At 53.5% G+C, this 57,671-nt stretch carries 48 protein-coding genes and 3 tRNA genes (2 of these 51 running past the window's edge); 33 read left to right on the forward strand and 18 right to left on the reverse strand.

The genetic code is table 11. The features are described from left to right. Both phnE (Q3A88_RS07580) and phnE (Q3A88_RS07585) read left to right on the forward strand, forming a co-directional pair. Positions 1 to 300, forward strand: partial view of a phosphonate ABC transporter, permease protein PhnE gene (gene phnE, locus Q3A88_RS07580; protein ID WP_014914402.1) — the final stretch only. The gene continues 561 nt to the left of window position 1, outside the view; 300 of the gene's 861 nt are visible here — the last part of the coding sequence; its start codon lies off the left edge, out of view; the stop codon is at positions 298 to 300. 1 nt (position 301) lies between these two features. Next, positions 302 to 1,201 carry a phosphonate ABC transporter, permease protein PhnE gene (gene phnE / locus Q3A88_RS07585; RefSeq protein ID WP_317177678.1) on the forward strand — a complete coding sequence of 300 codons (900 nt, stop codon included), beginning with the start codon at positions 302 to 304 and terminating at the stop codon, positions 1,199 to 1,201. Positions 1,202 to 1,268: 67 nt separating this feature from the next. Here phnE (Q3A88_RS07585) and Q3A88_RS07590 read toward each other — a convergent pair whose 3' ends face one another. The 4 genes from Q3A88_RS07590 to mutH all read right to left on the reverse strand — a co-directional run bounded on the left by Q3A88_RS07590 (position 1,269) and on the right by mutH (position 4,624). Continuing rightward, positions 1,269 to 2,330, reverse strand: a complete 1,062-nt coding sequence (locus Q3A88_RS07590) for an NADP(H)-dependent aldo-keto reductase (RefSeq protein WP_014914404.1) — start codon at positions 2,328 to 2,330, stop codon at positions 1,269 to 1,271. A gap of 207 nt (positions 2,331 to 2,537) precedes the next feature. Then, complete coding sequence (locus Q3A88_RS07595; protein WP_039276145.1) at positions 2,538 to 2,756, reverse strand: YgdI/YgdR family lipoprotein; 219 nt, start codon at positions 2,754 to 2,756, stop codon at positions 2,538 to 2,540. 174 nt (positions 2,757 to 2,930) lie between these two features. Continuing rightward, positions 2,931 to 3,647, reverse strand: a complete 717-nt coding sequence (locus Q3A88_RS07600) for a TerC family protein (protein WP_110163551.1) — start codon at positions 3,645 to 3,647, stop codon at positions 2,931 to 2,933. A 281-nt stretch (positions 3,648 to 3,928) separates the two neighbouring features. Then, a complete protein-coding gene (gene mutH / locus Q3A88_RS07605) occupies positions 3,929 to 4,624 on the reverse strand; it encodes a DNA mismatch repair endonuclease MutH (protein WP_014914405.1) in 696 nt (231 codons plus the stop codon). A 695-nt stretch (positions 4,625 to 5,319) separates the two neighbouring features. On the opposite strand from mutH, the gene rppH reads away from it, so the two are divergent. The 12 genes from rppH (at position 5,320) to recD (ending at position 24,099) form a co-directional block, all read left to right on the forward strand. Next, positions 5,320 to 5,853, forward strand: a complete 534-nt coding sequence (gene rppH / locus Q3A88_RS07610) for an RNA pyrophosphohydrolase (protein ID WP_010282870.1) — start codon at positions 5,320 to 5,322, stop codon at positions 5,851 to 5,853. Positions 5,854 to 5,865: 12 nt separating this feature from the next. Continuing rightward, positions 5,866 to 8,112 (forward strand): phosphoenolpyruvate--protein phosphotransferase, encoded by a 2,247-nt coding sequence (gene ptsP / locus Q3A88_RS07615; protein ID WP_317177679.1) that lies wholly within the window; start codon positions 5,866 to 5,868, stop codon positions 8,110 to 8,112. 226 nt (positions 8,113 to 8,338) lie between these two features. Then, positions 8,339 to 9,205 (forward strand): prolipoprotein diacylglyceryl transferase, encoded by an 867-nt coding sequence (gene lgt, locus Q3A88_RS07620; RefSeq protein ID WP_110163609.1) that lies wholly within the window; start codon positions 8,339 to 8,341, stop codon positions 9,203 to 9,205. Positions 9,206 to 9,241: 36 nt separating this feature from the next. Further along, entirely contained in the window at positions 9,242 to 10,036 is a 795-nt protein-coding gene (thyA, locus tag Q3A88_RS07625) for a thymidylate synthase (RefSeq protein WP_039312476.1), read from the forward strand. A 176-nt stretch (positions 10,037 to 10,212) separates the two neighbouring features. Further along, positions 10,213 to 10,716 carry a prepilin peptidase-dependent protein gene (locus Q3A88_RS07630; RefSeq protein ID WP_110163554.1) on the forward strand — a complete coding sequence of 168 codons (504 nt, stop codon included), beginning with the start codon at positions 10,213 to 10,215 and terminating at the stop codon, positions 10,714 to 10,716. After that, positions 10,710 to 11,336 (forward strand): prepilin peptidase-dependent protein, encoded by a 627-nt coding sequence (locus Q3A88_RS07635; RefSeq protein WP_317177680.1) that lies wholly within the window; start codon positions 10,710 to 10,712, stop codon positions 11,334 to 11,336. Before Q3A88_RS07630 ends, Q3A88_RS07635 begins: the two co-directional genes overlap by 7 nt. Beyond that, positions 11,333 to 11,788: a YgdB family protein gene (locus tag Q3A88_RS07640; protein WP_268198388.1), complete on the forward strand. Its 456-nt coding sequence runs from the start codon at positions 11,333 to 11,335 to the stop codon at positions 11,786 to 11,788. Before Q3A88_RS07635 ends, Q3A88_RS07640 begins: the two co-directional genes overlap by 4 nt. Further along, positions 11,775 to 12,170 carry a prepilin-type N-terminal cleavage/methylation domain-containing protein gene (locus Q3A88_RS07645; RefSeq protein WP_227528263.1) on the forward strand — a complete coding sequence of 132 codons (396 nt, stop codon included), beginning with the start codon at positions 11,775 to 11,777 and terminating at the stop codon, positions 12,168 to 12,170. The genes Q3A88_RS07640 and Q3A88_RS07645 overlap by 14 nt, the downstream gene beginning before the upstream one ends. 57 nt (positions 12,171 to 12,227) lie before the next feature. Further along, a complete protein-coding gene (gene recC / locus Q3A88_RS07650; RefSeq protein ID WP_317177681.1) occupies positions 12,228 to 15,626 on the forward strand; it encodes an exodeoxyribonuclease V subunit gamma in 3,399 nt (1,132 codons plus the stop codon). A gap of 96 nt (positions 15,627 to 15,722) precedes the next feature. Continuing rightward, a complete protein-coding gene (ptrA, locus tag Q3A88_RS07655; RefSeq protein ID WP_317177682.1) occupies positions 15,723 to 18,659 on the forward strand; it encodes a pitrilysin in 2,937 nt (978 codons plus the stop codon). Further along, positions 18,656 to 22,237, forward strand: a complete 3,582-nt coding sequence (gene recB / locus Q3A88_RS07660; protein ID WP_317177683.1) for an exodeoxyribonuclease V subunit beta — start codon at positions 18,656 to 18,658, stop codon at positions 22,235 to 22,237. The genes ptrA and recB overlap by 4 nt, the downstream gene beginning before the upstream one ends. Next, a complete protein-coding gene (recD, locus tag Q3A88_RS07665) occupies positions 22,234 to 24,099 on the forward strand; it encodes an exodeoxyribonuclease V subunit alpha (RefSeq protein WP_317177684.1) in 1,866 nt (621 codons plus the stop codon). Before recB ends, recD begins: the two co-directional genes overlap by 4 nt. Before the next feature lie 125 nt (positions 24,100 to 24,224). Here recD and Q3A88_RS07670 read toward each other — a convergent pair whose 3' ends face one another. Beyond that, on the reverse strand, positions 24,225 to 25,247 hold the full coding sequence (locus Q3A88_RS07670) for a LacI family DNA-binding transcriptional regulator (protein ID WP_317177685.1): 1,023 nt from the start codon (positions 25,245 to 25,247) through the stop codon (positions 24,225 to 24,227). A 326-nt stretch (positions 25,248 to 25,573) separates the two neighbouring features. Between Q3A88_RS07670 and Q3A88_RS07675 the strand changes: the two genes are divergently transcribed. Continuing rightward, a complete protein-coding gene (locus Q3A88_RS07675) occupies positions 25,574 to 26,770 on the forward strand; it encodes an L-talarate/galactarate dehydratase (protein WP_010286465.1) in 1,197 nt (398 codons plus the stop codon). A 102-nt stretch (positions 26,771 to 26,872) separates the two neighbouring features. Here the strand turns inward: Q3A88_RS07675 and argA are convergent, their stop codons facing one another. Next, entirely contained in the window at positions 26,873 to 28,216 is a 1,344-nt protein-coding gene (gene argA, locus Q3A88_RS07680; protein WP_170310700.1) for an amino-acid N-acetyltransferase, read from the reverse strand. Between the two features lie 364 nt (positions 28,217 to 28,580). Between argA and amiC the strand changes: the two genes are divergently transcribed. Further along, positions 28,581 to 29,825 (forward strand): N-acetylmuramoyl-L-alanine amidase AmiC, encoded by a 1,245-nt coding sequence (amiC, locus tag Q3A88_RS07685; protein ID WP_039516693.1) that lies wholly within the window; start codon positions 28,581 to 28,583, stop codon positions 29,823 to 29,825. Positions 29,826 to 30,055: 230 nt separating this feature from the next. Here the strand turns inward: amiC and Q3A88_RS07690 are convergent. The 3 genes from Q3A88_RS07690 to Q3A88_RS07700 form a co-directional block, all read right to left on the reverse strand. Next, a tRNA-Met gene (locus Q3A88_RS07690) sits at positions 30,056 to 30,132 on the reverse strand. 56 nt (positions 30,133 to 30,188) lie between these two features. Then, positions 30,189 to 30,265, reverse strand: a tRNA-Met gene (locus Q3A88_RS07695). 57 nt (positions 30,266 to 30,322) lie between these two features. Beyond that, a tRNA-Met gene (locus Q3A88_RS07700) sits at positions 30,323 to 30,399 on the reverse strand. Between the two features lie 271 nt (positions 30,400 to 30,670). Here Q3A88_RS07700 and mltA point away from each other — a divergent pair. From mltA to tcdA, 3 genes are all read left to right on the forward strand, one after another. Next, on the forward strand, positions 30,671 to 31,807 hold the full coding sequence (mltA, locus tag Q3A88_RS07705) for a murein transglycosylase A (RefSeq protein WP_110163565.1): 1,137 nt from the start codon (positions 30,671 to 30,673) through the stop codon (positions 31,805 to 31,807). Positions 31,808 to 31,825: 18 nt separating this feature from the next. Continuing rightward, on the forward strand, positions 31,826 to 34,084 hold the full coding sequence (locus Q3A88_RS07710; RefSeq protein ID WP_110163566.1) for a molybdopterin-dependent oxidoreductase: 2,259 nt from the start codon (positions 31,826 to 31,828) through the stop codon (positions 34,082 to 34,084). Positions 34,085 to 34,152: 68 nt separating this feature from the next. Further along, positions 34,153 to 34,971 (forward strand): tRNA cyclic N6-threonylcarbamoyladenosine(37) synthase TcdA, encoded by an 819-nt coding sequence (gene tcdA / locus Q3A88_RS07715; protein WP_317177686.1) that lies wholly within the window; start codon positions 34,153 to 34,155, stop codon positions 34,969 to 34,971. Between the two features lie 15 nt (positions 34,972 to 34,986). Here tcdA and csdE read toward each other — a convergent pair whose 3' ends face one another. Then, positions 34,987 to 35,460, reverse strand: coding sequence for a cysteine desulfurase sulfur acceptor subunit CsdE (gene csdE, locus Q3A88_RS07720; RefSeq protein ID WP_317177687.1), 474 nt, complete (start codon positions 35,458 to 35,460; stop codon positions 34,987 to 34,989). Between the two features lie 3 nt (positions 35,461 to 35,463). After that, positions 35,464 to 36,669 carry a cysteine desulfurase CsdA gene (gene csdA / locus Q3A88_RS07725; RefSeq protein ID WP_233989943.1) on the reverse strand — a complete coding sequence of 402 codons (1,206 nt, stop codon included), beginning with the start codon at positions 36,667 to 36,669 and terminating at the stop codon, positions 35,464 to 35,466. A gap of 183 nt (positions 36,670 to 36,852) precedes the next feature. Between csdA and Q3A88_RS07730 the strand changes: the two genes are divergently transcribed. The 4 genes from Q3A88_RS07730 to rlmM all read left to right on the forward strand — a co-directional run bounded on the left by Q3A88_RS07730 (position 36,853) and on the right by rlmM (position 40,347). Continuing rightward, a complete protein-coding gene (locus Q3A88_RS07730) occupies positions 36,853 to 37,074 on the forward strand; it encodes a YgdI/YgdR family lipoprotein (protein WP_005975888.1) in 222 nt (73 codons plus the stop codon). Between the two features lie 537 nt (positions 37,075 to 37,611). Further along, positions 37,612 to 38,535: a transcriptional regulator GcvA gene (locus Q3A88_RS07735; RefSeq protein WP_010296350.1), complete on the forward strand. Its 924-nt coding sequence runs from the start codon at positions 37,612 to 37,614 to the stop codon at positions 38,533 to 38,535. A gap of 323 nt (positions 38,536 to 38,858) precedes the next feature. Continuing rightward, positions 38,859 to 39,254, forward strand: coding sequence for a DUF423 domain-containing protein (locus Q3A88_RS07740; RefSeq protein WP_110163569.1), 396 nt, complete (start codon positions 38,859 to 38,861; stop codon positions 39,252 to 39,254). Further along, positions 39,247 to 40,347, forward strand: a complete 1,101-nt coding sequence (rlmM, locus tag Q3A88_RS07745; protein WP_110163570.1) for a 23S rRNA (cytidine(2498)-2'-O)-methyltransferase RlmM — start codon at positions 39,247 to 39,249, stop codon at positions 40,345 to 40,347. The genes Q3A88_RS07740 and rlmM overlap by 8 nt, the downstream gene beginning before the upstream one ends. A 54-nt stretch (positions 40,348 to 40,401) precedes the next feature. Here the strand turns inward: rlmM and xni are convergent, their stop codons facing one another. The 3 genes from xni to queF form a co-directional block, all read right to left on the reverse strand. Further along, positions 40,402 to 41,184 (reverse strand): flap endonuclease Xni, encoded by a 783-nt coding sequence (gene xni / locus Q3A88_RS07750; RefSeq protein WP_039525111.1) that lies wholly within the window; start codon positions 41,182 to 41,184, stop codon positions 40,402 to 40,404. A 71-nt stretch (positions 41,185 to 41,255) separates the two neighbouring features. Continuing rightward, positions 41,256 to 42,620, reverse strand: a complete 1,365-nt coding sequence (gene ppnN, locus Q3A88_RS07755) for a nucleotide 5'-monophosphate nucleosidase PpnN (RefSeq protein WP_317177688.1) — start codon at positions 42,618 to 42,620, stop codon at positions 41,256 to 41,258. Between the two features lie 510 nt (positions 42,621 to 43,130). Continuing rightward, positions 43,131 to 43,979, reverse strand: coding sequence for an NADPH-dependent 7-cyano-7-deazaguanine reductase QueF (gene queF / locus Q3A88_RS07760; RefSeq protein ID WP_317177689.1), 849 nt, complete (start codon positions 43,977 to 43,979; stop codon positions 43,131 to 43,133). A 70-nt stretch (positions 43,980 to 44,049) separates the two neighbouring features. Between queF and syd the strand changes: the two genes are divergently transcribed. From syd to Q3A88_RS07780, 4 genes are all read left to right on the forward strand, one after another. Further along, positions 44,050 to 44,598 carry a SecY-interacting protein gene (gene syd, locus Q3A88_RS07765; protein ID WP_039467062.1) on the forward strand — a complete coding sequence of 183 codons (549 nt, stop codon included), beginning with the start codon at positions 44,050 to 44,052 and terminating at the stop codon, positions 44,596 to 44,598. Positions 44,599 to 45,419: 821 nt separating this feature from the next. After that, a complete protein-coding gene (locus Q3A88_RS07770; protein ID WP_317177690.1) occupies positions 45,420 to 45,770 on the forward strand; it encodes a YqcC family protein in 351 nt (116 codons plus the stop codon). Beyond that, positions 45,763 to 46,548 carry a tRNA pseudouridine(65) synthase TruC gene (gene truC / locus Q3A88_RS07775; protein WP_110163610.1) on the forward strand — a complete coding sequence of 262 codons (786 nt, stop codon included), beginning with the start codon at positions 45,763 to 45,765 and terminating at the stop codon, positions 46,546 to 46,548. The genes Q3A88_RS07770 and truC overlap by 8 nt, the downstream gene beginning before the upstream one ends. Before the next feature lie 67 nt (positions 46,549 to 46,615). Further along, positions 46,616 to 47,071, forward strand: coding sequence for a flavodoxin (locus tag Q3A88_RS07780; protein ID WP_233989936.1), 456 nt, complete (start codon positions 46,616 to 46,618; stop codon positions 47,069 to 47,071). A gap of 72 nt (positions 47,072 to 47,143) precedes the next feature. Here Q3A88_RS07780 and Q3A88_RS07785 read toward each other — a convergent pair whose 3' ends face one another. From Q3A88_RS07785 to map, 4 genes are all read right to left on the reverse strand, one after another. Next, the gene (locus Q3A88_RS07785; RefSeq protein ID WP_010296391.1) at positions 47,144 to 47,533 is read right to left on the reverse strand and encodes a DUF3461 family protein; all 390 of its coding nucleotides are present in this window, start codon (positions 47,531 to 47,533) and stop codon (positions 47,144 to 47,146) included. An 84-nt stretch (positions 47,534 to 47,617) separates the two neighbouring features. Beyond that, positions 47,618 to 48,445: a 2,3,4,5-tetrahydropyridine-2,6-dicarboxylate N-succinyltransferase gene (dapD, locus tag Q3A88_RS07790; RefSeq protein ID WP_039276072.1), complete on the reverse strand. Its 828-nt coding sequence runs from the start codon at positions 48,443 to 48,445 to the stop codon at positions 47,618 to 47,620. Between the two features lie 28 nt (positions 48,446 to 48,473). After that, positions 48,474 to 51,188, reverse strand: a complete 2,715-nt coding sequence (gene glnD / locus Q3A88_RS07795; RefSeq protein ID WP_039510962.1) for a bifunctional uridylyltransferase/uridylyl-removing protein GlnD — start codon at positions 51,186 to 51,188, stop codon at positions 48,474 to 48,476. Positions 51,189 to 51,230: 42 nt separating this feature from the next. Beyond that, positions 51,231 to 52,025, reverse strand: a complete 795-nt coding sequence (gene map / locus Q3A88_RS07800) for a type I methionyl aminopeptidase (RefSeq protein WP_205559244.1) — start codon at positions 52,023 to 52,025, stop codon at positions 51,231 to 51,233. A gap of 344 nt (positions 52,026 to 52,369) precedes the next feature. Here map and rpsB point away from each other — a divergent pair, with 344 nt between their 5' ends. The 6 genes from rpsB to ispU form a co-directional block, all read left to right on the forward strand. Beyond that, positions 52,370 to 53,095 (forward strand): 30S ribosomal protein S2, encoded by a 726-nt coding sequence (gene rpsB / locus Q3A88_RS07805; protein ID WP_010284816.1) that lies wholly within the window; start codon positions 52,370 to 52,372, stop codon positions 53,093 to 53,095. 134 nt (positions 53,096 to 53,229) lie between these two features. Next, a complete protein-coding gene (gene tsf, locus Q3A88_RS07810) occupies positions 53,230 to 54,081 on the forward strand; it encodes a translation elongation factor Ts (protein WP_010296401.1) in 852 nt (283 codons plus the stop codon). Between the two features lie 156 nt (positions 54,082 to 54,237). Then, a complete protein-coding gene (pyrH, locus tag Q3A88_RS07815; RefSeq protein ID WP_010284821.1) occupies positions 54,238 to 54,963 on the forward strand; it encodes a UMP kinase in 726 nt (241 codons plus the stop codon). A gap of 136 nt (positions 54,964 to 55,099) precedes the next feature. Further along, the gene (gene frr / locus Q3A88_RS07820; protein ID WP_110163574.1) at positions 55,100 to 55,657 is read left to right on the forward strand and encodes a ribosome recycling factor; all 558 of its coding nucleotides are present in this window, start codon (positions 55,100 to 55,102) and stop codon (positions 55,655 to 55,657) included. A 242-nt stretch (positions 55,658 to 55,899) separates the two neighbouring features. Continuing rightward, complete coding sequence (ispC, locus tag Q3A88_RS07825) at positions 55,900 to 57,096, forward strand: 1-deoxy-D-xylulose-5-phosphate reductoisomerase (protein ID WP_110163575.1); 1,197 nt, start codon at positions 55,900 to 55,902, stop codon at positions 57,094 to 57,096. A 198-nt stretch (positions 57,097 to 57,294) separates the two neighbouring features. Beyond that, positions 57,295 to 57,671, forward strand: the 5' portion of a protein-coding gene (ispU, locus tag Q3A88_RS07830) for a (2E,6E)-farnesyl-diphosphate-specific ditrans,polycis-undecaprenyl-diphosphate synthase (protein WP_039467050.1). The gene runs 385 nt beyond the window's last position; only the first 377 of its 762 coding nucleotides appear in the window; its start codon is at positions 57,295 to 57,297; the stop codon falls past the right edge of the window.

Consider the following 57,671-nt stretch of genomic DNA (forward strand, 5'->3'; position numbering starts at 1 on the left):
CCAGTACGCGGTCTGGCAAGCTGTGGTGCCAGTAAGCTCCAGATTATGCGTTTCGCCTTTTGGCCACAGGTAAAGCCGATTTTTCTCTCCTACAGCTTTATGCGTATGGAGATTAATTTCCGTTCCTCCACCATTCTTGGTCTGGTTGGCGCGGGCGGCATCGGCCAGGAACTGATGACCAACATTAAGCTCGATCGCTACGATCAGGTCAGCATGACCTTATTGCTGATTCTCGTTGTGGTCTCGCTGCTGGATGGTTTATCCGGCTATTTACGGCGCCGCGTGGTAGAAGGACAGTGATATGAGAACCGTGACGTCGCCTGATGTCGAGCAATTGAAACAGCAGCATCCCGACCTGTTTCGCATACAGTCGCGCTATCTACGCCGAATTGCACTGCTGGCGCTGGCGGTCACGCTGTATTACCTGTTCTTTTTCCAGACTTTTGGCATCAGCTGGCAGCAGTGGGTCAATGGCTCGGCGCAGCTGGGGCGATATTTTTTACGCATGTTTGTCTGGCATGATTTTCTCAACTGGCCCTTTGGTTACTACCTGTCGCAAATTGCCATCACGCTGTCGATCGTGTTTGCGGGGACGGTAACCGCGACCTGTATCGCACTGCTACTTTCCTTCTTTGCGGCGCGTAACATCATGCAGCGTCGCGGGTTACGGCCCATTGCGCTGCTGGTGCGATGTCTGTTGGACATGATGCGCGGTATTGATATGGCAATTTGGGGGCTGATATTCGTGCGAGCCGTCGGGCTGGGGCCGCTGGCGGGATTGTTGGCTATCGTGATGCAGGATATTGGCCTGCTCGGCAAGCTCTACGCGGAAGGGCATGAAGCCGTCGAACGTTCACCCGGACGAGGCCTGAGCGCGCTAGGTGCCAATGCGCTGCAAAAACACCGCTTTGGCATTTTCACACAATCGTTCCCCATCATTCTGGCGCTCAGCCTCTACCAGATTGAATCCAATACCCGTTCTGCCGCCGTGCTAGGTTTTGTCGGCGCGGGAGGCATCGGTCTGGTCTATGCGGAGAACATGCGGTTATGGAACTGGGACGTGGTGATGTTTATCACCCTGATTCTAGTCGCGATAGTGATGATTATGGATGGGATATCGTCTTGGCTGCGCAAGCGTTATATCACCGGGAAGGATATTCCGTTGTTTCAGCCAAAAGACACGGTTTCCGCATCTGAATAAAAATGTGGCTAAGAAGTTGTTTGTGAAGGAGGAGGTTCGGGGCTCATGTAAGCCCCGATTTTGACGTTTATGGCGCTGGGAACGTGAACCGGCGGTGGATAGCTTCCAGCTCGTCGAGGATCTCGCCGTCCAGCGTCAGGTTCTGGCTGTCGAGGTTGGTTTGCAGTTGTTCCAGCGTCGTCGCACCCAGCAGCGTACTGGCGACGAACGGCTGCTGACGCACAAACGCCAATGCCATTTGCGCCGGATCCAAACCGTGCTTTTGCGCTAGCGCTACGTACTCGGCAACTGCTGCCTGAGCCTGCGGGCCGGTATAGCGGGTGAAGCGGCTAAACAACGTGTTACGCGCATTGGCCGGTTTCGCGCCGTTCAGGTATTTCCCCGTCAGCGTACCGAATGCCAGTGATGAATAGGCGAGAAGTTCCACGCCTTCATGCTGGCTGATTTCCGCTAAGCCGACTTCAAAACTGCGGTTCAGCAGGCTGTAGGGGTTCTGAATCGACACGATACGTGGTAGATCATGTTTTTCCGCCAGATGCAGATAGCGCATCACGCCCCACGGGGTTTCGTTGGAGACGCCGACGTAGCGGATCTTACCGGCACGCACCTGTTCATTTAGTGCTTCCAGCGTTTCCAGCAGCGTGACGACCGATTTGTCTTCAGTATATTGCGGTTTATCATCCGTATACTGATAGTTCAGCTTGCCAAAGCAGTTAGTTTGGCGCTGTGGCCAATGCAACTGATAGAGATCGATATAGTCGGTGTTCAGGCGTTGCAGGCTGGCATCCAGCGCGGCACGGATGTTTTTTCTGTCCAGCGCCTGCTGTGGCCGGATGCTGTGATCGTTTCCGCGCACGGGGCCGGAGACTTTACTGGCCACAATCAATTTTTCACGTCCGCCACGGGATTTCAGCCAGGAACCGATATAACTCTCGGTTAGCCCCTGTGTTTCCGGGCGCGGAGGAACGGCGTACATTTCTGCTGTGTCAATCAGGTTAACACCTGCGGCAATGGCGTGATCTAACTGAGCATGAGCGTCTGCTTCGCTGTTTTGTTCGCCAAAGGTCATCGTACCAAGACCCAGCACGCTCACTTCTAAAGAACTATGGGGAATACGGTGATATTGCATTGCCAGCTTCCTTATGTCTGAAAATAGCAGGCGCTTTTCCCGTCATTTCCGCATGATTTGCTGCGATTCCAATGAGTTTGGGAAAACACACCTGAATTCGACTATAAACGAAGCCGTGGCGAGTGGGGAAGTCTCTTCTGTTGCCCTTCAGCAGGATTTTGCCGAAGAGCGTCGTTCGGTGGGGAAAATATGGGGCTAACGTTGCCGTTAGCGCTGCACGATCTGGGAGATTTGATCGCTGTTGATTTGTTTCTGATTACCTTGCTCATCGGTATAGCTGAGCAGCCCGGTATCTTTATCCAGCACGGGTTTTCCCTGCGTCAGGAGCATTTGCCCCTCTTTTGTCGCCATCACGTAGTCACTGGAACAGCCTGCAAGAGTGAATAATAACGCCAGTGTGATTGCCATTTTCATCCGTACTTTCATCATATTAACCCGTTCATAAATGCCAAAATCTAAGGTGAGTCTAGCAAATGGTTGCGGGGGATAACGTAGGAATAATGGAAAAAATATGTTTGGAGGGAATTAATATTGTGTAATCAGGCGACAGGTCGCCGCCTGATTATGACGTCTTTATCGTGAGCACTCGCTATGCGGCGATCAGTGTGCTGCTTTTTCTTTTTTACTGCGCAGCAGGTTCAATGCCTCGACGGACATCGAGAAGAACATGGCGAAGTAGATGTAGCCTTTCGGTACGTGAACGTCGAAGCTTTCCAGAATCAGGGTGAACCCGACCAGGATCAGGAACGACAAGGCCAGCATTTTGACGGACGGATGGCGTTCGACAAACTCGCCGATAGGGCGCGCAGAGAACATCATCACGAGAACGGCAATAACAACCGCTGCCATCATAATAAATAGATGGTCAGACAGGCCGACAGCAGTGATCACCGAATCCAGGCTGAAGATAATATCCAGCATCATGATCTGCACAATCGCGCCAAAGAAAGAGTACACCTTGGAAGTATGGTCTTCTGAACCGCCTTCGACGGTTTCGTGAATTTCCATACTCGACTTCCAGATCAGGAAGAGTCCCCCGAAGAACAGGATCAGGTCACGTGTGGAGATTTCATTGCCAGCGACGGTAAACAGCGGATCGGTCAGACGCATGACCCAGGCAATAGAAGCGAGCAGTCCCAAACGCATTAACATCGCGCCCATCAGCCCGATGCGGCGAGCTTTGTTTTGCTGGGCTTTAGGCAGTTTGGCGACAACCAGAGACAGGAAAATAATGTTATCGATCCCAAGAACGATTTCCAGAATAGTCAGCGTTCCCAATGCTAACCATGCGTTCGGATCAACAATCCAATCAAACATTATATCAATACACCTTAAACGAAACGTAAACGATATTATACTCTGCCAGCTCGGGGCGTAGGCAAGCGAAAGTGTGATGTCGTAGAGATATAACGTTCATACTTCGCATTGCAGCCGTGTGCTGGCGTCCCTTTTGATCTGGGTTGGCGTCAGGCTTTTCCCAGACCGATTCCCTTGTCGCACGATTGCTGCGTAATTAGAGTGCGGCGTATAAGGCTAGTGTACGATGAAGCGAGGCGCTGATGAAGCATCGTGCTAATAGAACATCGCACTAATGAAATTCAACGGCTGAGCTGCATAAAGTGGCGGGCCAGTAGCGGCGCGGTAAAGGTTTTTTTCAGATAGAACCCGCGTGGCAAGGTTAGAATCGGTTGACCAAATTCGCCAATCGCCTCGGTTAATGCCCGGCTATTTGCCGCTTTGGGACGTAGCTGTAGCACTTCTCCATGTCGGGCGGTGATGCTTTCTACCCGGCCAAGCACGATCAGATCCATCAACTCTTCCCAATCGCAGCGCAGCTGTTCCTCTTCTTCTTCATTGGGGCTCCAGATCAGCGGTGTGCCAATACGGCGTTCCCCCAGCGGAATGTGTCGCGAGCCTTCCACCGGAATCCACAGGACCCGCGCGAGCTTGTGTCGTACGTGGCTGCTTTCCCACGTCACGCCGCTGTTGCCTGTTAATGGTGCGACGCAGACGAACGTGGTTTCCAGCGGTTTGCCCTGTTCATCAATAGGAATGGTTTTGAGTTCAACGCCGATGTCGGGGAAATCCTGCTCGGGTTTGCTGCCTGCGCTTGCACCCAGAAAACGCTCCAGCAAGATACCAATCCAGCCTTTATCGCGTTTCAGGTTAGCGGGAAGGGGCAGGCGAGCGATGTCCGCTAATTCCGCGAGATTATAACCCGCGAGGGATTGCGCGCGTTCCAGCAACGTGTGCTCACTTGGCGGCGCAGTCGTGTGAACCGTGGGTGAATTCATAGCGTATAGCTCGATATTTTTTCGCTCAAAAAAAACACAATAGACAGAGAGTACCAGTGCACAGCCTGCAGGACTGTGGAGAAAAACAATAATAGCATGATTCGTAGTGCTTTTTTTTAGTGTGATGGCGATCACTTAACACCGTTTTGCAAACTGTGCACGTATAGCCACCGACAATAAACAGGATCTTACACTAGGTTATCCACAGATTTCTTGGATAACCCACATAAACATGAATTACTGGTTCGATTTACAGCCTTGACTCCCGACCTTTTTGCTGTTTTTGCCTATTTATTGCCTGACTTTGAGGCATTCCCTGTGGATAAAATCGTCATAGTGCGATCTTTCGCCAATCTTGCGTTGTATGCCATTTGAACAAAAAATAAGGGGCTGATGTTTCACGTAAGATGGTTTGTAATTTAATGAATAAAAAGAATTATTTTTTAATTCGCATTAATATTTTTTCTTCGTGAAAAATTAGTTTTACTCACTTCTTCATGGGTTCTGCACAAAGATGTCCACAGAAAAAGTGAATAAATTGCCGATTCCGGTCTTCACATGTTTATAACTTTGATCTTATCTGTGGGTTATCTTACTTTTATTCGTATCACATGCTTTCTAAGCAGTGGTTTACCGCCTGACGGGAGTGTGAAACAATCAGGTCATCTTTGCATTGATGTTTATCGAGGTAGTCGGTGATCGATGATGATGGCTACCGCCCAAACGTTGGTATTGTAATTTGTAATCGGCAGGGGCAGGTGATGTGGGCCCGGCGCTATGGTCAGCACTCCTGGCAGTTTCCGCAGGGGGGAATTAACCCCGGTGAAAGTGCTGAGCAGGCGATGTACCGCGAACTGTTTGAAGAAGTCGGGTTAAGAAAAAAGGATGTGCGCGTATTGGCATCTACCCGTAACTGGTTACGCTATAAATTACCAAAGCGTTTGGTGCGTTGGGATACAAAACCGGTCTGTATCGGCCAAAAGCAGAAATGGTTTTTGCTACAGTTGATGTGTAATGAGTCGGATATCAATATGCAGAGCAGCGGCACGCCGGAATTTGATGGCTGGCGCTGGGTGAGTTACTGGTATCCGGTACGTCAGGTCGTCTCTTTTAAGCGAGATGTGTATCGTCGCGTGATGAAGGAATTTATCAATCCGGTGATACTGCTTCAGGAGAGTGTTGCGGCTCGGGTGGTTACCCCATCTGGTCCTCGGCGAAAAAGAGGGTAATTCAGGCACATTATGCTCACGCGCTTGCGAGAAATTGTCGAAAACGTTGCGGCAACGGCCCGCCTTAGTGATGCGCTGGACATTCTGGTCAATGAGACCTGTCAGGCTATGGACACGGAAGTCTGTTCCATTTATCTGGCTGATCACGATCGTCAATGTTATTACCTGATGGCAACGCGCGGGTTGAAAAAGCCGCGCGGGCGCACGGTTACGCTGGCGTTTGGGCAAGGTATTGTCGGGCTGGTCGGGCAACGTGCTGAGCCCATCAATCTGGCCGATGCGCGTGCACATCCTAGTTTCAAATATATCCCCGCCGTGAAAGAGCAACATTTCCGCTCTTTTCTTGGCGTTCCCATTATCTACCGTCGCCACCTGCTGGGCGTACTGGTGGTGCAGCAGCGTGAACATCGTCAGTTTGATAAAAACGAAGAATCGTTCATGGTGACGCTGGCCACGCAGATGGCCGCTATTCTTTCCCTTTCACAGATAAAAACGCTCTTCGGTCAATACCGTCAGACGCGCGTTAAGGCGCTGGTGGCTGCACCCGGCGTGGCGATTGCCCCCGGCTGGCAGGATTGTACTCAGCCTTCTCTGGAACAGGTTTTCCCCGCATCGAGTCTGGACAGCGAGCGTGAGCGCTCCCGTTTAACGCAGGCGCTGGAAGAGGCAACGGCGGAATTCCGTCGCTTCAGCAAGCGGTTTAGCGCCAGCGCGCAGAAAGAGAGCGCGGCGATTTTCGATTTGTACTCGCACTTGCTGAACGATGCACGGCTCAAGCGAGAACTCTTTCAGGAAGTGGATGCGGGCAATGCCGCCGAATGGGCCGTGAAGCTGGTGATCGAGCGCTTTGCCGCGCAGTTCACCAATTTGCAGGATACTTATTTACGCGAACGGGCGGGCGATCTGCGTGCGTTGGGGCAACGACTGCTGTTCCACCTCGACGATAACGCGCAAATCATGGGGCAATGGCCTGAGCGCTTTATCCTCGTGGCGGATGAATTAACCGCCACGCTGCTGGCGGAACTGCCGCCGGAGCGTCTGGCGGGCGTAGTTGTCTATGACGGTGCCGCGAATTCGCATGCGGCGATTCTCGTCCGTGCCATGGGCATTCCGACGCTGGTGGGCGCAGACATTCAGCCCGAACTGCTGCATCAGCGACAGCTGATTATCGACGGCTATCGCGGTGAGCTGCTGGTCGATCCTGAACCCGTGCTGGTACAGGAATACCAGCGTCTGTTGACGGAAGAAAATGAGCTGACTCGTCTGGCCGAAGGCGAGATGGAACAGCCTGTCGTACTGAAAAGCGGCGAACGCATTCAGGTTATGCTGAATGCGGGGCTCAGCGCTGAACACGAAAAACGCTTTATCAATCAGGTTGATGGAGTAGGTCTGTATCGCACGGAAATCCCGTTTATGTTGCAAAGCGGATTTCCGTCTGAAGATGAGCAGATGGCGCAATATCAAAGCATGTTGGCGCTTTACCCTACGCGCCCCGTGATGCTGCGCACGCTGGATATCGGCGCGGACAAGCCGTTGCCTTATCTGCCTATTAGCGAAGAGAACCCGTGCCTTGGCTGGCGTGGCATTCGTATTACGCTCGATCAGCCTGAAATCTTTCTGATTCAGGTGCGCGCGATGCTGCGTGCCAACGCGCATATTGGCAATCTCAATATCCTGCTGCCGATGATCAGCAGTCTGGATGAAATCAGCGAAGCGCGTCGCCTGATCGATCAGGCCGCAGGCGAAGTAGAAGAATTGCTGGGCTTCCCGCAGCCCAAGCCGCGAATTGGGATCATGATTGAAGTCCCGTCGATGCTGTTCCTGCTCCCTCATCTGGCTTCCCGCATCGATTTTGTTTCGGTTGGTACCAACGATCTGACGCAGTATCTGCTGGCGGTAGATCGTAACAACGCTCATGTGGCATCGCTTTATGACAGTCTGCATCCTTCCATGTTGCAGGCGTTGAATATGATTGCCGTCGAGTGCGAGCGGCACAATATTCCGCTTTCCGTGTGTGGTGAAATGGCGGGCGAAGCGCTCGGCGCACTGCTGCTGACGGGGTTGGGGTATCGCTCGCTCAGTATGAACGGACGTAGCGTTGCACGAATTAAATATCTGCTGCGCCAAATTACGCTGGCGGAATCGCAGGCGTTGGTGAAGCAATTACTCGGTGCGCAGAGCGCGACGGAAGTCCGACAGTGGGCGGCGATCTTCATGGAAGAGCGCGGATTGGGCGGCTTGATTCGCGGCGGACGCTAATCCGTCGCGGTGCGGTATTGACGGATATATCAAGATTTAATTGCGAGTAAATGTTTAACAACGACTCAATGTTTTACAGAACTTTTCCCCTCCGCGATCAACGAGCGTGGGCGCGTATGCTATGATTCGCCACCGCGGTTCGCAGGAACGGATTCATTCTCCTGCCTTTTGCCTATCAATGACAATCCCAAAAGTAGGGATAACACAATAAAATATGTGGTGAATGATGACGACAAGCTATCTGGCGTTTCCTCAGTTTGATCCCGTGATTTTCTCAATCGGCCCGCTGGCGCTGCACTGGTATGGGCTGATGTATCTGGTGGGTTTTGTATTTGCCATGTGGTTGGCGGTGCGTCGGGCGAATAAACCGGGGAGCGACTGGACCAAAGATGAAGTCGAAAACCTGCTGTATATGGGGTTCCTTGGGGTCTTCGTCGGCGGGCGTCTGGGCTATGTCCTGTTTTATGCCTTCCCGTCATTTCTTGAAAACCCGCTCTATCTTTTCAAAGTCTGGGATGGCGGCATGTCGTTCCACGGCGGCTTAATGGGCGTTATCTGCGTCATGCTGTGGTTCGCTCATCGCACCAAACGCCATTTCTTCCAGGTTGCTGATTTTATTGCCCCTCTGATTCCTTTCGGGCTTGGTGCTGGCCGACTGGGCAACTTCATCAATGGCGAACTGTGGGGACGCGTGACGACGGATACGCCGTGGGCCATGCTGTTTCCTGGTTCGCGCGGCGAAGATATGGCGCTGGCCGTCAGTAACCCGCAATGGCAGGCGATTTTCAATCAGTACGGCATGCTGCCGCGTCATCCTTCCCAGCTGTATCAAATGATGTTGGAAGGAGTGGCGCTGTTTATCATTCTGAATCTCTTTATTCGTAAATCTCGGCCGATGGGCAGCGTTTCAGGGCTTTTCCTTATCGGTTATGGCATGTTCCGAATCATTACTGAATTCTTCCGCCAGCCGGATGCGCAGCTGGGGCTGTTCGGTGGCCTGTTCAGCATGGGGCAAATTCTGTCTCTGCCGATGGTGATCGCTGGTATTCTGATGATGGTCTGGGCCTACCGCCGTCAGCCTGCACAGCAATAATCCGCCGTCCTTCTTTAATATTTGTGGTGAGGTAGTATGAAACAGTATCTGGATCTGATGAAAAAAGTGCTTGAAGAGGGCACGCCGAAAGCCGACCGTACCGGCACGGGCACGCGTTCTATTTTCGGCCATCAGATGCGTTTCAACTTGCAGGACGGGTTTCCGCTGGTTACCACCAAAAAATGCCACCTGCGTTCGATTATTCATGAGCTGCTCTGGTTCCTGAACGGCGATACCAATGTTGCTTATCTGCATGAAAATAAAGTCAGTATTTGGGACGAATGGGCGGATGAGAACGGCGATTTGGGGCCGGTTTACGGCAAACAGTGGCGTTCGTGGGGCGCTGCCGACGGTCGTGAGATCGACCAGTTGAAGAATGTTCTGACCCAGTTGAGACAAGATCCAGATTCTCGCCGTATTATCGTGTCTGCCTGGAACGTGGGTGAGTTGGACAAAATGGCGCTGGCACCGTGCCACGCGTTTTTCCAGTTCTACGTGGCGGATGGCAAACTCTCTTGCCAGCTTTATCAGCGCTCGTGCGATATCTTCCTCGGACTGCCGTTCAACATCGCCAGCTATGCGCTGCTGGTGCATATGGTGGCGCAGCAGTGCGATCTGGATGTCGGTGATTTCGTCTGGACTGGCGGCGACACGCATCTGTACAACAACCATCTGGAACAGACGAATCTACAGTTGAGCCGTGAACCACGCGCGCTGCCTAAACTGGTGATTAAGCGCCGTCCGGATACGTTGTTCGACTACCGCTTCGAGGACTTTGAAATCGAGGGATACGATCCACATCCCGCCATCAAAGCACCGGTTGCGATCTAAAGCCTCTCCCATGTTTTCGAGGGCCGCGTAATGCGGCCTTTTTTGTTTCCCTCGTTTTCCCTACCTCTCCGCACGCTTTTTCTGTTGTTACATCGTTGCAGTAAAACATTGCGAGCCGCCGCGTATAACGCGATTAACACGCTGTTTTTACAGATAAGACTCACTATCCTGACGCCATGAAAACAGGGAATCGGCAACGGCGAGGGTTCACCTTGCTTGAATTATTGGTGGTGCTGACGATTGTGGCGCTGATGGCGGGTGGCGGTTTGCATGGCTGGATTCAGTATCAACAGGCAATTCGTCTGGAGCAGAGTGCGCAGCAACTGCTGGACTTTTTGAGTCGGGTTCAGGCGAATGCTTACTGGCATAACGAAACCCGTACGGTGAAGCTCATACCGCAGGGAGAACTATGGTGCATGGTGGCGGGGCAGAATGAAAAGCAGGCAGAGGAGACGTGCCGTGAGAACCATCCGGGGCAGTTTGTTCGCCATACGCAGGATGTTGTGCTGGCAAAGTTCACAAGCAACGTTTTTACGTTCTTTGGTTTGCGTAACGCGGCACAGGCCGGACACATTTCACTGTCGAATTCTGCGGGGCAGCTGCGTCTCATCATCTCGGTGAGAGGACGGATACGTCTGTGCAGCGAGTCGCAGGCTGTTCTGGCGATTCCCCTATGCTGAAACCGCTCGTGTTTAAACACACAAAATTGAGGCAACTAAGGCTGAGGTGTAAGCCGCGTGGATTCACTCTGCCAGAAATCCTGTTAGCACTGAGTTTAGGGAGTCTGATTATGCTGTCGGCGGCGCAGTTGTATCCTCTGCTACGCAGTCAAAGCCAGGACAGCGCACAGCTTTTCCGGCTGGAGCAATTGTTCAGTCAGGTGGCGATGGGGGTTGAGAAAGATATCCGTCGGGCTGGTTTTTGTGCGGGAACCTGTCAGGGAAAAGCAATTAGCATAGGGAAGTATCCGGGCGAGGCGGAAAACAGCTGTCTGAATGTCTCTTACGATCTGAACCGAAATGGGGTTTGGGATGGTGGGGAACAGCAGGATGCCGAGTCTTTTGGCTATCGCCTGCGCGGTCGGTCGTTGGAAATCCAGAGCGGGGCGCATAACTGTCAGGGCGACAGGTGGGAGAAGCTATTTGATCCGCAAGAGGTGGTGCTCACGGTGTTCCGGTTACAGCGCCTGTCTGCACAAAATGATGCGGCGTTGTATGAATTACAGCTCGCTGGCTATTGGGCCAAGCGTCCTGCCGTTCGGCAGCATACCACTCGCCTTATTCTTGGGCGCAGCCAATGAGAAAAGGACATCAGGAGGGAAGTGGAACGCTGGCTATGGTGCTGCTCATCGCCATTATCGGCCTGCTGTTGATGTCTGGTTTACAGCGCCAGCTTGATGCTGCCATTCAGGTGGGGAACGATGAACGGCACTATTTGCGAGCGTTCAATCAGGCATTGTCCTCGCTGAACTGGGGAAGGGGACAGCGTTGGGGAACGCTAACGGAAAACTGGCAGTGTCAGCGGCTGTCGGCAGAACAGCTCGTGGTGTGCCTGCGTGCGGCCTCGGATGGTGAACAAGGATTACTGCGTGGCGAAGGAACGCTTCCCGCTTCAGCGCGACCGTTGACGTTGTACCAACGGGTGTCCTTTTCGGCACTGTCGTCGGGCCAGATTGCGATTCAACCATTGGGTAACGGCTGGCTGGATTTTTGTCCTGATAAGGAGGTGACACGCTGTGATGCAACGGAATAGCGCGCTGAAAAAGGGGATTGTGAGCCATCAATCTGGCTTTAGCCTGCCGGAGACACTGGTGGCGGCGCTGCTGTTTGCCGTGTCGCTGATGGGGCTACTGCAATATCACCAAATCTTGCAGCAGTCATTTCAACACCAGTTGCAGCAGCGTCAGGCCTGGCGATTTGCGATGCAGCAGTTGGAGGCCTATGAAGCGGGTGTACGGTATAATCCGTCTGATATTGATAATACCGCGCCTCTTGCGAGTAAAAACTGGCAGTTTAGTGTGTCAGAGCAGCTCCAGAATGGAGAATGCCGTCAGGTAACGGCAAGAGTCATGACGCCACGTCGCTATCAGGCTACACTAAACCGTTGGTTTTGCCTGTCATCGCCTGTTGGGTAGGCATACCTGGGTAAACTATGAACTATAAATCGTAAGCCGCGGCGAGCAGGAGCCAGAATGTTTAGAATCTATCACTCTAATCAGTTAGATATCTTGAAAAGACTGATGGTTGAGCTGATAAAACGTCAGCCGCTTGCGGATCCCTTCCAGCAGGAAGTGATTTTAGTTCAAAGCCCGGGGATGGCGCAGTGGCTGCAAATTGAACTGGCTGGACACTTCGGGATTGCTGCCAATATTCAATTCCCGCTGCCCGGTGTTTTTTTGTGGAATATGTGTCGCCATGTGCTGCCGGATATTCCAAAAGAAAGCGCCTTCAGCAAGGATGCGATGACGTGGAAGCTCATGCATTTGCTGCCCGATTTGTTGGCTCAGCCTGATTTTGCGGCCCTTAACCACTATTTGCAGGATGACGATAACCAGCGCAAGCTGCATCAGCTTGCCGGACGCGTAGCGGATCTTTTCGATCAATACCTGATTTATCGCCCGGAATGGATCAAGGCATGGCAAGAAGGGAAACAGGTTGACGATCTCGGCGGGAATCAGCTGTGGCAGTCCGCGCTGTGGCGCGCGCTGGTGGATTACACGCGTGAACTGGCGCAGCCCGAATGGCACCATGCGATTCTGTATCAACGCTTTATTACTGCGTTAGAACAGGCAAAAACGTGCCCGAAAGGCCTACCGCCACGCGTTTTTATCTGCGGTATTTCGGCGTTACCCCCCATCTATTTACAGGCGTTGAACGCGCTGGCGCGTCATATTGATGTGCACCTGCTATTTACCAATCCTTGTCGCCATTACTGGAGTGACATTCAGGATTATAAATTTCTGGCGAAGCTAAAAGCCCGCAACCGCCGCTTACATCGCTTTGATGGCGAACAGGCTGATGAAACCCGCCCGCTCTTTCGCGATCCTTCACAGGCAGAAGCATTGTTCAACGACGACGGTAAACAGTCGATTAATAATCCGCTGCTGGCATCGTGGGGAAAGCTGGGGCGCGATAACCTGTATCTGCTGGCTGATTTGGATAGCGTGCAGGAGATCGACGCTTTTGTTGAGTCGGATGGCGAAAATCTGCTGCAAACCTTGCAGCGCGATATTCTTGAACTGGAAGACCACGCGGTAGTGGCCGTCAGTCAGGAAACGCAGAACACCAGCATGCAAAAACGCCTGCTGGCTCTCGACGATCGTTCGATCGATTTCCACGCTTGCCACAGCCCGCAGCGTGAAGTGGAAGTGCTTCACGATCGGCTGCTGGCCATGATGGCTGACGATCCTGAACTGATGCCGCGTGATGTCATTGTGATGATGGCGGACATCGACAGCTATACGCCGTTTATTCAGGCGGTGTTTGGTAACGCGCCAGATAACCGCTACCTGCCTTTTGCCATCTCCGATCAGCGTGCGCGACATGCGCATCCCGCCTTGCAGGCGGTAATCAGCCTGCTGGATTTACCGACGAGCCGTTTTACGGCGGAACAGGTTCTGGCATTGCTTGAAGTGCCCGCGCTGGCCGCGCGTTTCGGTATTCAGGAAGAAGGGCTGCGGCGTCTGCGCCTGTGGGTGGTGGAATCCGGCGTGCGCTGGGGACTGGATGACGACAATGTACGCGATCTGATGCTGCCGCCAACAGGGCAGCATACGTGGCGTTTTGGCCTGACGAGAATGCTGCTGGGCTATGCGATGGACAGTCAGGTCGGCGACTGGCAGGGCGTGCTGCCTTATGATGAATCCAGCGGATTGATTGCGGAACTGGCCGGTCAACTGGCCGAGCTGCTGATGCAGATTCACCACTGGCGTCAGCGCCTGTCTCAGCCGCGCGTGCTTGTCGACTGGCTACCGTTATGTCGAGAGCTGATCGAAACCTTCTTTGACGCTGACAGTGAGACCGAAGCGGCGCTGGCGTTAGTTGAAAAACAGTGGCAGTACGTGATCGGTATGGGCACGATGGCGCATTATCCGCAACAGGTGCCAATCTCCCGGTTACGTGATGAACTGTCGCGGCGTCTCGATCAGGAGCGGCTCAGCCAGCGTTTTCTTGCTGGTTCGATCAATTTTTGTACGCTGATGCCGATGCGTTCCATTCCGTTCAAGGTCGTGTGTTTGTTGGGCATGAATGACGGCGTTTATCCTCGAACGCTGCCACCGCTCGGGTTCGATCTCATGGGGCGGAAAATCAAGCGCGGCGATCGTAGCCGACGTGATGATGACCGCTATCTGTTTCTTGAGGCGCTTTTGTCGGCGCAGCACAAACTCTATATCAGCTATATCGGGCGCTCGATCCAGGATAATACGCGTCGCTATCCTTCCGTATTGGTCAGCGAACTGACGGAATATATCGCACAAAGTTACGTCCTGCCGGGCGATGAAACGCTGGATATCGATAGCAGCGCGGAGCGCGTGGTGAAGCACCTTTGCCGCGAACATAGCCGTATGCCTTTTGATGCGAATAACTTCCTGTCTGCACCGCAGCCGTTGAGTTTTGCGGCCGAGTGGCTGGCGGCGGCGAACCGAAAAGGGGAAGCTCAGCCTGATTTCGATCGCGAAGCGCTGTCCGCAAGAGCGAGTGATAGGGATGTCAGCCTGGACGATTTGAAGCGTTTTTATCGTCATCCTGTGCGAGCCTTTTTTCAACTGCGGCTTGGTGTGAGTTTCATGCTGCACAGCGATGAGCTGTTGGATGAAGAGCCCTTTGTGGTTGATAGCCTTAACCGCTATCAGTTGAATAGCGAGTTGCTTAATACCTTGATTAATGAAGGCGATACGGAAAAACTGTATCGCCGTGCCAGAGCCGCAGGTGAGTTACCCTATGGTGCGTTCGGCGAAATTTACTGGCAGGAACAGCAGCAGGAGATGGCGCAGTTGGCTGCGCGTGTGCGTGATGAATTAACGCCGTCGCTGTCGGTGAGTCGGGAAGTGGATATTCTCCTCGACGGCGTGCGCGTCAGCGGATGGCTGAATCAGGTGCAGCCGGATGGCTTGCTGCGCTGGCGTCCCGGCACGCTTTCGATGAAGGATGGCATTACGTTGTGGTTGGAGCATCTGGCCTACTGTGCAACGGGCGGGCAGGGTGAAAGTCGACTGTATGGGCGGGAAGAGACGGCGTGGCGTTTTGCTGCCTTGTCGGAAGTACAGGCCAGAGAGCATTTATCTGTCATGCTGGATGGCTATCGTCAGGGAATGAGCAAGCCGCTGTTATTGCTCAATAAAGCGGGGAGCGCTTGGTTGGCTGAATGTTATGATCGCGAAAGCGATAGCCTGCGGTCGGATGAGGAGGCGCAGAACAAAGCGCGCGCCCGTTTACTGCAAGCCTGGCAGGGCAACATGGGAATGCGGGGTGAGGGGGAGGATTATTACCTGCAACGCATCATCCGTGAGTTGGATGAAAAGCGAATGAATGAGGTGATTGAAGCGGCGCAAATCTGGCTACTGCCACCGTTCCGCTCTAATCTGGCGTGATGAGTTTGTTTTGGGTAATGCCCGAGTCGATTTCGAGGTGCGAGAAGATAACGCACTGCAACGTGAAAAGTGATGGATATGAGGTTGGAGAATTGCATGCGTAAACAGTGGGTCTGGATTACCGGGTGGTTTCTTTTATTCACATTCTGGCTTCCGGCGAGTTGGGCTGAGACGGGCTGGCAGCCGCTGGCTCAGACGATTCGAAAAAGCGAAAAAGATCCGCGGCAATATCAGGCGATCAAACTGGATAATGGAATGACCGTTCTGCTGGTTTCCGATCCGCAGGCACCCAAATCGCTGGCATCACTGGCGTTGCCTATTGGCTCGCTGGACGATCCCAATAATCAACTGGGATTAGCGCATTACCTCGAACACATGGTGCTGATGGGATCGAAACGTTACCCAGAGCCAGAGGCGCTGTCCGAGTTTTTGAAAAAGCATGGCGGTAGCCACAATGCCAGCACGGCGTCTTACCGCACGGCGTTTTATCTGGAAGTGGAAAATGACGCGCTGCGGCCAGCCGTAGATCGGATGGCGGATGCGATTGCGGAACCGCTGCTCGATCCGGTGAATGCCGATCGTGAGCGTAATGCGGTCAATGCGGAATTAACGATGGCGCGTTCGCGTGACGGTCACCGCATGGCGCAGGTGGGGGCGGAAACGCTGAACCCGGCGCACCCAAGCGCACGTTTTTCGGGGGGGAATCTTGAAACCCTGAGCGATAAACCCGGGAGCAAACTGCATGATGAGCTGGTGAAGTTCTATCAGAAATACTACTCCGCCAACCTGATGAAAGGGGTGATTTACAGCAATCAACCTCTGCCTGAACTGGCGAAACTGGCGGTTGATACCTTCGGGCGCATTCCTAATCACAACGCTAGCGTTCCTGCGGTTACCGTTCCTGTGACGACGGAAAAGCAGCGCGGCGTAATGATTCACTATGTTCCTGCTCAGCCGAGAAAACAGCTGCGCATTGAGTTTCGCGTCAGCGATATTAGCCAGGAATTTCGCAGCAAGACGGATACCTACATAAGCTATCTGATCGGCAACCGCAGCCAGAATACGCTCTCTGACTGGTTGCAAAAGGAAGGGCTGGTTGAGTCTATCGGTGCGGGTTCTTCGCCGATCATCGACCGTAATGGCGGCATGTTCGCTATTTCAGCCTCGCTGACCGATAAAGGTCTGGCACAGCGTGATGAAGTGATCGCTGCGATATTCCGTTACCTGCAACAAATTCGCACAGAAGGGATTCAGCAGCGCTATTTTGATGAGATCGCGCATGTTCTGGATCTGGATTTCCGCTATCCGTCCATCAGCCGTGATATGGACTACATCGAATGGTTGGTTGATACCATGCTGCGCGTGCCGGTCGAACATACGCTGGATGCGCAGTATGTTGCCGATCGCTACGATCCGAAAGCTATCGCCGCACGACTGGACGAGATGACGCCGCAGAACGCGCGCGTCTGGGTCATCAGCCCGAATGAGCCGCATAATAAAGTGGCCTATTTTGTCGATGCGCCGTACGAGATGAATAAAATCCCGTCAGCAACATTCACAAAATGGAAAACGCTGGGGCAGAAAATGTCACTGTCGTTGCCGACGATCAACCCCTATATCCCGGATGATTTCTCCCTGATCAAAACCGATAAGGCGATCACTAAACCGACACTTCTGCTGAACCAGCCGGGGCTACGCGTGCTGTATATGCCAAGCCACTACTTCGCTGATGAGCCGAAAGCGGAAATCACGCTGTTCCTGCGTAATCAGGAAGCGCGCAGCACCGCCCGTAATCAGGTGCTGTTTGCGTTAAACGATTATCTGGCAGGTCTGGCGCTGGATGAACTCAGCTATCAGGCTTCGATCGGCGGCATCAGTTTCTCCACTCGCAGCAATGATGGTCTGGTGATTAGCGCCAATGGTTATACCCAGCATTTGCCACGATTGCTGCTGACGTTGGCGGATGGCTACGCCTCCTTTACCTCGACGGAAGCACAGCTGGAGCAGGCAAAGTCCTGGTACATACAGCAATTGGATGCGGTAGAGAAATCAAAAGCCTTTGAACAGGCGTTACAGCCGGTTCAGGCGATATCGCAATTGCCTTACTTTGAGCGCGCAGAACGTCGTAACCTGCTGAAGGATATCCGTTTACAGGACGTGGTTAACTACCGCAAAGACCTGCTGCAAAAAGCTACGCCGGAAATGCTGGTCGTCGGCAATCTGGCACCAGAGCGTGTTACCGAGCTGGCGAATACGCTGAAGGCGCATCTGAAGGCTGGTGGCGAGAATCTGTCGCGCAGCGATGATGTCAAAGTCAGTAAGCCACAGCTTGCTAATCTACAGCGCCCGGGCAGCAGCACGGATTCTGCGTTAGCAGCGGTGTACGTACCGACGGGGTATTCGGAAACGGAAAGCATGGCGTATAGCTCGGTGCTGGGACAGATCGTTCAGCCGTGGTTCTACAGCCAACTGAGAACGGAAGAGCAACTGGGCTACGCGGTGTTTGCCTTCCCGACGACGGTCGGCCGACAGATGGGCATTGCCTTCCTGCTGCAAAGCAACAGCAAACAGCCTGCTTATCTGTATCAGCGCTATGAAGATTTTTACCTGAAAGCGCAAAAACGACTGCGTGAAATGAGTGAAGAAGAGTTTACGCAGTATAAGCAGGGCGTGATGAATGAACTGAACCAGCGTCCGCAAACCTTAGGTGAAGAGGCTAGCCGACTGCGTCGCGATCTGGATCGGGAAAATTTCGCTTTTGATTCACGCGAGAAACTGCTCGAACAAATCAAACCGCTGACGGTCACGCAGCTGGCAGACTTCTTCCAGAAGGCGCTGAAGCCTGAAGGGCTGGCGATTTTGTCGCAGGTTTCCGGCAGCCATCATGGTAAAGCCGACTATGCCGCACCGAAAGGATGGCATACCTACGCGGATGCGTCTTCATTGCAGAAAACGTTACCGCGTGAGAAAGCGCCTACGATGATCCCAGCGCCAGCGGCATCGACAGCGGTCGGTAAGGTTTCAGCAGAATGAAAAATGCCGCGCCGCAATCATTAGACGTTATGACGTTGCCGCTCCTCGGGGAGCGGCTGATTGAGGCGTCGGCCGGAACGGGGAAAACCTATACGCTGGCTGCGCTTTACCTGCGCCTGCTATTGGGGCTGGGGAAGCAAGCCGCGTATCCACGTCCACTACTGGTCGAAGAAATTCTGGTTGTGACCTTTACGGAGGCTGCGACCGAAGAATTGCGGGAGCGTATTCGTGCCAGAATTCACGCTTTGCGCATCGCCTGCCTGCGTAAAAGCGCCCAGGGTGAAGAAGCAGATAAGCCTAAAGATACGTCGCTAGCGCAGCTGCTGGCGGAGATTTCGGACCACCGCGATGCGGCCGACGTATTGCTGGCGGCCGAACGCCAAATGGACGAAGCGGCGATCTACACGATCCACGGCTTCTGCCAGCGTATGCTCAGTACCAATGCGTTTGAATCCGGCGTGCTTTTCGAACAGGTGCTGATAGAAGATGAACAGCCGCTGCGCCGTCAGGCCTGCGCTGATTTCTGGCGTCGTTACTGCTATCCGCTGCCAGTCGAAGTCGCACGCATTGTCGGTCTGGAGTGGAAAGGGCCAGAAAACCTGTTGGCCGATCTGGCGCCTTATCTGCATGGTGAAGCGCCTGCGTTTCGCTTGCCGCCAGAAGAAGATGAAACGCTGCTGAGTCGACATGAGAAGATCGTGGCGACGATTGATGCATACAAACAACGTTGGCTTGCGTCAGCCGCGGATTTGGAAGCGCTGATTAGTGCTTCTGGCGTCGATAAACGCAGCTACAGCAGTAAGCATCTTCCCAACTGGCTACAGAAAGTCACGCTGTGGGCAGAGCAGCCGACGCTGGATTACCAACTGCCGAAAGATCTGGTGAGATTTACCCAGCAAACGCTAATCGAGAAAACGAAGAAAGGCGAGCCGCCTGTTCATACCCTTTTTGAGGAGACCGAACGGCTGCTTGAAGCGCCGCTGTCGCTGCGCGATTTAGTCATTGTTCGTGCGCTGTCGGCGATCCGCGAGTCGGTGAGTGAGGAAAAACGACAGCGTGCAGAGCTGGGGTTTGACGATCTGCTGAGCCGTTTGGATGTTGCGTTGCAACAGCCTGGCGGGGAACAGCTTGCCAGTGCCATTCGCGAACGCTATCCGGTGGCGATGATCGATGAATTTCAGGATACCGATCCTCAACAGTACCGTATTTTCCGAACGCTATACGTCGGGCAGCCGCAGTGTGGGCTATTGCTGATCGGTGACCCTAAGCAGGCTATTTATGCGTTTCGCGGTGCGGATATTTTTACCTACATGCACGCGCGCGGAGAAGTCGCCGCGCATTATACGCTGGGTACGAACTGGCGCTCGTCGCACCAGATGGTACATGGCGTTAATCGTCTGTTTGAACGCCTCGATTCTCCTTTTATTTTTCAAAACATTCCTTTCCTGCCGGTCAAGCCTGCTGAGTCTAAGCGCGGTTTGGTGTTTGAGGTCGCAGGGCAGCCTCAGCCTGCGCTGCAATTCTGGCTAACGGGTTCAGAACCGATTGGCGTAGGAGATTATCAACAGCAGATGGCGCGTCAGTGTGCGGCGCAGATTCGTGACTGGCTGGCGGCCAGTCAGCGCAATGAAGCCTGGCTGGTTACTGACGACTCCCGCCGTTTGGTCAGGGCATCCGACATGAGTGTGCTGGTGCGTAGCCGGCGTGAAGCCTCGCTGATTCGTGACGCGCTGAGCCGTTTGTCCATTCCCTCTGTATATCTGTCCAATCGCGACAGCGTATTCAGCACGCCGGAAGCCAGCGATATGTTGTGGCTGCTGCAGGCGGTGCTTGCACCGGAACAGGAGCGCACGTTACGCAGCGCGATGGCGACGGCCCTGATGGGGCTGGATGCCGAACAGGTTGATGCATTAGGGCAAAGCGAAGCCGCGTGGGATGCGTTGGTCGATGAATTTGCAGGCTATCGTACTCTGTGGCGTCAGCGCGGCGTACTACCGATGCTGCGTGCGCTGATGAGTCAACATCATCTGGCGGAGAACCTGCTGGCGAGCGCGGAGGGAGAACGCCGCATTACCGATATTCTGCATATCGGTGAGTTATTGCAGGATGCCTCCGCAACCCTTGATAGCGAACATGCGCTGGTGCGCTGGCTATCACAGCAGATTGTTCAACCTAATCCGCAAGCAGAGAATCAGCAGCTACGTCTGGAAAGCGATCGTCACCTGGTGCAGATCGTGACGATCCACAAATCGAAAGGGCTCGAATATCCGCTGGTATGGCTACCTTTCATCAGCAACTTCCGCGTGCAGGATCAGGGGATTTATCACGATCGCGAAAGCTATCAGGCCGTGTTGGATCTGCAAAATAATGAAGAAAGCCAGACGCTAGCGGAAGAAGAGCGGCTGGCGGAAGATTTACGTTTGCTGTATGTCGCGCTAACCCGTTCTATCTACCACTGTAGCGTAGGCGTTGCGCCGGTTCAGCGATCGCGTAAGAAAGACGGCAGCAGCGATATGCACCAGAGCGCGCTGGGCTATTTACTCCAGCGCGGTAAAGAAGCTGAAGCTGCCACGTTAGTCAGCGAGCTGGAAGGCATGGTTGGCGACGGTATCGCATTAACGCCGCTACAGGCGACGGAAGAACAGCGTTGGCAGCCGGATAGACCGGAACTGGCAGAGCTGCGGGCTCGCCACATCGAACGCCAACTGCGCGACGGCTGGCGAGTAACCAGCTATTCGGGGCTTCAGCAGCAGGGTTCTGCAAGCGCGCAGGATCTGGTGCCGCGTCTGGATATCGAAGCGATAGGCGAGCGTCAGGAGGCGGATGAAACCCAACTGACGCCGCATACATTCCCGCGCGGCGCGAGTCCGGGAACGTTTTTGCATAGTCTGTTTGAAACGCTGGATTTCACCCAGCCCGTTGAGGATGACTGGTTAGCCGAACAGCTGCAGCTACAGGGATTTGAAGCGCACTGGCACCCGGTGTTAAAGGCGTGGATGGATACGCTTTTGCATACGCCGCTTAATGAGCAAGGGATCGCGCTATCGGCGCTGGATAACGCCGATAAGCAGGCCGAATTACAGTTCTATATACCGATTGATGCGCCAATTCAGGCGGCGCAGCTCGATCGGCTGGCGAAATATCACGATCCGCTATCTGCACGCTGTCCGGCGCTCTCTTTTCAGCAGGTGAAAGGCATGCTGAAAGGGTTTATCGATCTGGTGTTCCGCTGGGAAGGGCGTTATTACCTGCTGGACTATAAGTCCAATTGGCTCGGCCCTGATGCCAGTGCGTACACCCAAACGGCCATGATGCAGTCGATGGCCGAACATCGCTATGACTTGCAATACCAGCTCTACACGCTGGCTTTGCACCGCTATCTGCGTCATCGCATTGCGGATTATGACTATGAGCGCCACTTTGGCGGAGTGTTTTATCTGTTTTTACGCGGCGTTGAAGTGTCTCACCCCGGCAATGGCATCTTTGCCTGTCGTCCCTCTGCTGAATTTGTTTTCGGGCTTGATGCGCTCTTTAAGGGAAAGACGCCTGACGATGCTGATACAGGAATTCCCTCATGATTGCGTTACTTGAAACGGCACTGGCGCGGCGGTTACTGCGCCCGCTGGATGTTCAGTTCGCCAGAATGCTGGCGGATGAGACAAAGCCCGATCTGCTGTTGGCCGCTGCCTGCCTGAGTGCACATTCGGGCGCGGGGCACGTGTGTTTGCCGCTGGAGAACTTGCAGGCCCAGACGCTGTTTGACGGCCGCGAGCCTGAGCTGGCCCAACAGCTGCTCACGGAGGCAGGGCTAAACACGGTTGCCGCATGGCGGCAGCGCTTACTGGCGTCCGATGCCGTCAGCGACGGAAGCCAGCCGACGCCGCTGGTGTTGCAAGGAGAAAAGCTGTACTTACAGCGTAGCTGGCAGAGTGAAGGCCGCGTGGCGCGGTTTATCGCCAGCGAGCGCGATACGATCCCCGTCGATGAACCCGCGATCCGAGCGGTTCTGGATCGGCTGTTTCCTGACGTGGGCGAAGAGGTTAACTGGCAGAAGGTCGCTGCGGCTGTCGCCTTGACGCGCCGCATTGCGGTGATTTCCGGCGGGCCGGGAACGGGGAAAACCACTACGGTGGCCAAATTGCTGGCGGCGCTAATTGAGCTGAATACGGGAGAAACGTTACGTATTCAACTGGCTGCGCCGACCGGGAAAGCGGCTGCGCGGCTCACGGAATCGCTGGGGCAGGCTCTGCACCGTCTTGCGGTGGATCCATTGTTGCGGGATGCGTTTCCGCAGGAAGCGACAACCCTGCACCGGCTGTTGGGGGCGGTGACAGACAGTCAGCGCCTGCGTCACCATCAGGACAACCCGCTACATTTGGATGTGCTGATTGTGGATGAGGCGTCGATGGTCGATCTGCCGATGATGGCAAACGTGATCGCCGCGCTTCCGCCACACGCCAGAATTATCTTTCTGGGTGACCGCGATCAGCTGGCGTCCGTCGAGGCGGGAGCGGTATTGGGCGATATTTGTCGTTTTGCCGAGGCTGGCTATAGTCGTGCACGGGCGCAGCAATTGCAGCGGCTGACGGGCTGTAAGCTGGATGAAAGCGGCCCTGAAGGGCAAACGACAGTCAGTGACAGTATTTGTCTGTTACGCCGGAGCTACCGTTTCGATCCGCATTCCGGTATTGGTCAACTGGCGCTGGCGGTGAACGGTGGCGATGATGCTCGTGTGCGTACGGTGTTAAACGGCGAGTTTGCCGACATTACCTGTAGCCCGTTAACCGAGGCTGAAGAGTATCAGGCCATGCTGGCGCAGTGTGTCGAAGGGTATCGTGATTATCTGCAACTTATTGCGGCGGGAGCCACGCCGGACGCTGTGCTGCTTGCCTTCCAGCGCTATCGTCAGCTGTGCGCATTGCGCGAAGGGCCATTTGGCGTAGCAGGGCTGAATCAGCGCATCGAGCAGGCTTTGCATCAGGCTGGGCTGATTCAGCGCAGCCGTAATCCGCTTAACCGCTGGTATCCCGGCCGACCGGTCATGATTGAACGTAACGATGCCGCATTAGGTCTGTTCAATGGGGATATCGGTATTGCCATGACGGGAGACAGTGGGGAACTGCGCGTATTTTTCCCGTTGCCAAATGGCGAAACCAAAGACGTTACGCCAAGCCGTCTGCCGCCGCATGAAACGGCCTATGCGATGACGGTGCATAAATCGCAGGGATCGGAGTTCGATCATACGGCGCTGGTGCTGCCGAACCACTATTTACCGGTGCTGACGCGAGAGCTGGTGTATACCGCGATCACGCGTGCGCGCCAGCGTTTGTCACTCTATACCGACGTTCGCATTCTCTGTCGCGCGGTGAAAACGCCAACGCAGCGCTATAGCGGCTTGGAAGAGAGAATTAGCGCACGGATGAATGGCGACACACCTTAACGCATTTGCGTTGCAGACTGACGAGGCTCACTGCGGGCCGAGTCGGTAAAGGCAGCCAACGTACATGCAGTTTGACGTGTGGCGGATAGAGCGTCAGGTGGTTAGAGCGTCAAATGAATAGAACGTCAGGCGGATTCGCGTTCAATCAGCGAAAAACCAATATCCACAACAGGGGAGGGTACGCTTTTTCCCTCAATCTTTTCTGCCAGCATTGCCGCCGCGTCGGTGCCGATCTTCCAGCGATCGACTCTGACCGTGGTAATGGTCGGTGTGCTGTGTGCAGCGAAATCGAGATCGCCAAATCCCATGACTGCCAGTTGCTTCGGTACGGCTAATCCTCTGGCGGCGGCTTCGATCATCACGCCCTGTGCCAGCGTATCGGAACTGCAAATAATGGCATCAAAATCCTCGCCATCGGCGAGCAGTTCGCTGAGCCCTTGTCGCCCTAGCGCCATCGTCGCAGGCCACGGGGCAATGGCTTCACGCACGTAGCTTCCCGGCTGTTTTTGTATGACGTCGTAGATCCCTTTCTTACGCAATCCGGCACGTGCGTCTTCAGTCCAGACAAGGCCAAAGCGCGAATGTCTTTTACCCAGCAAATAGTGCCCGATGGCGTTCCCGATGCTTTCATGGGAAAAACCGACCAGCATATCGAGCGGCGTCGGGGTGAGATCCCAGATTTCGACGACGGGGATCGTGGCGTTGAGCAGAAGACGTTTGAGCTCGGGCGTGTGGTGAATACCAGTGAGAACGATCCCGTCCGGGCGACGAGAAAGCAGGGTAGCGACAAGCTCCGCCTCGGATTCATTGGTATAGCCAGCGACGCACAGCAGCATGTGGTAACCGCGAGCGGCCAGCTCATCGCTGATCGCCTGAACGGTATCAACGAACATGTTGTTATTGATTTGTGGCACCACGACGGCAATCAGCTTACTGCGTCGGGAGGCGAGCCCGCCCGCTAACATATTGGGGATATAACCCGTGGCGCGGACGGCTTCCATCACCTTGTTCATGGTTTCTGCACGAACAATCTTCGGATTGTTCAACGCGCGGCTGACGGTCATGGGCGAAATACCTGCGGCACGCGCCACATCTTCAAGCGTGGGAGCACGTGGCGGCATGCTGCTGGCGTTCTTATCGCGTTTCAATCACGGGTTCCCTTCTGAGGCTGCGCGCACATTCACATGTCGCTGGATTATCGTTGATGGCACATCGGTTTACCAGTCGCCTGTGTTTCTGACAACCTGCCGAATTGTCTCGCTTTTTCGGGCTGGATCCAGAGCTGGTCAGGCAGTAATCCCGTTGTATCCTCTTACTTTTTTTGGTGATTGCGCAATCATTAATTTTGTCTATCGATGAACAGTTTTATCGTGATAATGATTATTATGTGATCTGTATTGCATGTTTTTTCTTCATTTATCGCTATCTTCCTTCTGTTTATGAATGTTAGCGCAATCATTTTACGAGGTGAGACATGACCATCAGTGCAAATTCAGCAGCGGTTAGCTATGCAAAAGTCACGAACGTCAGAACGGCCGCCGAGTCGGGCGATCGAATCGAATGGGTAAAACTCTCTCTGGCGTTTTTGCCGCTGGCAACGCCGGTGAGTGATGCGAAAGTACTGACCGGAAGGCAGAAACCGCTGACCGAAGTCGCCATTATTTTTGCGGAAATCCGCAGTCGTGATGGATTTGAAGGGGTCGGATTCAGCTACTCCAAGCGGGCGGGCGGACAGGGCATTTATGCCCACGCGAAAGAGATTGCCGATAATCTGCTGGGCGAAGATCCAAACGATATCGATAAGATCTATACCAAGCTGCTGTGGGCTGGCGCATCGGTTGGCCGTAGTGGGATGGCGGTGCAGGCGATTTCTCCGCTCGACATCGCGCTGTGGGATATGAAAGCCAAACGTGCAGGCCTGCCTCTGTCGAAGCTGCTCGGCTCACACCGTGATTCCGTGCAGTGCTACAACACCTCCGGCGGCTTCCTGCATACGCCATTGGATCAGGTCCTAAAAAATGTCGTGATCTCCCGTGAAAGCGGTATCGGCGGGATAAAACTGAAAGTCGGGCAGCCGAATACGGCGGAGGATATCCGTCGCCTCACTGCGGTGCGCGAAGCGCTGGGAGATGACTTCCCGCTGATGGTGGATGCCAATCAACAGTGGGATCGTGAAACGGCGATTCGGATGGGCAGAAAGATGGAAGCCTTTAACCTGATCTGGATTGAAGAGCCGCTGGATGCCTACGATGTGGAAGGCCATGCGGCGTTGACGGCGGCGCTGGATACGCCGATTGCGACTGGCGAGATGCTGACCAGCTTCCGCGAGCACGAACAGCTGATCCTCGGTAACGCCAGTGATTTCGTCCAGCCGGATGCACCGCGCGTAGGCGGGATTTCACCTTTCCTGAAAATCATGGACCTGGCCGCGAAGCACGGCCGTAAATTGGCACCGCATTTTGCGATGGAAGTGCACTTGCATCTGGCTGCAGCCTATCCGATTGAGCCATGGCTGGAACACTTCGAGTGGCTGAATCCGCTCTTCAACGAGCAACTAGAGCTGCGCGATGGGCGAATGTGGGTATCCGACCGTCTGGGGTTAGGATTTACGCTGAGTGAACAGGCAAGGAAGTGGACAACGCTAAGCTGTGAGTTTGGCAAACAGCCATAAGCGGATGAAAATGTCGTGAGAGAATGAAAACAGCGTGAGCGAATGAAAACAGCGTGGCCGATTTTACGATCGGCCACGAGAAGTGTTATCGAGTGGAATAACTCAGAGATCTAGCACCAGAATCTTCGAGCGACGCTGGTAGTTATACAGCGCCTGCTTTTTCTTCGGCAGCATTTCCACTTCGGCGGGTAAAAAGCCGCGCTCCTGGAACCAGTGGATGCTGTGCGTCGTCAGCACGAACAGCTTTTGCAGACCCTGCTGACGCGCCTGAGCGGCAACGCGCAGTAACAGCATATCGCCGCGTGATGAGCTGCGGTAATCCGGGTGAACCGCGACGCAGGCCATTTCGCCGATGCTTTCTTCCGGGAACGGATACAGTGCGGCGCAGGCGATAGTCAGGTTATCACGTACCACGACGGTGAATTTGTCGATCTCCATTTCCAACTGCTCACGCGAGCGTCTGACCAGAATACCTTGCTCTTCCAGCGGGCGAATCAGCTCCAGAATACCGCCAATGTCATTGATGGTCGCACGGCGAACCTGCTCGGCGCTTTCCATTACGATCTGCGTACCGATACCGTCACGTGAGAACAGTTCTTGCAGCAGCGCGCCGTCGTCCTGATAGCTGATCAGGTGGCTACGGCGTACGCCGCTGCGGCAGGCTTTGACCGCGCCGCGCAGGAATCGAACCGTACCCGAATGGTAATCACCAGCCTGTTCCAGTGCATCAATACGCTGCTGTGCATCGTCGGGGAACAGTTCGGAAATGATGTTGCCTTCTTCATTGGTCACACCCTGCGAGGAGCAGAAACCGATCATCTTTTCCGCTTTCAGCTTAATAGCGAGCTGGGTCGCGACCTCTTCCGAGGTTAAATTGAAACTTTCACCGGTGACTGAAACCGCAACCGGGCCGAGCAGCACAATTGCACCGCTATTCAGCTGGCGGTGAACGGCTTCTTCATCAATGCGGCGAATACGGCCGCTGTGGCAGTAGTCCACACCGTCATCCACGCCAAGCGGCTGCGCGATAATAAAGTTACCGCTAACGACATTAATGTGGGCACCTTGCAGCGGCGTGTTGTTCAGGCTCATCGACAGCCGGGCAGTGATGTCCAACTGCAGCATTCCTGCCGCCTGCTTGACCAGCTCCAGCGTGGTGCTGTCGGTGATGCGGGTATTTTTATGGTAGAGAGGTTCGTAGTGATGCGTTGTCAGGTTGGCATCGATCTGCGGGCGAGCGCCATAAACGACCACCAGCTTGATCCCCAGACTGTGTAGCAGCCCGATATCATTTACGATGCTAGAGAAGTTGGCATGTTCAATGGCTTCGCCACCTAACATGATGACAAACGTTTTGCCACGGTGGGCATTGATATAGGGAACTGAATGGCGGAAGCCCTGAACCAGTTCTGTACTCCGTTCCTTCACTGCGAGCCCTCTTTGCATTTTTATTCGTAATTTCTGTATTTTTATTCTTTATGACGTAAAAGGCAAGAGGAAGTATTAACCAGAAAAGTCAGGATTCTGTTTCATCTTGCTACCATGCCCTAAATAATTCGAGTTGCGTGAAGGCGGCAACCGCGCGAGTCCCCGGGAGCTTACATAAGTAAGTGACTGGGGTGAGCAAGAGAAGCCAACGCACATGCGGCTTGAAGTATGACGGGCATGCAAAGGATTTTTGCATGACAGCGTGGAACAGATTCGTTAAAGTTTTTGACAATTTTTACCTTTATTCATTTTTTAATGGCCTATCCCGTGCATTCGCAACACAACAATGCAGGATAGCGCACAGCAATCAGATCGGAGCGGCATGTCTCATTCGAATCATCATCTGACTCGACGGCGTCTATTACAAAGCGCAGCAGCAACCTGGCTGTTAAGCGTAAGTGGTGTAGGAATAGCAGCGACGACGCAGGTCGTGGCCGTGCGCGTCTGGCCGTCCTCCGCCTATACCCGCGTCACGCTGGAATCCAATCACCCGCTGAAATATAAACAGTTTAGTCTGAGTAATCCTGAGCGCATCGTGGTGGATATCGAAAACGTTCATCTGAACAGCGTACTGAAGGAGATAGCCAGCCAGTTTAAGTCAGATAACGACCCGCTGATTAAAGAAGCGCGCATCGGCCAGTTTGATAAAACCACGGTGCGCCTGGTGTTAGAGCTCAAGCAGCAGGCGACGACTAAAGTCTTTACGCTGGGGCCAGTGGCTGAATTCAAGCACCGACTGGTGCTGGATTTGTATCCCGCCGCAGGGCGCTACGACAACGAAGACGATCCGCTGTTGGCGCTGCTGGAGGATTACAACAAAGGCGATCTGGAACGTACGCTGCCAGCAGAAGCGCCGAAAGCCGGGAAAGCCGGGCGGGATCGTCCGCTGATTATCATGCTCGACCCCGGTCACGGCGGTGAGGATCCCGGTGCGATTGGCAAGAATAAAACGCGCGAGAAAGACATCGTGCTACAAATTGCCCGTCGCTTGCGCAAGCTGATCGACAACGAATCCAACATGAAAGCCTATATGACGCGTAATGAAGATGTGTTCATTCCGTTACGTGTACGGGTGGCGAAAGCGCGCAAGCAGCGTGCCGATCTGTTCATTTCGATTCATGCGGATGCGTTTACCAATCGAGCTGCAAGAGGATCGTCGGTTTTTGCCCTCTCGAAGAAAGGGGCAACCAGTACTGCCGCCAGATTTCTGGCAGAGACCCAGAACGAATCGGATTTGATCGGTGGCGTGAGCATGAGCGGCGACCGCTATCTGGATCACACCATGTTCGATCTGGTGCAGACCGTGACGATTGGCGACAGCCTGAAATTTGGTAAAGAGATCCTGACCCGACTGGGCAGGGTGAATCGTCTGCATAAAAACAGTGTCGATCAGGCTGGGTTTGCGGTACTGAAAGCACCGGATATTCCGTCTGTTCTGGTTGAGACGGCATTTATCAGCAATCTGGAAGAAGAGCGCAAGCTACGTACCAGCCATTTCCAGCAGCAAATTGCGGAATCCATTTTTGCAGGAATTAAAGCCTACTTTGCCAGTCAGGCTGAGCGGTAGTTGATGTTGCAGATATAGAATGCACGATGACCGCGCCTAACTAGCGCGGTTCAGAGGAATGATGTCTGGGGCATGGTACGTAGAAACAGGTAGTTCGTAGAAGCAGATAGTACGTAGAAACAGATAGTACGTAGAAACAGATAGTATGTAGAAACAGATAATGCGTAGAAAACAAAAAAGCACCCGTTAAGGTGCTTTATTGCGCGGTTCTTAATTTAAAGAACCTTAATTGGTTGCGGGGGCCGGATTCGAACCGACGACCTTCGGGTTATGAGCCCGACGAGCTACCAGGCTGCTCCACCCCGCGTCCGTATGACTTATTTTTACTGCTTTCACATCTCTTGATGTACGACTCACATCAATTGGTTGCGGGGGCCGGATTCGAACCGACGACCTTCGGGTTATGAGCCCGACGAGCTACCAGGCTGCTCCACCCCGCGTCCGTACTGACTATCTTTTACTGCTTTCACATCTCTTGATGGACGGCTCACATCAATTGGTTGCGGGGGCCGGATTTGAACCGACGACCTTCGGGTTATGAGCCCGACGAGCTACCAGGCTGCTCCACCCCGCGTCCGTGGATGCGCACTATACTCTCCATGAGCATTGATGCAACCTATTTCTCTAAAAAGCGTGGTATTGGGCTGTCAGGTGATTGATTTACCACCTGATAGGTTGTTTTATGACCGTAACGTGGCGATAAGCAGAACTCCTGGCTTTTGTTACGCCGCGTGCCGAACGGCATACGCTCGATCCGTGGATTTATATGCTGTCCCATTCCTTTCTCGATAGCCGTTTGTTATCGTTCGACGGTAAATTTTTTGATGTAAAAAGCGAGCGCAAAGATGAAGGGACGGTGGGGAAAATACGTGCTGACCGCAGTGGTCATTGCCATTCTGGCGGGGTGCCAATCCAGGCCAACCGATCGCGGGCAGCAATATAAAGATGGTCACCTCAACCAGCCTCTGGAATTGGTGAATGAACCTAATGCCAAAGGAAAACCGGTCAACGCACGGGATTTCATGACTCAGGTTTCTGAAATTCGGTCGGCGTCACCTAATCTGTACTCGCGCAATAATACGACCTTTCAGGCGATTGAAAACTGGATGATGTCCGGTGCCGATACCCGCGAACTGAGCAAATTTGGTCTGAACGCCTGGCAGATGGAAGGCGTTGATAACTTTGGTAACGTGCAGTTTACCGGTTACTACACGCCGGTGTTGCAGGCGCGTCATACCCGTCAGGGTGAATTCCGTCATCCTTTATATGCTATGCCGTCAAAGGGCAAAAAGAACCGCCGACTGCCAGATCGTGCCGGGATTTATGCCGGTGCGCTGGATGAGCGTCTGGTTCTCGCCTGGACCAATTCGCTGGTTGATAACTTCATGATGGAAGTGCAGGGCAGCGCCTATATTGATTTTGGCGATGGACGCCCGCTGACGTTCTTCGGCTATGCGGGCAAAAACGGTCACGCTTACCGCAGTATTGGTAAGGTGCTGATCGATCGTGGTGAAGTGCCGCGTGAAGAGATGTCGATGCAGGCCATCCGCAAGTGGGCGGAGCAGCACACCGAGTATGAAGTGCGTGAACTGTTTGAGCAGAATCCTTCCTTTGTGTTCTTTAAGCCGATGATGTCTGCGCCCGTCAAAGGGGCAAGCGCGGTGCCGCTGGTGGCGAAAGCCTCCGTCGCCTCTGACCGTTCGCTGATTCCAGCAGGCACGGCTCTGTTAATGGAAGTGCCGCTGCTGGATAACATGGGTAAATTCACCGGCAAGTATGAAATGCGCCTGATGATCGCACTGGATGTCGGTGGGGCGATTAAAGGCCAGCACTTCGATATGTATCAGGGCATTGGGCCGGATGCAGGTCACTCGGCGGGTTTCTACAACCACTATGGCCGAGTCTGGGTTTTGAAGAACGCGCAAAGCAGCCCGACGAACGGTTCAGGTTCTTCACTGCTGGTTAATTATCAACAACATTGATTCTTCTCTGAGGTTGTCATGGCGATTAAATGTTATCCACATCTTGCGCACTGGGGCGCGTTTACCGCTGTGGTTGAAGACGGCAAGCTGATTCGCTGCGAGCCATTTGCCGACGATCCGGCACCGTCCGCCATGCTCGATTCCATCGTGCCGCTGGTGTATTCCGACCGACGTATCCGTCGGCCTTCGGTGCGTCGCTCCTGGCTTCAGAAACGCGAAAACAGCGACAGAACGCTGCGTGGTCGGGAAGATTTTGTTGAAGTGGATTGGGACGTTGCGCTCGATCTGGTCGCGCAGGAAAATCGCCGTATCCGCGATCGCTACGGTGCGGACGGCCTTTTTGCCGGTTCTTACGGCTGGTCGTCTGCCGGGCGCTATCACCATGCGCGTTCTCAGGTGCGACGCTTCTATTTCTCCGGCGGCGGCGCGGTCGATCAGCAGGGCAATTACAGCTGGGGTGCGGCGCAGTTCTTCCTGCCGTACGTGATTGGCACCTTTCATCCGCTGACGGGCAAGGTCACCGAATGGCGCAGCGTCGCCGAGCATTGTGATATTTTCCTCGCGTTTGGCGGTCTGGCGCTGAAAAACGCACAGGTGGCATCCGGTGGGGCCGGGCACCACACGCTTAAGCCCGCGCTGGAAGTGCTGGTGGCGAAAGGGATTCCGGTCATCAACATCAGTCCGATGCGCGATGACTGCCCTGAATTTGTGAATGCAGAGTGGATTCCAATTCGCCCGAATACCGATGTCGCCTTGATGCTGGCTCTGGGCTATGAAATTCAGCGCCTGGGTGCTGACGATAAGGATTTCCTGCAACGCTACTGCGTCGGTTATGAACAACTGAGTGACTATTTGCATGGTCGCGGCGACGGCGTGGTGAAAACCCCCGAATGGGCCAGCGATATCACAGGCATTCCCGCCGAGCGCATCCGACGTCTGGCGCAGCAACTGATCGGCGTACGCAGCTTTATTACCTGTTCTTACTCCGTGCAGCGCGCCCATCGTGGCGAACAACCTTACTGGATGATGATTGCGCTGTCTTCCATGCTGGGACAGGTGGGGTTACCGGGCGGCGGATTCTCCTTCGGCCACGGTTCGATGAACAGCGTCGGCAACGAGCGTATTTCAACGCCTGCGCCGGCTTCTCCGTCAACCCCGAACGCGGGGAAGGCGATCCCCGTGGCGCGCATCGCCGATATGCTCTTACATCCGGGAACGCCTTATACCTTTCAGGGCGAAACCCATACTTATCCCGATATTCACCTGATTCACTGGGCGGGCGGTAACCCGTTCCATCATCACCAGCAGTTGAACCGTCTGGTGGACGGCTGGCGCAAGCCGGATACGGTGATTGTGCAGGATATCGTCTGGACGCCCGCGGCGCAGATGGCGGATATCGTGCTGCCTGTCACCACGACACTAGAGCGTAATGATATCGGCGGCTCATCTCGCGATCGCTTTATCTTTGCCATGCATCAGGCGATTGCGCCGCAGCATCAGGCGCGTAATGACGTGGATATTTTCAGCGAACTGGCGGAGCGTCTGGGTTATGGCGACGCGTTCACGCAAAATCGCAGCGAGCAGCAGTGGCTGGAACACCTTTATGAGGAATGCCGTTCAAGGCAGCGAGATGCCGCTGATCGCTGGCCGTCATTTGAGGATTTCTGGCAGCAGGGACATGTAGAAATCCCGATGGATGAAAAACCATTTGTGTTCTTTGAGGATTTCCGCCGCGATCCGCAGCAGCACGCGCTCAGCACGCCAAGTGGTAAAATTGAACTGTTTAGCTCTGCCATCGCCAGCTATGGCTATGCGGATTTTGCGCCGCATCCTGAATGGCAGCCTCCCGTTGAATGGCTGGGTGCCAAAAGCACGGAAGAGTGGCCGCTGCACTTTATTTCCATTCAGCCGTCCGACCGTTTACACAGTCAACTAGCCGCTACACCACAGGTTGCCGCGAATAAGACCGCAGGAAAAGAGACGCTTTACATGCACCCGCAGGACGCCGCTGCGCGGGATATCGTCGATCGCTCACAGGTGGAAGTCAGAAACGCGCGTGGCCGTATTCTGGCGGGCGTACAGATTACCGACGGCGTCACGCCGGGCGTGGTGATTATGTCCACCGGTGCCTGGTTTGAGCCCGGCTTCGGCCAGAAAACGTGGCATCCGGTTGAACAATCAGGAAATGCGAATGTACTGACGCTGGATATCGGCACGTCGCCGCTGACGCAGGGGCCGAACGCCATGAGCTGTCTGGTGGATGTCGTGCGGGTTTAGCGCTATCCTGAGCCGCTTTTTCTCGTGGTTTTATTTTCCTGTGATTTTGTTTTCGTAAGGTTGGTTGAATGAGTACGCAATTATCCGAAGCCTATTTGCAACGCTTCGGCGGCACCGCGCGGTTATATGGTCAACAGGCGCTGGCGCTGTTTTCTCAGGCTCACGTTTGCGTGATTGGTATTGGTGGCGTCGGCTCCTGGGCGGCTGAGGCGCTGGCACGTACCGGCATCGGCGCGATCACGCTGATCGATATGGATGATGTGTGTGTCAGTAACACCAACCGGCAGATCCACGCGCTGCGTCAGCACACCGGACAGTCGAAGACGGAAGTGATGGCCGAACGAATTCTGGCGATCAACCCAGAATGTCGTGTCACCTGCGTAGATGATTTCATTAGCGTGGAAAACGTGGCCGAGCTGCTCGACCAGAACTTCAGCTATGTGATTGACGCCATCGACAGCGTGCGTCCGAAGGCGGCTCTGCTCTCCTACTGCCGGCGCTATAAGATCCCGGTGGTGACAACCGGCGGCGCGGGTGGGCAGATCGATCCGACCCGCATTGAGGTGGTCGATCTGGCGAAAACGATTCAGGATCCGCTGGCTGCTAAGCTGCGTGAGCGGTTAAAGCACGATTTTAACGTGGTGAAGAACAGCAAAGGAAAGCTGGGCATCGACTGCGTGTTTTCCAGCGAACCGCTGGTTTATCCGCAGCCTGACGGTTCCGTCTGTGCGTCGCGCAGTACGGCTGATGGGGTGATGCGTATGGATTGTGCGTCAGGCTTTGGTGCCGCGACGATGGTCACCGCAACCTTTGGGTTTGTTGCGGTATCTCATGCGCTGAAGAAGATGATAGCGAAAAGGGAAAGAGCGTCTGCGCCGCAGAAATAAATAGCGCGAATACCGCTATTTGTCCGCAGCCTCTTGTTCAGCAATCTCCTTGATTCTGGCGGCCAGCGCCGCCAGTCCGCTTGAACGCGAAGCGCTGAGCTGCGCGCGAAGCCCTAGCTTATCGAACAGCGCCAGCGGATCGTGCTGTAATAACGCTTCTGGCGTTTCTCCCTCTACGGCGGTTAACAAGACCGCCAGTAATCCCCGCACAATGCGCCCGTCGCTGTCGCCGTAAAAATGTAGCTTGCCGTCTTCCTGACGTTGATAACCCAGCCAGACGCGATTTTCACAGCCGGATAATGAAATCTCCTCGGTTTTCAGCTCGTCTGGCAACGTTGGTAATGCCTTTGCCAGCAAAATGAGCTGCCGATAGCGATCTTCCCATGCGCGGCAGGCATCGAAGCGTGCCAGCAGGTCGGCGACAGTGGTGTGGTGACCAAAAGGATGCATGTAGTCAAAAGGATGCATAGTGTCAGTTGTCTGGGTCATGGTTTAGTCGATCAGTAATTCAAGGGCGTTGCCCACTGCGGCGATCAGCGCAGCAACATCTTGTTGGTTGTTATACGGGGCAAACGAGGCGCGGAGCGTGCCGCTGACACCGAGTGCGTCCATCAGCGGCTGCGCACAGTGATGTCCGGCGCGCAGTGCGATGCCGCTTTCGGCTAGTAGCGTAACCAGATCGCTGTGGTGCACATCGGCAATATCAAAGGACAGTACGCTGGAATGCGGGCTACGGAAGCTGCGAAAGCCGGGGAACTGCGCTAAATACGTTTCGGCAAGCTGCGCTAACTGCTGGCTATGCTGCTCCGCGGCGTGCCAATCCAGCGTAGTCAGCCAGTCGAGTGCCGCAGACAGGCCAAGTACGCCGGCAATGTGCGGCGTTCCCGCTTCAAAGCGCTGTGGAATCGCCTGCGGTTTGAAACCGTCAAAGGACACCTGCGTCATCATCTTCCCGCCGCCTTGCCACGGCAGCATGCTTTCCAGCAAGGCGGTTTTGCCGTACAGCACGCCAATCCCGGTTGGGGCATAAAGCTTGTGTCCGGAAAATGCGTAGAAATCAATATCCAGCGCCTGCACATCGGGCGGGCAATGAACGATGCCCTGCGCGCCGTCAACCATCACCACCGCACCATAGCGGTGAGCCAGCGCAATCGCACGCGCCAGATCGGGCTGGCCACCTGTCACGTTTGACATCTGTCCCAGCGCCAGTAGGCGGGTTTTTGGCGTGATCAGCGTGGTGAGCTGTTCGATATCCGGTAACCAGTCCGCGCCTATCGGTAACTTCACGATATTCGCGCCCGTTTGCTGCGCCACCATCAGCCACGGAATGAGGTTAGCGTGATGTTCCGCTTCGCTCACGACGATCTCGTCGCCCGGTTGAAGGCGGGGGCGCGCATAGCTCTGCGCGACCAGATTAATCGCTTCCGTCGTGCCTCTGGTCCAGACAATGGAACGCGGATCGTCTGCGTGGAGCAACGCGGCAACTTGCTCACGAGCGCCTTCAAAACGCTGCGTTAACGCCTGCGCGCCGCGATGCTGGCTGCGATGCACCGTACCACTCTCGCTGCCATAGAACGCCTGCACAGCATCAATGACGGGCTGCGGCTTCAGTGCGGTCGCGGCGCTATCAAGATAGACAGTTGAATGCTGGAGAGCGGGGAACTGTTGGCGAAAGGTGGCGGGGTTAAACGGTGTCATGAGCATCCTCTTTTGGAGGGCAGATCCTGTCCCATTTTGTCGAGAGAGACAAGTTTAGGACTATGCCTAATGCGATTTTATGGAAAAAAAAGCAACTATTGCTACGCTTTAAAGTGTTAATTTTCAGGATTTCCTGATGAATAAGGTTAACTAGAAAACATTTAAATTCATTGAGGGTTAACTATGAAGAATAAAATTTCTATTTTTGCCGCTATCGTGATGGCGTTTTCTCTGGCAGCCTGTTCCAGTAATTACGTCATGCATACCAATGACGGTCGTACCATCGTCGCAGAGGGGAAACCGAAGGTTGACGATGAGACGGGTATGATCAGCTATACCGATGCCTACGGTCAGCAGCAGCAAATTAACCGTGATAATGTGAAAGAAATGGCGAAAGGGAAATAGTGCTGCTTGCCCATCATCACACGTTGCCTGTTAAGCTGTGCCAGATGCTAGATCAGCGTGCCATGGCATTCAGGCGTGAATCGTAAGCAAAAAAAAGCACCGCAATTTGCGGTGCTACACAAAAAATCACTTTGGACAGACAGGGTAAATGTACAGGAAGTGAATAGGGTAGACTCGCTACCACATCTGCAAAAGGCAGACAAACAAATAGCAAACACAACATCACAACCACAAGCCAAAAGCACCTCAGGTCACCCCTCCGCACTTTTCGTTCCGGCCCAGGAAGTTGCGCTAATATAGGTATTTGCTGGTACATCCTCAACGGACAAATTATAATGTCTCGGATTACAAAAACTAATATATGTACCCGTCATCTTTTCGTTGTGGAGAGGTTGGTCGCTGTCGATTATTTTGATCGTGTAGACAGCGGCTCGGCTGGGGCGATTTCCGATTGTCGCCTTTCTGCATCTTAAGCGTTATTGGGTACGAATGTGCCTGATAAATCGCTGATTTAGCGTAAACCAAAAGATTTCATTCATGTCAAAACGTCTCCCTCCGCTCAACGCATTGCGCGTTTTTGATGCGGCGGCTCGCCATTTAAGTTTTACCAAAGCGGCAGAAGAACTGTTTGTTACGCAGGCTGCCGTCAGCCACCAGATTAAGTCACTGGAAGATTTCCTGGGGCTTAAATTATTCCGCCGTCGTAATCGCTCCTTGCTACTGACGGAAGAAGGGCAAAGTTACTATCTTGATATCAAAGAGATCTTCTCCTCTTTGAATGAGGCAACCCGTAAGCTGCAATCCCGCAGCGCCAAAGGCGCGTTAACGGTCAGCCTGCTGCCCAGCTTTGCCATTCATTGGCTGGTGCCGCGTCTTTCGAGTTTTAACTCCGACTATCCGGGGATTGATGTGCGTATTCAGGCGGTGGATCGCGATGAGGATCGTCTGGCGGATGACGTGGATGTCGCGATTTTCTACGGCCGGGGAAACTGGCCGGGGCTGCGGGTAGAAAAGCTGTACGCCGAATATCTGTTGCCAGTTTGCTCGCCGGTGCTGCTGACGGGGAATCATCCGTTAAAAACGCCGGACGATCTGGTTGCACATACATTGCTGCATGATGCATCGCGTCGTGACTGGCTGTCCTATACGCGCCAGCTTGGCGTGCAGATTAACGTGCAGCAAGGGCCGATTTTCAGCCACAGCGCGATGGTATTGCAGGCGGCGATTCACGGGCAGGGCGTCGCGCTGGCAAATAATGTGATGGCGCAGACGGAAATCGAAGCGGGGCGACTGGTGTGCCCGTTTAACGATGTGTTGGTGAGCCGGAATGCTTTTTATCTGGTATGTCATGACAGTCAGGCAGAACTGGGTAAAATAGCCGCCTTTCGCCATTGGATTCTGGCGCGGGCAGCCAGCGAACAGGAAAAATTTCGCTTCCGCTATGACAACGGCACGCGCTGAAGCCGTGTCAGCTGGCTGATTAACCGAATAACTCACGTAGGTAACTACGTATCAGGCTGATGACAGATCTATTTGCCGAACGAAAACGGGAGTAACGGAGTAGAAGAGTAAAGCGTTTGCGCCAGGGACAAAAACGTCAGGAACGTTTTTGAACGTCGCTAGCGACGGCCCTGAAAGGGTGAATCTCATGGATGAGATTCATATCTGCGCAATCCGAGCGCACAGGGATGTGTTCACAGCGACTTTACGATCTATCCGTTACTACCGCTCGACGGCCTTTGTCAGCAACCTCATTTATAGGTAATAACGTATAGGTAATAACGATGAATAGTCGTTTCATGCTGGTGTTTGCTGCTATCAGTGGCTTCACTTTTGTCGCGCTGGGCGCGTTTGGCTCTCACGTTCTCAGCAAAACGCTGGGTGCAACGGAGCTGGGCTGGTTGAAAACCGGCCTTGAATATCAGGCATTTCACACGCTGGCGATTTTGGCGCTAGCGATTGCGATGCAACAGCGAACCAATCTGTGGTTTTACTGGAGCAGCGTTTTTCTGGCGTTAGGAACGGTACTCTTCAGCGGAAGTTTGTACTGTCTGGCGCTTTCTCACCTGAAACTGTGGGTTTATGTGACGCCGATTGGCGGAGCCTGTTTTCTGGTGGGGTGGATATTACTATTGATTGGCGCACTGCGTCTGAAGAGAAAGGCTGAACGCCATGAATAAAGTCATTTTGTATTGTCGTCCTGGGTTTGAGAAAGAGTGTGCGGCAGAAATAACGGAAAAAGCCACGCAGCATAATGCGTTCGGCTTCGCACGGGTAAAAGAGAACAGTGGCTACGTCGTGTTTGAATGCTACCAGCATGAAGATGCCGAACGTCTGGTCAAAACGCTGCCGTTTCATGAGCTGATTTTTGCTCGCCAGATGTTCGTGAGCGGTGAACTGCTGCGCGACCTGCCGCCAGAAGACCGCATCACGCCCATCGTTGGTATGCTGACGGGAGCCATTGAACGCGCGGGAGAGCTGCGCGTCGAAGTTCCCGATACCAATGAAAGCAAAGAGCTGATGAAGTTCTGCCGTAAATTCACCGTGCCGCTGCGCGCGGCATTGCGCGAACACAAAATTCTGCTGGGTTATGAAAAAGCAGATCGTCCGGTGCTCCATGTGCTGTTCATTGCGCCCGGCTGCTGCTATGCCGGTTACTCTTATAGCAATAACAATTCACCGTTTTATATGGGGATCCCACGCCTCAAGTTCCCTTCTGATGCACCAAGCCGTTCGACTCTTAAACTGGAAGAAGCGTTTCACGTCTTTATTCCTGCCGACGAGTGGGATGAGCGTCTGGGCAGCGGCATGTACGCGGTGGATTTAGGTGCCTGCCCCGGCGGCTGGACCTACCAACTGGTTAAACGCAGCATGATGGTTTATGCGGTAGACAACGGCCCAATGGCACCGAGTCTGATGGATACTGGACAGGTGATGCACCATCAGGCGGATGGTTTCCGCTTCGAGGTACCGCGTAATAACGTGTATTGGCTGGTGTGCGATATGGTGGAGAAGCCTGCGAAAGTCACCAGCCTGATGAGTGATTGGCTAATCAAGGGCTGGTGTCGTGAAGCGATATTCAATCTGAAGTTGCCGATGAAGAAGCGCTATGAAGAGGTGTCACAGAATCTGACCATGCTGCGTGAGCGCCTAAGCGAAAATGGCGTTAATGCTGAAGTGCATGCCAAGCATTTGTATCATGACCGTGAAGAAATCACCGTGCATGTTCGTCGTTTCTGGAGCGCAGTGCCCGGCCGTCGCGACGAGCGATAGTCTCGATCTGGTGCGTATCTGGGAGTCACTCAGGTACGCATCCGTATTTATCTGCTAGTGAGAATGCGGCTGAGCGCTATTCTGCACCGGCAGCCTCAACTGTTGAAGATTGCCATTAAGCGTTAAATCGGTACGCAGCGTCGCAACCTGACGGCTGATCAGTGCCATTTCTTTATGCTGCTCCAGCTTCTTACGCCACTTCTCTGGTACGGTTTCCAACTGCTGATACAACGCCTCCAGACTCCCTGCCTGTTGCAAAAGCTGTGTGGCACTTTTAGGGCCGATTCCTGCGACGCCCGGAATCTTACTGCTGCTAATGCCAGCCAGCCCCCAGTAGTCCGTAAGCTGCTGCGGTGACACACCAAATTCCTGTTCGATAAACGGCAGATCCAGCCAGCGTTTCTGAAAGTAATCCCGGATCTGAATGTGTGGTGCCAGTAGCTGGCAATACCCTTTGTCAGTCGACACGATCGTTGCCTGATGACCTGCGGATGACAGCTTGGCGGCCAGCGTAGCCGCCAGATCGTCGGCTTCATTGCCGGGACTATGCCAGCTTGCTACGCCAACGGCGGCAAATGCCGCTTTAATCTGCGGGAGTTCCTGCTTCAGATTCTCCGGCATTGGCGTGCGTCCTGCCTTGTAGTCCGGTAGGAGCTGGTGACGCCAACTGGTATCGCGATCTTCATCATCAAAGACGGCGACAGCATGCGTAGGCTGACTGTTTTGTATGAGTTGATGCAGCGCATGTTGGCATGCCGTGATACAAGGCGAACCTTGTACCGCATGAATGCGACGTATCAGATTGAGCGCGTCGACAATCAGCAAATGGACGGGCATCGCGTAATTCCTGATGTGATAAGAGGGGGAAGCCAGGCTTCCCCACAGAGGTACGATCGAGCGGTAAACCGTTAAGAGCAGATTTCGTAGCAGGGGATATAGGCGCTGCCGGGCAGCTTCATGCGCTGCTGTGCGACAAAGCCCTGTAGCAGCGTATCCATGCTTTTCATCATCTGCGGGTCGCCGTGAATTTTGTACGGCCCACGTTGCTCAATCGCCTGAATACCGACTTCCTTCACATTGCCAGCCACAATGCCGGAGAACGCCCGACGCAGCGCGGCAGCCAGCTCTTCAGCGGGCTGATTAGGATGCAGGTTGAGATCGGCCATATTTTCATGTGTCGGCTCAAAAGGCAGTTGCAGATCGGGGGCGATGCGCAGTGACCAGTTAAAGCTGTAGGCATCGCCCGTGTGGCGGCGGCTTTCTTTCACCTGCGGCATCGCTTTCTTCATCTGACGGGCGACTTCTGCGGCATCATTAATGATGATTGAGTAGTAACGACGCGCCTGACGGCCCAGCGTGCTAACAATGAATTCGTCCAGCACGCGGAAATAGTCTGCGCTTTCCTCCGGCCCCGTCAGGATAATCGGCAGCACCTGCTCGCTGTTCTCTGGGTTCATCATAATGCCCAGCAGATAGAGGAATTCTTCTGCCGTTCCGACCCCGCCGGGGAAAATGATGATGCCGTGTCCGATACGGACAAAGGCTTCCAGACGCTTTTCGATATCCGGCATGATAATCAGTTCATTGACCAGCGGATTCGGTGGTTCAGCGGCAATGATGGACGGTTCAGTCATGCCGATGAAGCGTCCTTCTTTATAGCGCTGCTGCGCGTGACCGACGGCGGCACCTTTCATTGGCGCTTCCATCGCACCCGGACCGCAGCCCGTGCAAATATTCAGTTCACGCAGGCCGAGCTGACTGCCCACCTTGCGGCCATACTGGTATTCGATTTCATTAATCGAGTGGCCGCCCCAGCAGACTACCATGTTCGGTTCTTCCCCGACGTGGAGCGCTCTGGCATTACGCAGGATAGAGAACACCAGATTGGTGATATGGGTGGAATTTTCCAGATTCAGGTTCTGATAGCGACCTGCGCTGGCGATTTGGCCATTGACGAACAGAATGTCGCGCAATACGGCGAACAGGTTAGCCTGCAAGGCTCGAATGATGTTGCCGTCAACGAAGGCGTCTTCCGGCGGGTTCACCAATTCCAGTTTGACGCCGCGTTCGCGGCGCAGCACGTTGATATCAAAATCTTCATAACGAGACAGCAACTCTTTGCTGTTATCTGTCTGGCTACCGGAATTCAGTACGGCGAGGGAACAGTTGCGAAACAAACGGTAGAGATCGCTGCTGGCTGTGCTTTTCAGCATGTCCACTTCCAACTGCGATAACAAATCCATCGATCCCAATGGGCTGATATGTGTAATCAATTTTGCTCCTTGAAACGCAATATAATTCGCGATGCCATGCTGGCTGCCGAGAGCACGTTCCGTTGTTACACGCTCGACGTTTCAGCAGCACGGCACGAATGTCATTCATTTAAGGCGCTACGCGCATGCGTTAAATACCGCGAGCCTAAATGAAACCTACTTGAGCACCGTTCAGACGTTATGGATCTTTTGTTGTCTGGCACATCACCTTAACGCGCTGCCATCATTTTTTCCAATGTTGGCGGCAGACTCTCCCCTAACTTGCGTGACGCTACGCATATACCCGTCATACTTCAAGTTGCATGTGCGTTGGCTACATTCAAATACTCGGCCCGTCGTGGGCCTCGCCCTGAAGGGCCGCTGCAAGCAGCGTTCAAATCTGCTCCCGGCAGATTTGTCACTCGAATCACTTACTTGAGTAAGCTCATCGGGATTCCCTCACTTGCCGCCTGCCTGAAACTCGAATTATTTAGGGTATCTTATAGTGCGGACTTTTGATTTATCGGTCGGTTACTGGCGCGGCAGGCGTCCATTTGGCGCGTTAAACGGGGTATTGCTGCGCCACGGGTTGATGTCCAGCCCTCCGCGGCGGGTATAACGGGCATACACGCTGAGTTTTTCCGGCTGGTAGTAGCGCATGATGTCGTTAAAAATTCGTTCCACACACTGTTCGTGAAATTCGTTATGATGACGAAATGAGACAATGTAGCGCAGCAGTGCTTCACGGTTGATGCGCTTGCCGCAGTACTGAATCTGTACCGAGCCCCAGTCGGGCTGATGGGTGATCAAACAGTTGGATTTCAGCAGGTGGCTGACCAGCGTTTCTTCAACGACTGGTGCGTCCTGTTCGTTGGTCGCCAGATAGTCGGCGTTGAAGTCGTAGCTGTCGATCTGAATGTCCTGGTCGTCGATGCACTCGCCTGTTAATCCCGCTATCGGCTGGCCTTCAAGCTCGCTGAGTTTGAAAAGCGTGATGCTGACATCCCCCTGTGCACAATGCGCCAGATCCTTGGCTAACGTTGCGCGTGCGCTTTCCCAACTGTCGAATGCCGTCTGATTAAAGCTGTTCAGATACAGCTTAAAACTTTTTGATTCAATCAGATTCAGGCTTTCCGCATTGAGATGCATTTCACCAACGGCTACCTGAGGCACGCCGCGATTGTTCAGCCAGGAAAGCTCATAGAGCGTCCAGATATCCGCGCCATGAAAAGGCAGGCTGTCAGGATAAATGCCGAGTGGATCGCGGTTCAGGCTACGTGGCACGGGTTGCAGAAGTGCGGCATCATAGCGGTCATGATAGGGAGTGGGTTTGCCCAGTGTCAGCCCGCTCAGGGCCTGATGCTTGTCATAGACGGACATGCTGTTACCTTGATGTGATAAGCGTGATGGCGAATAGTGTAACCTGACTAAAAGAGTGATGAGAAAAATTATGGAGCATGAGGTTGTTTCAGCGCTGACGGCGTTCACCCAGCGCTATGTTGCCTGCTGGCAGCAGGAAAAGGGGCATTTGCCTGCCAGTGAAGCACTTTACGGTATACCTTCCCCGTGTATTGTCGAAAATCATGATGATACGGTTTACTGGTTGCCACAGCCTTTTGTGCCTTCAGCTGCATTGGATGGTGTGGAACGTGCGCTGGAAATCAGCCTGCATCCTGATGTTCATGCTTTTTACACCGCGCAGTATGCTGGGGATATGACGGCGCAGTTTGATTCGCTATCGTGCCAGCTGTTGCAGGTATGGAGCGAAGAGGATTTCACCCGGATGCAGGAGAATCTGATTGGTCATTTATTAACGCAGAAGCGCCTTAAGCTCACGCCGACGCTGTTTTTAGCAACGACCGATTCAGAGCTGACAATGGTGTCGCTGTGTAATGTTTCCGGGGAAATCATCCTGGAAGAATTCGGCACCAAAAAACGTCAGACCTTAGCGCCAACGCTAGCGGTGTTTCTTTCTGGCCTTAATCCATTAGCGGTCTAATGGTTAATCGAATTTCACTTTCTGCTTTGTGAGAGATCTCTTACATTCTCTGTAAGAAATGTCTTATCTTTAATGTTGAAAATAGGTTTCATTTTTATTTTTTCATTATTAATTAGTTAATTATAAGAAAAATCTGCAAGGTCACTTAAGGGGTGTTGAGAAACACTGTCAATTACCCCTTGCTGAAAGCTGACAATTAATACATCTTATTACTTAAGTTAGTAACCGGTTACAGTGTGTGTAACCGTTACTATAGGTAACAAAATAACGTTACTGCACTCGGGTTATTTTCAGGAAGAAACATTGTTTCAGGAAGAGGCATTGTTTTAGGAAGAAACGCTGTTTTAAGGATAAACACTGTTTTAGGAAGAAACAGTCGCTTCAGGAAGAAGCGTTGTTTTCAGGAAGAAGAACAGTTTTCAGGAAGAAACATGGTTTCAGGATGAAATCAGGGACACCTCCAGGAAGGAGACCGAGAGCCGATTAGGAATATCGGTGGGGCAGGAGCCTAAAGGGATTGAATCACGGAAGATACAGGATGGAAACGTCAGGACGAAAGTGGGACGCCAGCAAGGATTGTGGGTTAGGACGACCAAAAAGGAAAAGTTTTCACGGATGAGCAGGGATGCAAATGTGTAGCGGGATAGCTATAAAACGAACCGGGGGTACTGAGCAATCAGTACCCCCAATTTTTTGCCTCTGGCGATCGGATTGAGGGGTTATCATCGATAGCATATAGCCAAAATGCGACGATTGGGTCAGGCTGATATCAGTGCTATGCTTTGCCGCCATTACTGTAGGCGTCAAGGGCGAGAAACCGCATGAGTAGAGAGAACCAGGTTCGTCAGTCATTATTCGATATTGAACGTGCATTGAGGGAAAGCCCTTTCTGGCAGGTCATTCCGCCGGAAGAGGAGGCGTTTAACAGCACGGAGCCCTTCAGCCTCGATACCATGAAACCCGAAGAGTGGTTGCAGTGGGTCTTTTTGCCGCGCATGCATGCCTTATTGGACAGCGAGCTAGCACTGCCCGCTGAGCTGGTTTTACTGCCTTATTTCGAAGAAGCGCTGGAAGGGTCGCCAGAAGAGACGGCGGCGGTTCTGTTGCGTATCGGGCTGCTTGATGAGCTGTTCCGCCCGGATGCACAGGATGGCACAGCGCACGATGCTTGAGATTATTTATCAGGATGAGCATCTGGTTGCCGTCAATAAACCCAGCGGCTGGTTAGTCCATCGTAGCTGGCTGGATCGCAAAGAAAAAGTCGTGGTGATGCAGACCGTGCGCGATCAGATCGGCCAGCACGTGTATACCGTTCATCGTCTCGACAGGCCGACATCCGGTGTGTTGCTGCTCGCGCTGTCCAGCGAGGTCGCACGTGCGTTATCCCAGCAGTTTGAATCGCATCAGATGCAGAAAATGTATCATGCCGTTGTGCGAGGCTATGTGCTGGATGATGATGTGATCGACTATGCGCTCACCGAAGAGCTGGACAAGATCGCCGACAAGTTTACTAATCCTGATAAGGCGCCGCAGCCTGCTGTTACGCATTACCGTTCCTTGGCGCAGGTCGAGATGCCGGTTGCCATCGGCCGTTACCCAACGGCACGCTACAGTCTGATGGAGCTGAAACCACAGACCGGGCGCAAGCACCAACTCCGCCGTCATATGTCACATATCCACCATCCGATTATCGGCGATACCGCGCACGGCGATTTGCGACACAATCGCGGTATGGAATCGCACTTCTCCTGCGGCAGGCTCATGCTGCATGCCAGCGAGTTGCAGCTGAATCATCCGGTGAGCGGGCAGCCATTGACGTTGCAGGCGCGTTGGGATGCGCCGTGGCAGGGGGTGATGACTCAGTTTGGCTGGCAGGGGATTCTCCCTGAGTTTGAAGGGGTTGAGTTTCCTGCCGACTCAGGTCAGGATAGCGAGCATTCCGTCGGGTAATAGCGGTCTTATTACCACCGTCTTATTTTTGTATTACATATATCGAATTAAAAAGGGAGTCAGAAGCATGGCGCAGATTGGTATTTTTGTTGGTACGGTCTACGGGAATGCATTGCTGGTGGCCGAAGAAGCCGAAAATATTCTCAGAGATCGTGGGCACGAGGTTAAGGTCTTTGAAGATGCGACGCTGGAATCCTGGCTGGACTACCGCGAGCAGACGGTTTTAGTTGTCACGTCGACGACGGGGCAAGGCCAGTTGCCTGATTCTATTGTTCCGCTTTACGCCGCACTGCGTGAAAACGGCGGTTACCAGCCCGCGCTGCGCTATGGCGTGATTGCGCTGGGTGACAGCAGTTACCCGAATTTCTGCGCGGGTGGCCATCTGTTCGATGCGCTATTGCAGGAAATCGGTGCTAAGCGCCTGGGTGATGTTTTGGAAATTGATGCTGTCGAGCATCCAGAACCAGAAGTGATGTCATGCCCGTGGGTTGAAGCATGGGCGGATTTAGTTGACGCACAGTGATGCCGTGCTGAAATGACAAACGGGAGCCTGTCGTGCTCCCGTTTTCGTTTGCGGCCTGTGGAGATCATCGCCTTAGCGATTCTTGGTCAGTTTCTCTAAATCCGCTTCGATTTCGGTAATTTTGTTGGAAACGACGCTTTCCAGATGACGCAGATCGTCAAGGATTTTGCGTTTCAGATCGACTTCAACCTGTTCCTGCTGGCAGATCTTGTCTAATTCATCAATCACATAGCGCAGATTTGGGCTGATCTCGTTGATCTCTTTGTAGCCCTGTCCAGAGTTATCTGCCACGACGGTCTTGCGCTGGCGCGGATACTTGAACTTCACGCTTTTAGCGAAAAACTCGCCCTTATCTTTACGGAAATAGATCTTCAGGATGTCGTTGTTCGCTTCCTGACGCAGGCTATAGCGATCGATATCATCGGGATTGGTAATGCCCAGGCTTTTTAGATTGTCATACATAGCGTCACCTTCTCGGTTTTTAGATAGTCCTGATTATCGTTCGTACATAAAAAAACGGCGGGTGATTAACCCGCCGCTTCTAGTTTAGTCGATGGTGCGTAATAACTCATTGATACCCACTTTTCCGCGGGTTTTTGCATCCACTTTCTTCACAATAACAGCACAGTACAGGCTGTAGCTGCCATCTTTGGACGGCAGGTTGCCGGAAACCACAACGGAGCCAGCCGGTACGCGGCCATAGTGGATTTCGCCAGTTTCACGATCGTAAATACGGGTGCTTTGGCCGATGAACACGCCCATGGAGATGACGGAACCTTCTTCTACGATCACGCCTTCTACCACTTCAGAACGCGCGCCGATGAAGCAGTTGTCTTCGATGATGGTCGGGTTAGCCTGCAGCGGCTCCAGAACGCCGCCGATGCCGACGCCGCCGGACAGGTGAACGTTTTTACCGATCTGCGCACAAGAACCGACGGTTGCCCATGTATCCACCATGGTGCCTTCATCAACGTAAGCACCGATGTTGACGTAAGACGGCATCAGTACGGTATTACGTGCAATAAACGCACCTTGACGCACGCTGGCGGGAGGCACTACGCGGAACCCTTCACGCTGGAAACGGGCTTCATCATAGTTTGCAAATTTCATCGGCACTTTGTCGTAATAACGAGTTTCCGCGCCTTCCATTACCTGGTTATCGTTAATACGGAAAGAGAGCAGCACGGCTTTCTTCAGCCACTGATGCGTAACCCACTGGCCGTCGATTTTCTCTGCAACGCGCAGGGCGCCGCTATCCAGCAGACTGATAGCCTGATTGACGGCTTCACGCGTGACGGTGTCTGCGTTTGCCGGAGTGATTTCAGCGCGACGCTCGAAAGCCGTCTCAATGATGTTCTGTAATTGTTGGTGCATCCTGATTTCTCTTTCCTGATTGTAAAAATTAACTCAATGGTACTTTATCGTTTGGGTTAAGGGCTTCTGTCAACCGTTCTTGCAATTTAAGGCGTAAATCCGGCTTTAATGCCCGCCTGTCGCTGTCGGCCAGAATGAAAAGATCCTCTACCCGCTCGCCGATCGTGGAAATGCGTGCGCCGTGCAGCGACAGGTTGAGATCGGCAAAAATTTCACCGATACGTGCCAGCAGCCCTGGTTGGTCAAGCGCGCTGAGCTCCATGTAGCTGCGTCTGTCCGTATGTGTCGGCAGGAAGTTGACTTCGGTTGGCACGCTGAAGTGGCGCAGCTTGGGTGACGGTCGGCGCACGCGCGGGTGTTGATAGCTCCGATGGGTCAGCGCCTGTTCCAGTGCGTGGCGTATCATTTCATGCCGATCCTGCGCCAGCGGGCTGCCGTCTGGTTCCAGCACAATGAACGTATCCATCGCCATGCCGTCGCGGCTGGTAAAAATCTGTGCATCGTGCACGCTGAGGTTGCGTCTATCCAGTTCACCGGCGACCGCCGCGAAAAGATAAGGCCTGTCCGGGCTCCAGATAAAGATCTCTGTACCGCCACGGCTGGCCTGATGGCTGATCAGCACCAGCGGTTTGTTGACATCATGCTCCAGCAAGTGGCGCGCGTGCCAGGCAAGCTGATTTGGCGAATGGCGCAGGAAATAATCGGCTCGGCAGCGGCTCCAGATGTGGTGCAGCGCTTCTTCATCAATATTGTCCATACGCAGCAGCGCCAGTGCCTGCAAGCGGTGATGCCGGACGCGTTCGCGTAAATCTGGCGTATTTTGCATGCCGCGGCGCAGCTGTTTTTCCGTCGCGAAATAGAGTTCACGCAACAGGCTCTGTTTCCAGCTGTTCCACAGCGTTTCATTGGTGGCGCAGATATCGGCAACCGTCAGGCTAACCAGATAGCGCAGACGGGTTTCGCTCTGCACTTCCGTAGCAAATTGCTGAATGACGGTGGGATCCTGAATGTCGCGACGCTGTGCGGTGACGGACATCAGCAGGTGGCAGCGCACCAGCCAGGAAACCAACTGAGCTTCACGCGAATTCAGCCCGTGCAGCGCGGCAAACTCCAGCACATCCTGCGCGCCCAGTTCCGAGTGATCGCCCCCGCGACCTTTCGCGATATCGTGGAACAGCGCGGCCAGCAGCAATAATTCGGGCTGCGGCAGGCGAGGGTAGAGCTCGACGCACAGCGGGTGCTGTGGTCGCGTATCCTCGTCGGCGAAGCTCTCCAGCTTGAGCAGAACGCGGATCGTGTGCTCGTCCACCGTATAGGCGTGAAACAGATCGAACTGCATCTGACCGACGATGTTCCCCCACAGCGGCATATAAGCCCACAGCACGCTGTGGCGATGCATTGGCAGCAGCGCGCGACTTACTGCATGCGGGTGGCGCAGAATATTCATGAACAACTGGCGCGCTTCTGGGATGGTGCAAAGCGGACTGGCGAGATGGCGACGAGCATGGCGCAACTGGCGCAACGTGGTGGAGTAAATGCCGCTGATGTCACGGTTGCGTACCATCAGGTAGAACATGCGCATGATGGCTTCCGGCTTTTTGATAAACAGGTTTTCATCGCGCAGGTCCAGCAGATTGCCGCGTAGCTGAAATTCATCGTCAATCGGACGGGGCTTTTCACTTGCGTCCAGCGCCAGAATCGCTTCGTCAAAGAGCTGCAACAGCATCTGGTTCAACTCGCTGACGCGACGCGTCATACGGTAGAAATCCTTCATCATGCGCTCGACTGGCGTGTTGCCTTCCCCCTGATATTGCAGCAGCTGTGCGACGTTCAACTGCCTGTCGAACAGCAGCCGGTTGTCGTAACGCGGTAGGATCAGATGCAGGGCGAAGCGGATGCGCCACAAAAAGCTTTGGCACTCGTTCAGCTCTTTACGTTCCGCCTCGGTTAGAAAGCCGAAACCGACCATTTCATTGAGCGACGTCGCGCCGAAGTGGCGTCTCGCGACCCACAGCAGCGTGTGAATGTCGCGTAGCCCGCCCGGGCTGCTCTTGATGTCGGGCTCCAGATTGTAGCTGGTGCTGTGGTAGCGCTGATGGCGTTCCTGTTGTTCGGCGATTTTTGCTGGGAAAAACGTGTCTGACGGCCAAAATTCATCACTGAATACGTTTTTTTGCAGCGAGAGAAAGAGGGCGACGTCGCCGCATATCATGCGGGATTCGATCAGGTTGGTGGCAACGGAAATATCTGCGCGTCCTTCCTGTAAGCACTCTTCCAGCGTTCTGACGCTATGGCCGACTTCCAGCTTCAAATCCCACAGTAGGGTGATGAATTGGCCGACGCGCTGGGAATGTTCTTCACTCAGCGCTGTCTGGCTCAATACCAGCACGTCGATATCGGAAAGCGGGTGTAGTTCACCGCGGCCATACCCGCCTACGGCGACCAGCGACGTTTGCGCGATATTTTCAAAGCCGTAGAAATACCATAGCCGCTGCAACAGGCGATCGATGAACAAGGTTCTGGCATCAATCAGCTTTTCTGCGCTGACGCCGGAGCGGAATTCTGAACCGAGCCAAAGCTGAAACAGTTCCAACTGCTGTTTTAACGTCTGACAATCTAGCATGTCATCCGCGTAGGTCAGCGGTGAAGCGGGCAACTGCGCGGGTGCAATGGGGTCTATAGGGCTGTTTGATGAGGCAGCGTCAGGTGGTGTACTGTCTGGCGAAAAGCGGTTATCTGTCATAGCGCAGCCCATAAAAAAAGCCGGCATCTGCCGGCTTAGTGTTTACTGTTCATGCGTGATGATGTTGGGGATGGTGTCATCCTTTCGCAACGTCATTATTTCGCAGCCGTTATCGGTTACCACAATAGTATGCTCGTACTGTGCCGACAAGCTGCGATCTTTGGTTTTTACCGTCCAGCCGTCTTTCATCGTACGAATACGGTAATCACCGGCATTAAGCATAGGCTCGATCGTGAATGCCATACCCGCTTGCAGCACGACGCCACCGTCGTCTGCATCGTAGTGCAGCACCTGTGGCTCTTCGTGGAAGCCCTTGCCGATGCCGTGACCGCAATACTCACGCACTACGGAGAAGTTATTCCCTTCCGCGAACTGCTGGATCGCCTTGCCCAGCGTGCGCAGGCGAATGCCCGGCTTAACCATTTTCAGTGCCAGATAGAGGCTTTCCTGCGTGATGCGGCAGAGGCGCTCACCCAGAATGGTGGGTTTGCCGACGATAAACATTTTTGACGTATCGCCGTGGAAATCGTCTTTGATCACGGTGACGTCGATGTTGACGATATCGCCGTCTTTCAAAATGCGTTCTTCGCTAGGAATGCCGTGGCACACCACTTCGTTGATGGAGATGCAGACGGATTTCGGGAAGCCGTGGTAGCCCAGAGAAGCAGAAATGGCCTGCTGCTTGTTGGTGATGTGATCGTGACAGATTCTGTCTAATTCGGCAGTGCTCACGCCGGGTACCACGTGGGGTTCGATGATTTCCAGGACTTCGGCAGCCAGACGACCAGCTACGCGCATTTTTTCGATGTCTTCAGGAGTTTTAATTGAAATTGCCATTGATGATTGTCCGCAGGTGCCTGTTAAGCACAAAAATTAAGAGCGATAACTAATAACTTATGTTACCAGCCATGCCGCTGGCTTGCCAAACTATCATTCTGATTTGTGGACGATTGAATAACAAATGTTGGTGTCGTTGGGGGATTTATGGTATAAAGCGCGCCGATGATCCGGCTGGATATCGGTTATACGGTATTCAACCACATCGACTAAACTCACTTTGTGTAAATAACACACACATGTCGGCACGTTCGCCGGGGTGCTCCTGAGGTGTTTCACCGGATGGGGTCGGCGCAATGGGACATGTGGAGGCATAACCCCATACTTAATTAATAGAGGTAATCATGGCAACTGTTTCCATGCGCGATATGCTCAAGGCTGGCGTACACTTTGGTCACCAGACCCGTTACTGGAACCCGAAAATGAAGCCATTCATCTTCGGTGCACGTAACAAAGTTCACATCATCAACCTTGAAAAAACTGTACCAATGTTCAACGACGCTCTGGCTGAGCTGAGCAAAATTGCTTCTCGCAAAGGCAAAATTCTGTTCGTTGGTACTAAGCGCGCAGCAAGCGAAGCGGTAAAAGATGCAGCCAACAACTGCGATCAGTTCTTCGTGAACCATCGTTGGTTGGGCGGTATGCTGACTAACTGGAAAACCGTTCGTCAGTCCATCAAACGTTTGAAAGATCTGGAAACCCAATCTCAAGACGGCACGTTCGACAAGCTGACCAAAAAAGAGGCGCTGATGCGCACTCGTGAACTGGACAAGCTGGAAAACAGCCTGGGCGGTATCAAAGATATGGGCGGTCTGCCAGACGCGCTGTTCGTTATCGACGCCGATCACGAGCACATCGCAATCAAAGAAGCTAACAACCTGGGTATTCCGGTATTCGCAGTGGTTGATACCAACTCCGATCCAGATGGCGTTGACTACATCATCCCTGGTAACGATGACGCAATCCGTGCAGTTAGCCTGTACCTGAGCGCTGTTGCTACTGCTGTCCGCGAAGGCCGTTCTCAAGATCTGGCTGTGCAGGCAGAAGAAGGCTTAGTAGAAGCTGAATAATAAGTCTGGCTCGTTGAGCCCTTATTAACCAGGTAGTACTAGTTTGGTTAGGGGCCTTTTTATGGCCCCTTTTTCACTTTTAAAGCTGTTTGGTCGTGACGACCAGGCAGAACAAATCTTCCGAGGATTTTAGAATGGCTGAAATTACCGCATCCCTGGTAAAAGAGCTGCGTGAGCGTACCGCTGCGGGCATGATGGAATGTAAGAAAGCGCTGGTTGAAGCTAACGGCGACATCGAGCTGGCAATTGAAAACATGCGTAAATCTGGCGCAATTAAAGCAGCTAAGAAAGCAGGTAACGTTGCTGCTGATGGCGTGATCAAGACTAAGATCGACGGTAACTACGCTGTGATCCTGGAAGTTAACTGCCAGACTGACTTCGTTGCTAAAGACGGTGGTTTCCAGGCATTTGCTGACAAAGTGCTGGACGCTGCGGTTGCAGGCAAAATCACTGACGTTGACGTGTTGAAAGCACAGTTCGAAGAAGAGCGTGTTGCACTGGTTGCGAAAATTGGTGAGAACATCAACATTCGTCGCGTTTCCGCTCTGGAAGGCGAAGTTCTGGGTAACTACCAGCACGGTGCGCGCATCGGTGTTCTGGTTGCCGCTAAAGGCGCTGACGAAGAGCTGGTTAAACACCTGGCTATGCACGTTGCAGCAAGCAAACCAGAATTCGTTAAGCCAGAAGACGTGTCTGCTGAAGTGGTAGAGAAAGAGTACCAGGTTCAGTTAGAAATCGCGATGCAGTCTGGCAAGCCGAAAGAAATCGCAGAGAAAATGGTTGAAGGCCGTATGAAGAAATTCACCGGTGAAGTTTCTCTGACGGGTCAGCCTTTCGTTATGGATCCAGCTAAGTCTGTTGGTCAATTGCTGAAAGAGCACAACGCTGACGTGACTAACTTCATCCGTTTCGAAGTGGGTGAAGGTATTGAGAAAGTTGAGACTGACTTTGCTGCTGAAGTTGCAGCAATGAGCAAGCAGTCTTAATAGCAAAAAAAAAGAGCCGCCAGTTGGCGGTTCCTTTTTATCCAGCCCAAAGAGTTTTAGTTCGCTTGGTTTCCTGCATTCAGATAGGAGCCGAGTAGAACAGTTTTGATTTTTACAACCCCCCAATACGACGACAGCCTGTAGGATAAGAACACCATGGCAACCAATGCAAAACCCGTCTATCAACGAATCCTGCTGAAGCTCAGTGGCGAAGCTTTACAGGGAACTGAAGGTTTTGGTATCGATGCGAGCATTCTGGATCGCATGGCTCAGGAAGTGAAAGAACTGGTTGAGTTAGGCATTCAGGTCGGTGTGGTTATCGGCGGTGGTAACCTGTTTCGTGGCGCGGGTCTGGCTAAAGCGGGTATGAACCGCGTTGTGGGCGACCACATGGGAATGCTGGCGACCGTCATGAATGGTCTGGCAATGCGTGATGCGTTGCACCGTGCCTATGTGAACGCTCGCCTGATGTCTGCTATTCCGCTGAATGGCGTCTGTGACAACTACAGCTGGGCAGAGGCGATTAGTCTGCTGCGTAATAACCGCGTAGTGATCTTCTCCGCCGGGACAGGCAACCCTTTCTTCACCACGGATTCTGCGGCTTGTCTGCGCGGCATTGAGATTGAAGCGGATGTCGTATTGAAAGCGACCAAAGTCGATGGCGTCTATTCTGCCGATCCAGTGAAAGATCCTTCAGCGACGATGTACGAAACGCTAACCTATCAAGACGTGTTAGAACGTGAGCTGAAAGTGATGGATCTTGCCGCGTTCACGCTGGCACGCGACCATAATTTACCCATCCGTGTTTTCAACATGAACAAGCCTGGCGCACTGCGTCGCGTTGTCATGGGTGAAAAAGAAGGGACGTTGATTAGTCAGTAATAACGGCTCACGCTAATTATGGGGTACTATACTCCCCAGTATTGCGCCATACGCCAGCCGTGCGCTGGCATTAATTATTCACCGGGTCATGTACTGACATGGCCTGCCAGGCAACCAGTTTTCAAGGGTTCACAACGTGACTAATGAAATCAGAAAAGATGCTGAAACGCGCATGGACAAATGTGTTGAAGCGTTTAAAAATCAGATCAGCAAAATCCGTACCGGCCGTGCATCGCCTAGCATTCTCGATGGCATCCAGGTTGAATACTATGGCAGCGCAACGCCACTGCGTCAGGTTGCTAACGTTGTCGTAGAAGATTCCCGTACTCTGGCAATCACCGTATTCGACCGTTCACTTGGCCCGGCAGTTGAGAAAGCGATCATGGCTTCCGACCTCGGCCTGAACCCGTCTTCTGCTGGTACCGTAATCCGTGTTCCGCTGCCACCGCTGACGGAAGAGCGCCGTAAAGACCTGATCAAAGTGGTTCGTGGCGAAGCAGAGCAGGGGCGTATCTCCGTACGCAACGTACGCCGTGATGCTAACGACAAACTGAAAGCGCTGCTGAAAGATAAAGCGATCAGTGAAGATGAAGAACGTCGCGCTCAGGACGACGTGCAGAAGCTGACTGACAACTTCATTAAGAAAGTGGACGTCGCTCTGGCAGAGAAAGAAGCGGAGCTGATGGAGTTCTAATCAGCCTGTTGAATAGTGCGTCGCAGGGAATCTGTGGGCTTGCCCTCTTTTTCCGGCGGCGCTTTATTTTATGGTTATACAAGGAATGGGTGAAGGCTAGCCCCTCTGGGTAGTAAACAATTTTTGCTGTATATATGCCTGCGGCTGTCGTGACTGTGATCGATAGCAGAGATATATCATGGTAATCGTCTCAGACTCGTGTACCTTCCTGTCATCAAATCCGGTTATTCAGAGCATTTTTAATGAAGCAACTGACAATTCTTGGTTCCACTGGCTCTATTGGCGTCAGTTCGCTGGCCGTCATTAAAGCCAATCCCGATAAATTTGCCGTACGCGCGTTATCCGCCGGGTACAACGTCAAGTTGATGCTGGAGCAGTGCCTCACTTTCCAACCCGCCTATGCCTCAATGGCTGATGAAGCCTCAGCAACTGCCCTGCGCCAGCAGTTGGCGGAATATGGTTGCAAAACGGAAGTGCTGGCTGGCGAGCAAGCCGCGTGTGACCTTGCTGCATTAGAGGGCGTTGATCAGGTCATGGCTGCGATTGTGGGTGCGGCGGGGTTATTGCCAACACTAGCGGCAATTCATGCTGGAAAGCAGGTGTTGCTGGCGAACAAAGAATCACTGGTTACCTGCGGACGTCTGTTCATGGACGCCGTGGCGCAAAGTGGCGCACAGCTTTTACCGATTGATAGCGAACATAATGCGATTTTTCAGAGTTTACCTGAGCAAATTCAGCGTCAATTAGGCTACGCTTCATTGTCGCAGCATGGGGTCGAACGTATTGTTCTGACCGGTTCCGGTGGGCCGTTTCGTGAAACCCCGGTGTCGGCGCTGGCAGACATGACGCCAGATCAGGCGTGTGCGCATCCAAACTGGTCAATGGGACGCAAAATTTCGGTTGATTCTGCCACGATGATGAACAAAGGGCTGGAGTACATCGAAGCGCGCTGGTTGTTTAATGCTTCTGCCGAACAGATAGAAGTCATTATTCATCCGCAGTCGGTGATTCACTCGATGGTACGTTACCGTGATGGCAGCGTTCTGGCGCAGTTGGGATCGCCCGATATGCGCACGCCGATTGCCCATGCAATGGCTTATCCCGAACGTGTGGCATCGGGTGCAAAAGCGTTAGATTTTTGCCAGATTGGCGCGCTGACATTTTTGGCACCGGACTATGCACGCTATCCTTGTTTACAGCTCGCTATTGATGCCTGTAATCATGGTCAGTCAGCCACCACGGCATTAAATGCTGCAAATGAAATTGCGGTAGCGGCATTTTTGCAGTCGCAGATCCGTTTTACGGATATTGCGGCGGTAAATCGGCATGTTATTGAACAACTTACATTACCAGAACCCACCAGCGTTGATGATGTTCTGTTTATTGACCGCTGGGCCAGACAGGTCGCAACACAGACCCTGACACATTACGTGCGATAGCGGGATAGCGCCGTGGCACAATTTGTTCATGTGCGGTGGAGGTGGTATAGTCTGCGCCACTCAATGGTTGATTATGCGAAAGTTGTTTAATCGACCGTGAAGATAAGCCGTGATCGTTCACGGCTTTTTTTGCGCTAACGGGGTCTGATGTTACGGAAGGACTGTTGTATTTCTTGCTTGAGGAAATAAGTACGCGTTATGCCGTCCGATAATCAAAAAAATACTAACGATCTGCCACCCGCCGGGCCGCGGCATGTTGCCATTATCATGGATGGCAATGGTCGCTGGGCAAAAAACCGGGGGAAAATGCGGATTTTTGGCCATCAGGCTGGTGTAAAGGCTGTGCGGCGTTCAGTCAGTTTTGCAGTGAGCCAGGGGCTGGACGCGCTGACACTTTACGCATTTAGCAGTGAAAACTGGAACCGTCCGGCGCAGGAAGTTTCCGCACTCATGGAACTGTTTGTCAGGGCGCTTGATAGCGAAGTGAAAAGCCTGCACAAGCACAATGTTCGCTTGCGGGTGATTGGCGATATCGGCCGCTTCAGTCCGCGTTTACAAGAGCGAATCCGCCGTTC

Origin of the sequence: Pectobacterium sp. HCp5_1, from assembly GCF_032905925.1 — a bacterium.
GTDB classification, from domain to species: Bacteria; Pseudomonadota; Gammaproteobacteria; order Enterobacterales; family Enterobacteriaceae; genus Pectobacterium; species Pectobacterium brasiliense_A.

Coding starts and splice junctions, on each gene's coding strand:
- Q3A88_RS07600 (WP_110163551.1), bottom strand. CDS start 3,647: ATGTTTGATTGGATTGTTGATCCGAACGCATGGTTAGCATTGGGAACG.
- truC (WP_110163610.1), top strand. CDS start 45,763: ATGCTTGAGATTATTTATCAGGATGAGCATCTGGTTGCCGTCAATAAA.
- argA (WP_170310700.1), bottom strand. CDS start 28,216: ATGCAAAGAGGGCTCGCAGTGAAGGAACGGAGTACAGAACTGGTTCAG.
- rpsB (WP_010284816.1), top strand. CDS start 52,370: ATGGCAACTGTTTCCATGCGCGATATGCTCAAGGCTGGCGTACACTTT.
- ptrA (WP_317177682.1), top strand. CDS start 15,723: ATGCGTAAACAGTGGGTCTGGATTACCGGGTGGTTTCTTTTATTCACA.
- pyrH (WP_010284821.1), top strand. CDS start 54,238: ATGGCAACCAATGCAAAACCCGTCTATCAACGAATCCTGCTGAAGCTC.
- recC (WP_317177681.1), top strand. CDS start 12,228: ATGTTTAGAATCTATCACTCTAATCAGTTAGATATCTTGAAAAGACTG.
- Q3A88_RS07645 (WP_227528263.1), top strand. CDS start 11,775: ATGCAACGGAATAGCGCGCTGAAAAAGGGGATTGTGAGCCATCAATCT.
- queF (WP_317177689.1), bottom strand. CDS start 43,979: ATGTCCGTCTATGACAAGCATCAGGCCCTGAGCGGGCTGACACTGGGC.
- recD (WP_317177684.1), top strand. CDS start 22,234: ATGATTGCGTTACTTGAAACGGCACTGGCGCGGCGGTTACTGCGCCCG.
- glnD (WP_039510962.1), bottom strand. CDS start 51,188: ATGACAGATAACCGCTTTTCGCCAGACAGTACACCACCTGACGCTGCC.
- Q3A88_RS07770 (WP_317177690.1), top strand. CDS start 45,420: ATGAGTAGAGAGAACCAGGTTCGTCAGTCATTATTCGATATTGAACGT.
- amiC (WP_039516693.1), top strand. CDS start 28,581: ATGTCTCATTCGAATCATCATCTGACTCGACGGCGTCTATTACAAAGC.
- csdE (WP_317177687.1), bottom strand. CDS start 35,460: ATGACCCAGACAACTGACACTATGCATCCTTTTGACTACATGCATCCT.
- Q3A88_RS07785 (WP_010296391.1), bottom strand. CDS start 47,533: ATGTATGACAATCTAAAAAGCCTGGGCATTACCAATCCCGATGATATC.
- Q3A88_RS07710 (WP_110163566.1), top strand. CDS start 31,826: ATGGCGATTAAATGTTATCCACATCTTGCGCACTGGGGCGCGTTTACC.
- Q3A88_RS07780 (WP_233989936.1), top strand. CDS start 46,616: ATGGCGCAGATTGGTATTTTTGTTGGTACGGTCTACGGGAATGCATTG.
- dapD (WP_039276072.1), bottom strand. CDS start 48,445: ATGCACCAACAATTACAGAACATCATTGAGACGGCTTTCGAGCGTCGC.
- thyA (WP_039312476.1), top strand. CDS start 9,242: ATGAAACAGTATCTGGATCTGATGAAAAAAGTGCTTGAAGAGGGCACG.
- tcdA (WP_317177686.1), top strand. CDS start 34,153: ATGAGTACGCAATTATCCGAAGCCTATTTGCAACGCTTCGGCGGCACC.
- Q3A88_RS07595 (WP_039276145.1), bottom strand. CDS start 2,756: ATGAAAGTACGGATGAAAATGGCAATCACACTGGCGTTATTATTCACT.
- rlmM (WP_110163570.1), top strand. CDS start 39,247: ATGAATAAAGTCATTTTGTATTGTCGTCCTGGGTTTGAGAAAGAGTGT.
- csdA (WP_233989943.1), bottom strand. CDS start 36,669: ATGACACCGTTTAACCCCGCCACCTTTCGCCAACAGTTCCCCGCTCTC.
- map (WP_205559244.1), bottom strand. CDS start 52,025: ATGGCAATTTCAATTAAAACTCCTGAAGACATCGAAAAAATGCGCGTA.
- Q3A88_RS07735 (WP_010296350.1), top strand. CDS start 37,612: ATGTCAAAACGTCTCCCTCCGCTCAACGCATTGCGCGTTTTTGATGCG.
- phnE (WP_317177678.1), top strand. CDS start 302: ATGAGAACCGTGACGTCGCCTGATGTCGAGCAATTGAAACAGCAGCAT.
- Q3A88_RS07630 (WP_110163554.1), top strand. CDS start 10,213: ATGAAAACAGGGAATCGGCAACGGCGAGGGTTCACCTTGCTTGAATTA.
- ispC (WP_110163575.1), top strand. CDS start 55,900: ATGAAGCAACTGACAATTCTTGGTTCCACTGGCTCTATTGGCGTCAGT.
- Q3A88_RS07635 (WP_317177680.1), top strand. CDS start 10,710: ATGCTGAAACCGCTCGTGTTTAAACACACAAAATTGAGGCAACTAAGG.
- Q3A88_RS07590 (WP_014914404.1), bottom strand. CDS start 2,330: ATGCAATATCACCGTATTCCCCATAGTTCTTTAGAAGTGAGCGTGCTG.
- Q3A88_RS07730 (WP_005975888.1), top strand. CDS start 36,853: ATGAAGAATAAAATTTCTATTTTTGCCGCTATCGTGATGGCGTTTTCT.
- Q3A88_RS07740 (WP_110163569.1), top strand. CDS start 38,859: ATGAATAGTCGTTTCATGCTGGTGTTTGCTGCTATCAGTGGCTTCACT.
- Q3A88_RS07640 (WP_268198388.1), top strand. CDS start 11,333: ATGAGAAAAGGACATCAGGAGGGAAGTGGAACGCTGGCTATGGTGCTG.
- recB (WP_317177683.1), top strand. CDS start 18,656: ATGAAAAATGCCGCGCCGCAATCATTAGACGTTATGACGTTGCCGCTC.
- lgt (WP_110163609.1), top strand. CDS start 8,339: ATGACGACAAGCTATCTGGCGTTTCCTCAGTTTGATCCCGTGATTTTC.
- syd (WP_039467062.1), top strand. CDS start 44,050: ATGGAGCATGAGGTTGTTTCAGCGCTGACGGCGTTCACCCAGCGCTAT.
- Q3A88_RS07675 (WP_010286465.1), top strand. CDS start 25,574: ATGACCATCAGTGCAAATTCAGCAGCGGTTAGCTATGCAAAAGTCACG.
- mltA (WP_110163565.1), top strand. CDS start 30,671: ATGAAGGGACGGTGGGGAAAATACGTGCTGACCGCAGTGGTCATTGCC.
- tsf (WP_010296401.1), top strand. CDS start 53,230: ATGGCTGAAATTACCGCATCCCTGGTAAAAGAGCTGCGTGAGCGTACC.
- ptsP (WP_317177679.1), top strand. CDS start 5,866: ATGCTCACGCGCTTGCGAGAAATTGTCGAAAACGTTGCGGCAACGGCC.
- mutH (WP_014914405.1), bottom strand. CDS start 4,624: ATGAATTCACCCACGGTTCACACGACTGCGCCGCCAAGTGAGCACACG.
- xni (WP_039525111.1), bottom strand. CDS start 41,184: ATGCCCGTCCATTTGCTGATTGTCGACGCGCTCAATCTGATACGTCGC.